Below are 57,671 nucleotides of genomic sequence, written 5' to 3'. Positions count from 1 at the left end.
CCAGTCACAGGAGCTGTGAGATTTATTCGTTTCGAAATAGCAGCCGCGCCTGCTAGATGAACCAGCGCCGAACCGAAGTCGCGAACGCAGCGACGAGACAGAGCGGGGCGCGAATATGACATCGGAAATCACCGTGAACGGAAGGCGCTATGCGGCGCCCTCCGAGCCGACCGTCGTCGTCTGCATCGACGGATGCGAGCAGGAATATATCAATCAAGCGATCCGCGCCGAAGTCGCGCCCTTCTTCGAGAGTCTCGCGACGCGTGGAACGGTGCTGACGGCCGATTGCGTGATGCCCTCCTTCACCAATCCCAATAATCTCTCCATCGTGACCGGCGCGCCGCCGAGCGTGCATGGCATAAGCGGAAATTATTTCTTCGACCCCGAACAAGGCGTCGAAGTGCTGATGAATGACGCGAAATATCTTCGCGCGCCGACGATCCTCGCCGAATTTTCCAAGGCCGGACGCAAGGTCGCCATGGTCACCGCGAAGGACAAGCTGAGCGCGCTGCTCGGCTGCGGCCTGGAAGGCGTTCGCTTCTCCGCCGAGAAGGCGAATGAGGCGACGCTCGCAGACAATGGCGTCGACGATGCGCTCGCCAAAATCGGCCTGCCGCCGCCCACCGTCTATAGCGCGCAATTGTCGGAATTCGTTCTCGCCGCCGGCGTCTGGCTGATGAAGACGATGCGGCCGGATATCGTCTATCTCTCGACGACGGATTATGTGCAGCACAAGCACGCGCCCGGAACGCCCGCGGCAAACAGCTTCTATGCGATGCTCGACAAATATCTCTCGAGCCTCGACAAGATGGGCGCGGTCATCGGCGTCACCGCCGATCACGGCATGAACGCCAAGACGGATTCCGTCGGGCGCCCCAATATTCTCTTCCTGCAAGACATATTGGATGCGCGCTTCGGCGCGGGCGCATGCCGCGTCATTCTGCCGATCACCGATCCTTATGTCGTGCATCACGGCGCGCTCGGCTCTTATGCGACCGTCTCCGCGCCGGCGCCGATGCTCGCCGAAGTGACGCAATGTCTCGGCGCGCTCGAAGGCGTCGATCATGTGCTCGACAATGCGACCGCCTGCGCGCGCTTCGAATTGCCCAATGACCGCGTCGGCGATCTCGTCGTGCTGGCGAAGCGCCTCTTCACGCTCGGAACCGCGGCGGAGAAGCATGATCTCGCGGGACTGACGGCGCCGCTACGCTCGCACGGCGGCCTCACCGAGCAGCAAGTCCCGCTGCTCCTCAATCGTCCCATCAGACGCGAGACCAACTCGCGTCTGCGCAATTTCGACGTCTTCGCCCTCGCCCTCAACCGCACGATCTGACGCAGACGAAGCTCAGAACATTTTCTCTCGCAATAGGACGCACGAACATGCGTAGCGCCGGCGCCGCTTTCATGATCTCGATCGCCGCCATCTCCAGTCTCGACGCCGCGCGCGCCGAGACCGCCCTTTTGGGAACCGGCTCGGCCTTCGCCGCGCCCATCTACACGCGCTGGGCGCAGGAGGCGAAGCCGAGCCTCGGATTCGAGGTCAATTATCAGGCGACCGGCTCCGGCGTCGGACAAAAACAGGCCGCTGTCGGCACCGTCGATTTCGGCGCCTCCGACGTTCCGATGGACGCCAAGCGGATCGAGGAAGCCAATCTCTTGCAGTTTCCTTCTGTGGTCGGCGGCCTCGATGTGATCGTCAACATACCCGGCGTCGGCGCCAATGCGCTGCGTCTCGACGGGCCGGTCATCGCCGATATCTATCTCGGCGCGATCACGCGGTGGAACGATCCGCGCATCGTCGCGCTCAATCACGGCCTCTCGCTTCCAGATCTTCTGATCGTCCCGATCCACCATTCCAACGCCTCGGGAACGACTTTCGCGTTGTCGCGCTATCTCTCCAAGGTGAGCGAAGCGTGGAAAACGCGCATGGGCGTCGGGATGACGCTGGAGTGGGCCGGCGGCGTCGGCGTCCATGGCAGCGCCGGCACGTCGGGCGAGGTTCCCAGAACCAAAGGGAGCATAGGCTACGCCGAAAACTCCTATGTCACGACCAATCATCTTTCTCCCGCCAAGCTCCTCAACCGCGCCGGAAAATTCGTCGCGCCGAGCGAAGAGACGTTCGCAGCGGCGGCGATGAATGCGGATTGGGCCGCGGCCGATAATTTCTCCGTCGATCTGACGAATATGCCGGGAGACAAGAGCTGGCCGCTGGTCACGGCGACCTTCGTTCTCGTGCCGAAATCGCAGGCCAAGGCGGAAAATGCGGCGGCCGTGCTGAAATTCTTCGACTGGGCTTTCGCGCATGGCGACAAGGCGGCGAAAACGCTGCAATATATTCCCTTGCCGCATGCGGTGAAGGATCAGATCCGGGCCGCCTGGGGCCAGAAAATGGCGTTCCGCGCCAAGGACTGACGCCTGATCGGCCTTTATGGCCGCCGCGCCGAAAGGACCAGCCGAAAGCCCCTGAGCCGCTGCCGCATCCAGCCGCGCACGGCGTCGGTGCGGCGCTCGAACAGGAACCAGACGGCGGTCGCATAGGCGAGCGCGACGGCCATGAGCAGGGCCATTCGCGCGAGCACGGCGAATCCCGGCTCGCTCTGCTCGGGCGCCAGCAGCCAGAACCACAGCATCAGCAGCAGCGGGAAATGCACGGCGTAGAGCGTGTAGGAAATATCCGAAAGCCCCTGCGCCGCGCCGGCGTAGAGCCCGCCGATAGGCCGGACGGCGGCGAGATCGCGCAGCCAGAAGGCGATGGCGCAGCCCAGAATAATGTCGCCGACGATCGTGCGCCACGCATGCGCGGCGCCGACGGCCGCCACCGTCGCGGCCGCGCCGAGAAGCGCGCGCGCCAGCGAGGGACGCGCCGGATGATCCGCGGCGAGCGCGCCGGCGATCCAGGGGAGGCCGAGAAGGGTCATTTCGACCGGCATCGATCCGAGCGCCAGCAGGCCGGCGGCGGCGCAGAGCGCCCGCACGAGCGGGGCGCGGTGAAAAAAGGCGAAGGCCAGCAGCGGGAAGGCCAAATAATACCAAGCCTCGTTGGCGAGACTCCACAGCGGCCGATTGGAACCGAAGACGGGCGTGTCGATCGTCTGCAGGAACATCAGATTGCCGAGGAAGGTCGCGAGCGAATGATTCGCCGGCTCGGTCGGCGTCGGCCCGCTCGGAATTGTCGCCGCCAGGGCTCCCTGATAGGCGCCTGCGGGCCCGAGTGCGGAACCGGCGAAGTCCAGCAGGGCGGTGAGCGCCAACGCCGGGAGGAGCACGGTCCACAGCCGCGACAGCCGCGCGACGCCATAATCCGCCCATGAGAAGCGTCCCGCCCGCATCGCCGCCAGCGTCGAGCCGCCGACGAGAAAGCCGCTGAGCGCGAAAAAGGCGATCACGCATTCATGGCCGAGGCCGCCGAGCGTGAAGAGAATCAGGTCGACGACGCTGTGCCTGTGGGCTTCCGCATAGGGGACGACCAGCAGCGACCGCAAATGGCTGACGACGACGCCCAGCGCACAGAGGCCGCGCAGCATGTCGAGATGCTGGAGACGATGCTTTCGCGACTGTTCCATGACTTTCGTGATCTTGAGGGGGGAAGCGGTCGCGCGCTTGAACATCAGAGAATTACGCCGTTATCGCGGCTCCCAGGCGCTCATCGCGGGGCGGCCGAAGCTCGGGCGTTTCTCGAGGAGAGCTTTGGTGGAGCCAGACGGAATCGAACCGACGACCTCTTCAATGCCATTGAAGCGCTCTCCCAACTGAGCTATGGCCCCACTTTTTTTGTCGCCCTCTCTGGGGTGAGGGCGGGGCGAAGCGCGGCGTCGCCGCTGCAGCGCGAGGGCTGTATAGTTCAGCCCGGCGCGCGCCGCAAGCCCGCTTTCGGCCTTTCCGATCAGAGAATGAAACGGCTCAAATCGCGGTTCTTGGCGAGATCGCCGATGTGCTCCTCCACATAATCGCCGTCGATCGTCACCGTCTCGCCGGCGCGGTCGGAGGCCGAAAAGCTCACCTCGTCCAGCACGCGCTCCATCACCGTCTGCAGGCGGCGCGCGCCTATGTTTTCGACCGAGGAGTTCACCTGAACCGCGACTTTAGCGATGGCGTCCACGGCCGATGGCGCGATCTCCAGCGCGACGCCCTCTGTCGCCAGCAGCGCCACATATTGCTTGGTGAGGCAGGCCTCGGTCTCGGTGAGGATGCGGCGGAAATCCTCCTCGTCCAGCGAGGCGAGCTCGACGCGGATCGGCAGACGCCCCTGCAGCTCCGGCAGCAGATCCGAGGGCTTGGCCACATGAAAGGCGCCGGAGGCGATGAACAGCACATGGTCGGTCTTCACCGGCCCGTGCTTGGTCGCGACCGTGGTGCCCTCGATCAGCGGCAGCAGATCGCGTTGCACGCCCTCGCGCGAGACATCCGCGCCGCCCCTGCCCTCGCGGGCGCAGATCTTGTCCATCTCGTCGATGAAGACGATGCCGTTATTCTCGACCTCGGAGATCGCCTCGCGAATGCTCTCCTCCTGGTCGATGAGCTTGTCGCTCTCCTCGGCGAGCAGCGGCCCATGCGCGTCCTTCACTTGCATTTTTCGGCGCTTGGGCCGGCCTTGGAAGGCCTTGCCGAATATGTCGCCGATCGAGAAGGCGGAGACGCTCGCGCCGGGCATGTTCGGCAGCTCGAACATCGGGACCGAGGGGCCCGATTGCGCCAGCTCGATCTCGATCTCCTTGTCGTCGACCTCCCCGGCGCGCAGCTTCTTGCGGAAGGAATCGCGCGTCGCCGGCGAGGCCGCCGGGCCGACCAGCGCGTCGAGCACGCGCTCCTCCGCCGCGAGCTGCGCCTTGGCCTCCACATCTTTGCGCCGGCGCTCCTTCACCAGCAGAATCGCCACCTCGACGAGGTCGCGCACGATCTGCTCGACATCGCGGCCGACATAGCCGACCTCGGTGAATTTCGTCGCCTCGACCTTGAGGAAAGGTGCATTGGCGAGCTTGGCGAGGCGACGCGCGATCTCGGTCTTGCCGCAGCCCGTCGGGCCGATCATCAAAATATTCTTGGGCAGCACTTCCTCGCGCATAAAACCTTCGAGGCGCAGCCTGCGCCAGCGGTTGCGCAAGGCGATGGCGACGGCGCGCTTGGCGTCGTTCTGCCCGACGATGAAACGGTCGAGCTCGGAGACGATCTCGCGCGGGGAAAAATCGGCCATATGCAGTTCCTCGGGATTCTCTCGGCGCTATCAGATCGACTCGATCACGATGTTGCGATTGGTGTAGACGCAGATTTCGGCGGCGATCTCCATGGCGCGCCGGGCGATGGCCTCCGCCTCCAGCGGCTGATCGATCAGCGCGCGCGCCGCCGCCAGCGCGAAATTGCCGCCGGAGCCGATCGCCGCCACGGAGCCATGCTCAAAGGCCTCCGGCTCCAGCACGTCGCCGGCGCCGGTGAGCGTCAGCCCCACCTCGCGATCGGCGACGAGCATCATCGCCTCGAGCCGGCGCAGATAGCGATCCATGCGCCAATCCTTGGCGAGCTCCACGCAGGCGCGCGTCAATTGCCCCGGATATTGCTCGAGCTTCCCCTCGAGCCGCTCGAACAAAGTGAAGGCGTCCGCCGTCGCGCCGGCGAAACCCGCGATGACGTCGCCCTTGCCGAGCCGGCGCACCTTCTTGGCGCTCGCCTTGACGATCGTCTGCCCGAGGCTCACCTGTCCGTCGCCGGCGATGACCGTCTTGCCGTTCTTCTTCACCAGGACGATGGTCGTCGCGTGCCAGCTCGCCGGTTTCGTATTTTGTTCTTGTGTCATCCGAGCCTCGGCTGGAAAAAGAGTCTTGCGGATGTAGGGGCTCGCGCGCGCCGCGGCAAGGGGCGCGCGCCGCTGGCAGGGGAACCCGGAATGACTGGCGCGAACACGCGTGAGGCGATCGTCGAAGCTGCGCGGAGCATGAACGCGCTTGGACTCAATCAAGGCACGGCGGGCAATATTTCCGTGCGCGACGGCGAAGCGATGCTGATCACGCCGAGCGGAATCTCCTACGCCTCGATGACCCCGCAGATGATCGCGCGCATGCCGCTCGAGGGCGACAGCGCGGCGGAAGGGCCGCTCGCGCCTTCCAGCGAATGGCGCATGCATCGCGACATTTTGCGCGCGCGAGCGGATGTGCAGGCTGTCGTCCACACGCATTCGACCTATGCGACGACGCTCGCCGCGCTGCGCCGCGAAATTCCCTCCGTGCATTACATGATCGGCATTTTCCGCACGTCGCGCATTCGTTGCACGGGCTATGCGCCTTTCGGCACGCAGGCGCTCTCCGATCTCGCGGTGGAGGGATTGGGCCACGCGCATGGCGTGCTGCTCGGCAATCACGGCATGATCGCGCTCGGCGAAAGCCTCGACCGCGCCATGTGGCGCGCTGTGGAGCTCGAGGCGCTGGCGCGGCTCTATTATCTCGCGAGCATAGCCGGCGAGCCCGTGCTGATCTCCGAGGCGGAGATAGAGAGCGAGATCGCGCGTTTCGAAACTTACGGATTGAAATCGCCGAAGTGAAATCGCGCGGCGCCGCTGCCCTACGCCGCCTCGGGCGCTGCGCCGACCAGCCTTCGCGCCTCGACCGGGCTGATCGGGCGGCCGAAGGCATAGCCCTGCGCATAGGCGCAGCCGAGCTGATAGAGCTCGATCGCATCCGATTCCGTCTCCGCGCCCTCCGCCACGACATCCATGCCGAGATCATGGGCGAGCGAGATCAGCGAGCGCAGAATCACCGCGCGCGAGCCCTTGCCTGTCTGTCGCACGAAGGAGCGGCCGATCTTGATCGTGTCGAAAGGAAAACTCTGCAGATAGGCGAGCGAGGAATAGCCGGAGCCGAAGTCGCTCATCGCGAGCCCGGCGCCGAGCTCCTTCACACGCGCCAGCATCTGCACGGCATATTCCGGATTCTCCATCACCAGCCCCTCGTTCAGCTCGAGCTTGAGGCTGCCTTTGACGATGTCGTTGCGCATCAGCACGCTTTTGACGTCGCGCAGGAGATCGTGACGCAGCAATTGCCGCGAACCGATATTGACGCAGGCGAAGATCGGCGGATCGACGGCGAGCGCGCGTTGCCAGGCGGCGAGCTCGCGCGCCGTGCGCTCCAACGCCAGCAGGCCGAAATCGACGACGAGGCCGGTCTGCTCGGCGACCTGGCCGAATTCGCTCGGATCGAGCTGGCCGAGGCGCGGATGCTCCCAGCGCAGCAGCGCCTCGAAGCCGGCGATGGTGCGATCCTCCAGCCGCACCACGGGCTGGAAGAACACTTTGATTTCCCCGCGCTCGAGCGCCCGGCGCAGATCGGCCTCCAGCGTCAGCCGGTCGGAGCGCTGCGCGCGCATCGCCGGACGGAACACCTCTATGCGATTGCCGCCGAGCTTTTTGGCGTGGCGCAACGCGATCTCGGCGTCCTCGAGCATGTCGTGGCGATCGGGATGCAGCTCCTTGTCGAACAGCGCCACGCCGATCGACACCGACAGGGAAATCTCGCGATCGGTGAAGCGCACCGGCGTCGCCAGCGTGCGGCGCACCGAATCGGCGAGCGCGATCACATGGTCGACGTCCGTCTCGGAGACGAGGATGATCGCGAAACGATCGCCGTCGAGCCGGGCCAGAGTGTCCTGCGGCTGCAACAGCCGCGTCAGCCGATGGGCGATGGTGAGCAGGATCGAATCGCCGGTGGCGACGCCGACCTGCTCGTTGATCTGGCGGAAACGGTCGATATCGACGGCGAGCACGGTCGGCCGCAGCCCGGCCTCGAGTCCGGCGAAGACCAGCGCCGCCTCCAGTCGATCGAAAAATAATTCGCGATTCGGAAGGCCGGTCAGATTGTCGTGGACGGCGTCATGGAGCAGCCGCTCGCGGGCGTTGCGCTCGTCGGTCACGTCGGTGAGCGTGCCGACGACGCGAATCACCTCGCCATCCTGCCCGATGACCGGCCGCGCCCTCAGCCGATAGCAGAAATAATGGCCGTCCGCGGCGCGCAGCCGGAACTCCTGATTGATGCGCCCGCGCCGCTGCTCGAGCAGAGCATCGAGGCAGGCGCGATAGCGATCGTGCTCGAATGGATGCAGAAGCGCGAGCCAGGAGGAGGCCGCGCCCTCTAGCCCGCCGCGATCGAGGCCCAATTGCTCCTCCACCTCCGGGCTCACATAGATGTAGTCGGCCGGGACGTCCCAATCGAAGACGATCTCATTGGCGCCGGTCAGCGCCAGCGCCTTGCGCTCTATGTCGGAGATCGCGCCATGAGCGAGGCCGCCGCTCGCGAAGGCATTCTGCATAACGGTGAAGCCGATCAGCATCACAATGAGCACCAGTCCGCCGACCAGCGCCGGAGAGACCAGATCATTGGTCAGCCAGCCAGCCACGGTGAAGCCCGCGGCGCAAACCCACAGCAGCAGCAAAAACCACGTCGGAATCAGCATGATGGCTCGATCGAAGCCATGCGTCGCCAAATAGAGCACCAGCACGAAGCCGACCGCCGAGACAGTGGCCAGCGAAATGCGGGCGACGCCCGCCGCCACCGGCGCGTCGAAAATGGCGAGGCCGACGAGATCGGCGAGAATCAGCAGCCACAGCGCCGCGACATGCCAGGCGCGCACATGCCAACGGTTGAGGTTGAGATAGGCGAAGAGAAAGACGACCAAGGTCGCCGACAGCACCGTTTCCGCGCCGGCGCGCCAAATGCGATCGGCGTTGGGATCGACGCCGAAAATCTTGGCCCAAAAGCCGAAATCTATGCAGACATAGGCCAGAACCGACCAGGCGAGCGCCGCCGCCGCCGGAAAGATCACCGCGCCTTTGACGACGAAGACGATGGTCAAAAACAGCGCCAGCAGGCCGGCGATGCCGATGACGATTCCCTTGTAGAGCGTGAGGCTGGTGACCTTGTCCTTGTAGGAGTCCGGCTCCCACAGATAGAGCTGCGGCAGATTGGGCGTGCGCAGCTCGGCCACATAAGTGATCGTCGTGCCGGGATCGAGGGTGAGGCGAAAAACGTCGGCGTCCCCGCTATCCTCATGTTCCGGCGGAAAACCCTGGCTCGCCGTGATCGCCGAAATGCGCGTCGCGCCGAGATCCGGCCAGATCACTCCCGACCCCTGGAGGCGGAAATGCGGGGCGACGATTAGCCGCTCCAATTGCTCATCCGTGTCGTTGGTGAGCGCGAAGACGATCCAGCTCGGGCGAGTCCCCGCCTCTTTCGCGCCCACTTCGATGCGTCGAATAATGCCGTCGGAGCCCGGAGCGGTCGACACCTGCAGGCGATCGCCCTCGGAGGAATATTTCTCGACTGCGTGCGTGAGGTCGATCGCCGCCGCGTCCTGCGGCACGCGCACGGAATCGATGGCGAGAGCCCGCGACCCGCAGAGGACGAGAAACAGGAGAGCGATCAGATATCTGGATAGCGGCACGAATCTCGTCTCTGGCGCGCAGGCCCGAAAAGTCCGATTGTCGCGGGGTGGACCGATCGGCTTTCGGATTTCTTCTTGTCGGAACTTTGACTGGTACCGGCTAAGTCGTCGGTCCGCAAGCCGGTATGGTCTTTGCGTATCGGCGCGCAACCGAGCGGCCGCGCTTGCGGAGGCTGGACGGCGCCAATATACGCTCAATGGGGGACAGGGCGGAATTTTAGAAGTTCTCTAGATTTGGGAGATGCGGTCACGCAGAGCCCTCGTCTGGCGGCTGCAGCCTGTCGAAACTAAGGAAACTGGATGCGTAGCGCTCTCGGCGGACCCCGCTTGCTGCTCCGCCGGCTTCGCGAGGTCATGGCGGAGCCGGTGAGCGCGCAGGCGCGGCTCGACAAGATCGTCGTGCTCATCGCGTCCAATATGGTGGCGGAAGTCTGTTCCGTCTATGTTCTGCGCGCCGACCAGAGGCTCGAGCTCTACGCCACCGAGGGCCTCAATCGCGAGGCCGTGCATCTCACCACCATGCACGCGGGCGAAGGCCTCGTCGGCCTCATCGCCAAAAGCGCCGAGCCTTTGAACCTCTCCGAGGCGCAGGAGCACCCGTCCTTCTCCTACAAGCCGGAGACGGGCGAGGAGATCTATCACTCCTTCCTCGGCGTGCCGATATTGCGCGGCGGCAACACGCTCGGCGTGCTCGTCGTGCAGAATCGCGTGCGGCGCATCTATTCCGAGGAGGAGATAGAGGCGCTGCAGACGACGGCGATGCTCGTCGCCGAAATGATCGCCTCGGGCGAATTGCGCTCCATCGCCAAGACTCCCGAGAGCCTCGCGCTCGACCGTCCGGTGGTGATCAAGGGCGCGCCCATGTGCGAGGGCGTCGGGCTCGGCTACGCCGTGCTGCACGAGCCGCGCGTCGTCGTGAAGCAGCTCATCGCCGAGGATATCGCCTCCGAGGTCCAGCGCCTCGACGCGGCGATAGAGGCGATGCGCCTCTCCATCGACGAATTGGTCGCCCATGGCGACCGCATGGGCGCCGGGGAGCATCGCGAGGTGCTCGAGGCCGTCCGCATCTTCGCCAATGATCGCGGCTGGGTGCGGCGGCTGCACGAGGCCGTGCTCAGCGGCCTCACCGCGGAAGCGGCGGTGGAGCGCGTGCAGAACGACGCTCGCGCCAAGCTGCAGCGCCAGACCGACCCCTATCTGCGCGACCGGCTGCACGATCTCGACGATCTCGCCAATCGCCTGCTGCATCAGCTCACCGGGCAGAGCTATGTTGCCGATCGCGAATCGATCCCCGAGAACGCGATTCTCATCGCCCGCAACATGGGCCCCGCGGCGCTGCTCGACTATGACCGCTCGCGCCTGCGCGGCCTGGTGCTGGAGGAAGGCGGGCCGGCGAGCCATGTCGGCATTGTCGCCCGCGCGCTCGGGATCGCCACCGTCGGCCTCGCCGCCAATGTGACCGATCTCGTCGAAGCCGGCGACGCCATCATCGTCGACGGCGTGACCGGCGACGTCCAGATCCGCCCGCCGCCGGATGTGCAGACCGCCTATGGCGAGAAGGCGCGACTGCGCGCCCGCCGCATGGAGCAATACGCCAAGCTGCGCGACGTGCCCGCCGTCACCAAGGACGGCGTCGACATCGCGCTGCATATGAACGCCGGCCTCATCGTCGACGTGCCGCATCTGCACGAGACCGGCGCGCGCTCGATCGGCCTGTTCCGCACCGAGCTGCAATTCATGCTGGCGCCACGCTTTCCGCGCATGAACGAGCAGTTCCTGCTCTACAAGGCGGTGTTCGACGCGGTGCAGGACCGCCCCGTCACCTTCCGCACGCTCGACATCGGCAGCGACAAGATCCTGCCCTATATGGCGACGATCGACGAGGAGAATCCGGCGCTCGGCTGGCGCGCGATCCGCATCGGCCTCGATCGGCCGGGCCTGTTGCGCATGCAGATCAGAGCCATGCTGAAAGCGGCCGGCGGACGCGACGTGCGCATCATGTTCCCGATGATCGCCAATGTCGCGGAATTCGAGGCGGCGAAGGCGATCGCGCATCGCGAGCTCGCCCATCTCCAGCGCCACGGCCATGCGCCGCCGACCGATGTGCGGCTCGGCGCCATGGTGGAGGTTCCCTCGCTCTTGTGGGAGCTCGACACCATCGCCGCGCGCGCCGATTTCCTCTCGGTCGGCTCCAACGATCTGATGCAGTACATGTATGCGGCGGATCGCGACAATACGCGCGTCGCCAAGCGTTACGACACACTCTCGCCGCCGATCTTGCGCGCGCTGGAGCGCATCGCCGCGGCAGGCAAGCGCGCCGGCAAAACGGTCACGCTCTGCGGCGAGATGGGCGGCCGCCCGCTGGAGGCCTTGGCTCTGCTGGCGCTCGGCTATCGTTCGCTGTCCATGTCTCCGTCCTCGATCGGCCCGGTGAAGGCGATGATTCTCGCCGTCAATCTCGAGGAGGTCGAGGTGTTCGTCGCCTCGCTGCTCGCCAGGGAAGACGGCGCGCCGAGCCTGCGCGAGAATTTGCGCGAATTCGCCGCCGCGCGCGATATTCCGGTTTGAGCATGCGCCGATTCGAGAAATCTCGCCGGGAAAGGCGTTTCCACCTCCCCCTCGAGGGGGGAGGTCGAGCGCCGAAGGCGATCGGGAGGGGGTGTTTCCACCGAGTCTTCCTCGTGGAACCCTACCCCAGACCGCTTCGCGGTCCGACCCTCCCCCTAAAGGGGAGGGTGAGCGCGTCGATTTCGGCAATCGCCACGAAAGACGGGGGCCGCTAGCGACGCTCGCGCCTCGCTCCACGCCGTCCCCTCATCTCTCGCTCGGCAAGCCCCATGTTCGCCCAAGACAAGCTCGAACTCATTTTGCGCCGTCACGAGGAGATCGCCGACAGGCTCAGCTCCGGGCCGGACGCGGCGAGCTTCGTCGCGCTTTCTCGTGAGCTCGCCTCGCTCGATGATGTCGTCGCCAAGATCAAAATCTATCGCGCGACTCTCGCCGAGATCGCCGGCGCCGGCGAGATGCTCGCCGATCCGGCGATCGACCCGGCCATGCGCGAATTCGTCGAAGGCGAGCTCGATGTCGCGCAGGAAGCGCTGACCAGCGCCGAGCATGAATTGAAGCTCGCGCTGCTGCCGAAAGACTCGGCCGATGAGAAAGGCGTCATTCTCGAGGTGCGCGCCGGAACCGGCGGCGACGAGGCCGCCCTCTTCGCCGGCGATCTCTTCCGCGCCTATCAACGTTACGCCGGCTCCAAAGGCTGGAGCGTCGAGATTCTCTCGGCGAGCGAAGGCGCGCTCGGCGGCTATAAGGAGATCGTCGCCGAGATCGCCGGCCGCGGCGTCTATGCGAAATTGAAATTCGAATCGGGCGTGCATCGCGTGCAGCGCGTGCCGGCGACGGAGACGCAGGGGCGCATCCACACATCCGCGGCGACCGTCGCCATGCTGCCGCAGGCCGAGGAAGTCGACGTCGCCATAGACGACAAAGATTTGAACATAGAGACGATGCGCTCCGGCGGCGCCGGCGGCCAGCATGTCAACAAGACCGAATCGGCGATCCGCATCACGCATATTCCATCCGGCATCGTCGTGATGATGCAGGAGGAGCGCTCGCAGCATCGCAACAAGGCCAAGGCGATGGAGGTGCTGCGCTCACGCCTCTATGACGCCGAGCGCCAGCGCCTCGACAATGCGCGCGCCGCCGATCGCAAGGCGCAGGTCGGCTCCGGCGATCGTTCGGAACGCATCCGCACCTATAATTTTCCGCAAGGCCGCGTCACCGACCATCGCATCAATCTGACGCTCTACAAGCTCGATCGCGTGATGGAAGGCGAGATGGACGAGATTTTCGACGCGCTGACGACGGATCATCAGGCGAAATTGCTGGCGCAGAGCGAGAGCTGACGCTTCGATGTGATCGAGCCCGATTTAGTTCCGAGTTGAATGCGACAGCGGATGCGCCTAGGGTGCGCCCGCACTGAAATTTAGTCATTCGCTTTTTCGACAGTCGACTCGAAATATATATTCGAGGAGTGCGCATCGTGCGTAAGATATTCGCTTCCGCGCTCCTGGCTTTTACATTCTCGCCACCGGCCTATGCGGTCGAGGCGACCACCCTTCGCGGTCTGCCGCTGTTCGCTGCGCCTCAACAGCCATTCGACTGGACAGGGGTCCATTTCGGGACGACTGGCGGATATGGCGGCGGATACGGCCCGGCCAATCGCGCGCGGCTCCAATATTCGAACGGCCACGCCGTCGCGAGCGCGAGCGCGTCGACCGAGAATGTGACCGTCGGATTCGGCTATTTGTTCGCCGGCGCCGCGCTCGGATATGACTTTCGACTGCCCGGCGAGTTGATCGTCGGGCTCGAAGCCGACTGGTCGCGGATCGTCGCGGATGTCACGCCGGGGGTCGCCGTCGCGGCGACGCGCGGGCTATTCGCGGGCGATCCAGGATGGTTCGCGACATTGCGGGCGCGCGTGGGCTATGGGCTGTTCGACCGTTTCCTGCCCTATCTCACCGGCGGCGCCGCCTATTCGAGAATCGGCGCCGATGTGGTCGCGAGATTTCCCGAGATGAGCCTCGCCGCCTCGACGACGATCGGGACGGGGTCGGGCGCGAGGCTCGGCTGGACCATGGGCGCGGGCGCCGAATATGCGATCACGGACCAGATCAGCGTCAAGACCGAGTATCTCTATTCGGAATTCAGCGGCTCCGCGCTTCCCATCATCACGGCTTTCGCGTCCACTAAGCCGGCCATAGGCGTCCTTTCGACACGGAAAGTCGGCGTCCATACGGTGCGCGGCGGCGTGAACTGGAGGCCGCGTCGGCAGGACGCCGATCCGGCGCTCCCGCCTCCCGGTCTCGGCGCCGGAGCGTCGCGCCCCGCCTTCCCGAGGAGCGGCCTCTATTTCGGCCTGGGCGGAGGCTTCGCCGGCGGCGGCGGCGTCGCCGATCTGAACAGATCGCAGCCGCAGGGCGCGGGATTTTCGGGCGCCTCCGTCAAAACGAGGGTCGGATACGGCGATCGTCTCATCGGCGCCTTCGCGGGATACGATCATATCGTCGGCGACCGGATCATCGTCGGCCTCGCGGCCGATTTTTACGGCGGCGTCCTCGGGACGCATGTCATCGACGACGGCGCCCAATCGGGAACGACGAGCGCAGACGGCCTCTATCTGCTTCAGACGGGCAACCTGTCCCAGAGCAATGCGCGCATCGAGCGTCGCTGGTCCGCGACGGCGAGGGCGCGCCTCGGCTATGCTCTGCTCGAACGGCTCGCGCCCTATGTCACGGCGGGCGTCGCCTATTCGAAGATCGAGGCGAAATTCGCCTCGTCCACTCTGTCGAGCCTTTTCGCGAAATCGCTCGATCCCGTCGCCGTCTACGCCACCGACGGATGGAGCGCCTCGCGCGGCGGCTCGAGCGAGGTCGAGGTCGGCTGGACGGCGGGCGCGGGCGCGGAATATGCGCTCACGGAGCGGATCGCGCTATGGACTGAATATCTCTATTCGAAATTCGGCGGCTCGACCATTCCGATCGCCACGCTCTCGTCGAATGGCGCGCTGTCCGTCAGCTCGCTGTCGACAGCGCCGGTCGGCGTCCACTTCGTCCGCGGCGGCGTCAGCTGGAAATTCTTCGAGCCCGATCTGAGCGCGCTCTTCGGCGGCGGCCGGAGCCTTTTCGCGTTTCGTTGAAGCTAACGCGCCTCCGACGCCGGATCGGCGCCTCTTCCCGCGAAGAGACCGCGCTGTGCGCCGCCGCACGAACATTCGGCATGGCGCTTCGTAGCATGCGAAGGCTCGCCGATGAGAGCGAGCGCAACGCAAACGGAGTTGGTCATGAGCAAAAATGCCCTCGCCGCCGGGCTTCTGGCCCTGACATTGACCGGTTCGACCATTCTCGCCTCCACCGCCGAGGCGAACCCCTATCGGCGCCATCACCACGGCCATTATTGGGGCGGCGTCGCCGCAGCGGGGGCGCTGACCGCTCTGACGCTCGGCGCCATCGCCGCATCGCAAGCGCCGAGCGATTGCTATATGACCCGCCAGCCCGTGACCGACGATTGGGGCAATGTCCTCTATTTCCGCCGCGTGCGCGTCTGCGAGTGAGCCAGCGCGGATGAATGAGCCCAAAAAGGCGGGGCCCTTCGATCTCGAAGCGGCCGCGCCTACCGCGCCCTCTCGCTCGCCCGCTCGTTCAGACGCCGATAGAGCGTGCTGCGATGCACGCCGAGCACGCGAGCGGCCTTGCTGAAATTGCCGTCGCAGGCGTCGAGCGCCGCGCGCATCGCCGAAAGCTCGGCGTCGCGCAGCCTGTGCTCGGCGAGCCGCGCCGAAGGCGGCTCGAAGCAAATGTCATGCAGCTCCAAAGGACAATCCGTCGGCCGCGCGCGGCAGGAGGACGGCGTGTTGGCGAGGCCATAATAGCGCCGGCCGTCGCTGCCGATGATCTCCGCCATTTGCGGCGCCGTTCTCAGCGGCTCGAACAATTCGTCGAAACTCACACTGTCGAGAGCGCTCCAATCGCGCTGCACGAAGGAGAGGCCGCGGCGATTGGCGGCGATGAGCCGCTTGTCGTCGTCGAAGGCGAGGAGCCCCTCGCGCGGCGCGCCGACGACGGCGGGATCGGTGTGGAAGCGCAAGACAGTCGCCGCTGAAAAAGCATTGCCGCCGAAGAAACGATGCTCGATCTGCTCGACCGCGAAGCGAACGAGCCCCAGAGCATGGACGCGATGCACGCCGGCGTTGGCCGAGAGGGCGAGCGCGCCGACGACGACGCCGCGCGGATCGACGATGGGCGCCGCCGCGCCGCTCAAAATCGCGTGGCTCTCGAAGAAATGCTCGCCGCCATGCACGGCCACCGCCCGCCGCTCGGCCAGCGCCGCGCCGATCGCATTGGTGCCGGCGGCCGCCTCGCTCCAATGCGCGCCGGGCTTGAGCGAGATTTCCGCCGCCTGCGCGACAAAGCCCATGTCGCCTATGGCGTCGACGATCACTCCCTGCGCATCGGCGAGGATGACGACCGCGCCGGTCTCATGCGCTTCGGCGTTCAGCGCGTCGAGCTCCGGCCGGCAGAGCCGCCGCAGCCGCTCGTGGCGCGCAAGAAAAGTCTGCAGCTCGGTCCGCTCGAGCGCGGCGGCGCGCGGCGGTTTGGCGACATCGAAGCCGAGTTCCGCGCAGCGCAGCCAGGACCGCAGAATCGGCTGTTTGAGCTCGACGGTCGGCAGCTCTCCGCGGCCGAAGAATTTTTCACGCGCCGCCTCCGTCAGGCTGGCGGAATAGAGGGGCATTTGAGACGCCTTTTCACGGCCGTCCGATACGCGACGGCGGGCGGGCGGCCCGTCGCCGAGCCGACCGCTGCTCGTCAATATGAGAATATGCGCGGTTTGTGCATCGCACCAATTGTCGCAGCCTTTCCCCTTATCCCATGGGATCAAAAGGAGAAAATCGTTCCTGCGACGAGCGCGTTGGTCCGCACGCCCTGCCCCAGCAGATTATGCGAGACCGAGCGCACGAATTCGCTCTGGAACGTGACCCAATCGGTGAAGCGATATTTCACGAAGCCGATCGTCGAGGCGTTGGCGGCGACGAGCGCGCCATCGCCGAGACGGCCGGGATAATCGGCGAGATTGGCGTCGAGATAGCTGACGCCATAGCTGCCGCCGAAGGTCAGGCGCTCGAAGATCGTATAGCCGGCCTGGGCGTAATAGCCAGAGGATTTGCGCCGCTCGCCGTCATAGCCGACGCCGTCGAAATAAAGCCCCGTCGTGCCGAGGCCGACGCCCTTATAGCCGTAGCCGACCAAAGTCACCGGACCGACGTCGAAACGGCCGCCGGCGTCGATCGCCATGGAGCGCACGCCCGCCCCGCGCGCGAGCAGCACGGCGTCGCCGGATTCGACGCGATGGCGCTGGGTGAGGCCGGATGTCCACAGGGTCAGCTTCATCCCCGGCGCGAGCTCGCCCACATATTTGAGACGCGCCTGAAAGCCCGGCTGATCATGCCCTGTGATCACGCCCGAATAGGGAAGGACGCCGGCGGCAGACACATAGGAGCCGGCGTTGTCGAATTGCTGATAGGGTGAGAAGGCGCCGACCGAGACGGTGACGCCATGGAAATCCGGCGTCGTATAGGTGAGCTGCGGAATCCAATCCGCATAGACATAGCCGAAGCCGATGCGGCCGAGGCTCGTATTGGAGGGGCTGGCGTTAGCGGCAATGGTGCCGGCGCCGAACAAAGTGAAATCATTGAGAATGGCGTCGGCGGCGAAGAGGCCGAGATCGCGGCCGACCTTCAGCGAGCCGTAATCGGCCGAGCTGATCTCGCCGAACACCTGTCGCAGATCGACGCCCGGCGTGCCGAGCGCCACCGAGGCGCCGGAGCTGTTGCCATTGAGCAGGCCGACGCGAATATTATTGCCGCCCGCGTAGAGGCCGAGCGAGAAGGAGACCTTATAGCCCTCCTGCTCGGTCGAGAGATTGAGCGCCAGAGCGCTCGGCAGCAGGCCGGAGCGAATGGCTGAGGAGTTGTTATAAAGGCTGCCGCCGCCGAGCCCGCCGGCGACGGTCGCCGTTCCGGCCTGCTTGAATTGCTCGGTCGCGAAAAAGGCGAGCTGGCCGGAAAGGCGCACGTCGACCGCGCCGACGCGCGCGCCGATCCCTTTGTCGAGGCGCGTGATGAAGCGATCCGAAGGCGTCGCGAGCGGCTGCGCGGCGGCATGGCTCGCCACAACGGCGCGGGCCGGCGCGGCGGTCTCGGCCGCATGGCGCGCCTTCAGCTTGCGATATTCGCCCTTGGTCAGAATTCCCTTGGCTTTCAGCTGATCGAGCAGTTGATCCGTCGTATCCGCGCGCGCCGCTCCGGTGAAAAGCGAAACAAAGGCCAGCCCTGCCGCCATCACATTCGTCGCCTCGTGCCGCATTGGACGCGGAACGGCCACATCGCCGGTTCTTGTCATTGGCGTTTCCGTCGTTTCTTCTCAGGAAAAGTCCCGGCCGCCCTTCGAAGAGACGGCCGGGAAAGTTAGGGAGGATTGAGTGACCGCTCGTCATCGACCCAGCGGCGCGGGCCTCTTTCCCTGGGAAGGAAAGTCTCGTAACGGCGCGACCCGGCGCCGCCGCTCTAAAGAGCAGCGTGACGAAATCGGACCGAATCTGCTTGGAGAGGCGCGGCGTCAGCGTCGTTCGCGAAGAACAGGCCGTCAAAACCGCAGAATAACGATCGAGTCTTCGTCGATCAGCTTCGATATCGTCTCTGGTACAATTACAGCCCCTGGATCTTCGCTCGCCTTCGGCAGGAAAGCGCGTGGTCTTTCGGGGGGTCATTAGGCGACGTGCGCCGCACAATGGCAATTAGAACGTCTCAAAATCGCGACAGATTTCGCTTATTCGACAAACTGTCGCGACAAAAACTGCCGCAGACTGCGACAGTCGCGGCCGCAGCGCCGCAAAATGCGACAGCGCGACAATACGCCTCGCCGGGAAGACGCGGCACGATGTCGCGCATCCCTTTCGAAATCAACAGACTACATGCGTATATTGCAGCGCAGCGCGCGCCGGCTCAGTGCCGGAAGTGCCGCACGCCGGTCAGCACCATGGCGAGGCCGGCCTCGTCGGCGGCCGCTATGACATCCTTGTCGTTGACCGAGCCGCCCGGCTGGATGACCGCCGTCGCGCCCGCCGAGGCCGCCGCCAGCAGCCCATCCGGGAAGGGGAAAAACGCGTCCGAGGCGACCACCGAGCCGACCGCGAAGCTCTCCCGCACGCCGGCCTCGCGCGCCGCCTCCTCCGCCTTGAAGGCCGCCGTGCGCGACGAGTCGACGCGCGACATCTGCCCGGCGCCGACGCCCACCGTCGCCAGATCGCGTGCGTAGACGATGGCGTTGGACTTCACATGCTTGGCGACGCGAAAGGCGAATTTCAAATCCGCCAGCTCCCGTTCCGTCGGCGCGCGCTTCGTCACCACGGTGAGGGTCAGATCGTCGACGACGCTATTGTCGCGCGACTGCGCCAGAAAGCCCCCCGAGACGCTGCGGAAGGTGAGCCCGCCCGCGCGCGGATCGGGCAGTCCGCCGGCGAGCAGCAGACGCAAATTCTTCTTCGCGGCTATGATGCCGATCGCCTCCTCATCCGCCTCCGGCGCGATGATGACCTCGGTGAAAATCTTCACGATCTCGCGCGCGGCGTCCGCATCGAGCTTGCGGTTCAGCGCGACGATGCCGCCGAAGGCCGAGACGGAATCGCAGCGCAGCGCCTTGCGATAAGCCTCGGCGAGGCTCGCGCCCTCGGCGACGCCGCAAGGATTGGAATGTTTGATGATGGCGACGGCCGCCGTGCGCGCGGGGTCGAATTCCGCGACCAGCTCATAGGCCGCGTCGGTGTCGTTGACGTTATTGTAGGAGAGCTGCTTGCCCTGCGCCTGCTTCGCCGTGGCGACGCCGAAGCGCTTCTCTCCCGTCAGATAGAAGCCCGCGCTCTGATGCGGATTCTCGCCATAGCGCATGGGCTCGGAAAGACGCCCGCCCATCGCGCGCCAGGGCGGCGTCATCTCATCGAGCGCGCCCGCCAGCCAATTGGAGATCGCCGCGTCATAAGCCGCCGTGCGCGCATAGGCCTTTTGCGCGAGGCGCCGACGCGTCGCCAGCGTCGCCGCGCCGCCATTGGCGGCAAGCTCGGCCAAAAACCCCTCATAATCGGCCGGCTCGACCAGCACGGCGACATCATCGTGATTTTTGGCGGCGGCGCGGATCATCGCCGGCCCGCCGATATCGATATTCTCGACGCAGGTCTCGAAAGGCGCGCCCTTGGCCAGCGTCGCCTCGAAGGGATAGAGATTGACGACGAGCAGATCGATCTGCGGAATGTCATGGGCGAGCATGGCCGCCTCATGCTCGGGATTCTCGCGGATCGCCAGCAGGCCGCCATGCACCTTGGGATGCAGCGTCTTGAGGCGCCCGTCCATCATCTCCGGAAAGCCGGTGACATCGGCGATGTCGCGCACCGAAAGGCCCGCCTCGGCGAGCGCCCTGCGCGTGCCGCCGGTGGAGACCAGCTCGACGCCATGCGCGGCGAGAGCCTTCGCCAATTCGACGAGTCCGGTCTTGTCGGAGACGGACAGCAGAGCTCTCGTGATACGGCGCAGATCGACCGGCATTCAGATCCCTCGTTCTGGAGCGAAGACGTCGCGGGAAACGATATCGACCCGGCGCTTAGCATAGATCGCCGGAGGGAGAAACCAACTGCGTCCGTGCGCGGGGCGATCGGAGGAACGTCGGAAGCGCCGCCTTCACCTTCCCCAAAGGCCGCCATCGCGAGGCTTGCCGGCGACGAGGTTGTGCCGCGGCCTCGCGCACAACAATTGTCATCTTCAATTGGTCGCCATGGCGAAGCGGGCGCGGGCTCTCGAAGCCGCGGCGGGACGCCGCCGCGAACGGAGAACTGTGTCTCTAAGCGGAAAAGGTGGCGCCAGACGGCGCGCGGGCGCATGAAAGCCCGCCGACCGCGGCCAAAAAACCGCGAACGACGACACCTCAACTATTTCGAAAAGCGCACCAACCTATGTTACGCCGCCGTCAATGAAGTCGATAGAGGCAGCTCACGTAGGTGTGCATTACGCTTCCTTCAGCCAACTGCGTTGCTTAGGGGTTAGACCATGATCGCCGCCTCCAAGAAGAAAGCTTATCTTTCTTTTGAGTTCGGGAATTCGCCTTTTTAGGCGATGCTCATGCGTCTGCAATAGGGCAATTGCATCCGTCAGTTCATCGTTTTCGATAAGATATGTTGCCTTTAAAAATAGATAATCTGGCAAGCGGGCTCTTCCCTCTCCAGATTGCCTGTCGTCTATCATCCGTCCAATTTGTTCTATTTTTTTGTGGGCGGCGGGGAGCTGCTTCAGCCTAATGAGGATTTCCGCCTGGATAATATGTGCTGGCACAAGTCTTGGGGTTTGACCTGTCGCCTTCTCCGCAAAGTCCAAAGCCTCCTTAAGTTCATTCGCACGACGATATATATCGGCCATTCGGATAGCGTAAAATGACTTCCCTTCTTCATCTCCGTAACGCTCAAGGCTGGTCAGCAACTCTTCTATTTCCGGATCATAAATGATATCTTTAGTAACTCTGCTATGTTTTGCCACCCGAAGAGCGAGAACCTGATCAATCACATAAGGGTTTGTTTGAGCAATCTTCAACGCTTCTTCGGAAAAGCGTCTGGCCTCCTCCATCTCGCCGACTTGCATTAACGCATGAGAAAGCTCACGCATCGTTGCAAACGATCGCGAATTTAGCGCGTGCGATTTCTTGAACGCAGCAATTGCGTCCGCGGGCTCCCCCTTGATTCGGAGGCGGAAGCCTTCAAGAAAGAGTTTCAACGCCTTCTCGTAAGAACTGCCCTCTCCGAGCAAAGAGAATGTTTTTTTGAAATCCTCGTCCTCCCCTAGTCTCGCCAACGACAAGCATCGCAATCTCAGTGTCTCTAGCTTCGCTCTATCACTGATCAAACGATATGAATTGAGCGCAGTCTCACAAATACGCGCGCAGTCATTATAGCGGCTCTGATCATAGAATTGCCTTGCAACATACACAGAATTAGCAGGAGAAAGAAAAGCGGCTAGTTCTCCACCATCCTTGTTTAGATATACCGCCGCACGAGCAGCAGCTGAAATAATTTCAATGTCTACCTCATCGTCATTTTTATATGAATCATAAATTGATATTACTTCTGACTGAAGCTTTGTAACCTGCTCAGCAGATAATTTTAAAAATGACGAACGATCAAATGCAGATCTCAACGGACGATTTATAGAGCAGATATTTCCTGCCCGTTCAACGCAATGGAACTCCTCCAGCTCTCGCAATGCCGCACCAATTTCTTCTGGAGTTAGCGATACAGCCACCGATAAAAGTTCAATAGAGCTAGGACCTAACGTACGTAACACGCTCAACACCTGTATATGGGGCTGCTTGAGCTCGATTCGCGCAACAAACTCGTCACCTCGTCTCCGCTTGAACGCAACCAAGTCGGATGGATCTTCTATTAGCGATTGAATTGAATGGCTATCTAAAAGCCGTAACACGAACTGGATATTATACGGATGCCCATCTGTTAAATCCACCAAGCGAGAAATCTCATTACTGCTAGAAACCTGCCCCTTCTTTTTAATATGCAAAGAAATTAGGCGCTTCACATCCTCGGAGTCGATCGGATCGACCCGGAAGTAATAGACATCACTTTTCTCCCTAGCAGATGCAGGTGGCGTCCGAAACAAAATAAGCACAAGGTAAGGCAAAGACGGGCGTAGCCGCCTAAGTTGATCAAATACCCCCCTTAAATCTACCGAAAACCTGCCGTCATCTTCAAGCGCGCCACCGTTATCAATAATAAAAATAACCTCATTGTTTCGGTTGAATATTTCAATGAGGTCAACTATTTTTAGATATCTCGCTTCTAAATTGCTTTTTTCAAACAGATCGTTGTTATCAAATATTTCTGATTTACTGAACCCGCCAAGGGCCTCAAGTAGACTGCGATACAAATCGCGAGCGTCAAAATTTGGTTCTATTACGATTGTTGGATGAACTTTTGGTGCCCCTGGGTAAACATCGGGAATAATATGGGCTAGCGAGCGTTCGGCGGCCGATACCATCCATTCCGCTGAAAGCAATGGCGATTGGCGTATGTTCGTCCGGAGCTGCTAATCGCCTCTTGATATCGGCTGTAATTGCTTCCCGACCTAAATAGGGAGTTGGAATTTGGGAGATAGAGATTTGCAACTCTATCAGAAGTGATCTGATTAGTCGCGCGGCAGTTCCAGAGCTTACCGCTCGTCTAACAGCCGAAACAAGCTGCACAGATTCAGGCAGATCATTTGGCTTCACCCCATCGAGACAGAACGTTAGAATTTGTCGGATACGCCGAGATGCGAGATATTCATTTGCAATATTGATTTCATAATTAACAAAACCGGAATCGATACTTTGCCTAGTTGCAAATATAACGAACAAGTTGCTGCGCCCAATTGCTTCACGTATTACCTCAGTGTTAAACCCTCCTACCGAGAACGTCCTTTCATCATACTCGGCGATAGCAGCGCCAAGCAAGGAAAAGACTTCCCCCACGAAATTTTTATTTGCACTGCTGTGTGAAAGAAATGCGCGCATTGCAATCTACCCGTTTTAGGTGTCCTCACCAGCCTCATTGCTGCCACCAAAGAAAGCGCAGCTATATAGTAACTTTTGGGCTCAGCTGCCAATGCCGGAAACTCACCATTATCGTCCACCGCCCCCTCACCCCTCCTCCACCCGCGAAAACGACCACCGCAGATGCGCGTCCTTCACGCCGCGCCCATACACCACGATCTGCGCGCTTTTCCGCGCCGCGGCCGCGCCGGCGAAGAAGACGCTCTCCTCCACCGCCACAGCGGCGTTGGCCTCGAAGACGAGATCGACGCCGCCGCTCGAAAGCAGCACCTTGCGATCATTCGCCCCCATCACCCGCACATTGGGATGCAGATGGAATCGCAGCACGAAATTCTCGGCGCGCGCGCCGTGGCGCAGCGCGACGAGCCTGTCGTCGCCGAGGAGCTGCGAGCCGTCATGCGCCAGCGCCAGAGTGCGCTCGTGGACGAGGCCGAATTCGCGAACATAGCCGTCATGGGCGAGCTCGAGATCATGGCTCGAGGCGGTGGAGCGCCGCGCCGCCTTCACCAGCGCGGGGCCGGCGACGATGCGCTCCCCCGGCCGGCTGCGACCCGGCCGCGCCTCTATGCGGCAGGTGGAGCGATCCTCGACGACGAGCGTGGAATGCGCCGCCGTCGAGCGCGCGACGCGGCGTAGAGCCTCGGCGCCGGCGGGCGGCGCGCCGCAATTGACGACGATGCGCTCGACGCCGATCGAAAACTCGAAGGACAGGCATCCGGCATGGGCCGCGAAGGAGAAGAGCGGCGGCGGCGGCGCGCCGGCGTCGACGATGACGATCGCCTCGCCCGCCTGCAGTCGCCGATAGCCGGAATGCGGCGCGTCTAGCATTGGCGCGCCGGAGGCGTCGGCATGAGCGAGGATCGTCGCCAGCCGGTCCGGCGGCGCGTAGCCCATGCCGTTGAACAGCGCCAGCGCGCCGTCGCCATGCTTCAGCACGCGCAAAAAGGAGATCATCGCGCCGATCGAGGCGAGCAGCCGCTCCGGCGGCCGGCGCCCACGCGCGGCATAGGCCTGGCGCAGCGGCAGGAGATCGAGCAGCAATTCGACCGGCGTCTCCGGATTGCGGCCGATATGGCCGCCGTCCGGCAGAATCTGCCGCGATAGCTCGGCGTCGAGAAGGCCGGTCGCGCGCATCTCGTATTTGCGGCCGGCGTCGGCGCAGACCCCATAGGCGGCGAGCGCGACGGCGCAGAGCAGCCGATCGGAGGCGCGTCGCTCCGAGGCCATGGCGCGCAGCAGGAAGCGGATGTTGCGGGCCAGCGCCCGCATGAAACGCTCATAGAACTCCTGATCGGCGCCCTCGAGCAGGATCGGCGATTGCGCGAGCCAGGACAGAGTGCGGCGCGCGACGACGCGCGGCTCGAGCGCGGGATCGTCGATGAAATCGGCGCGCGTGCGCAAATATTCGTCGACGAGCGCGCGCGCATTGGCGCGCGCCAGGGCGCGGTCGGCGGCGCGCAAATGGCGCAGCCAGGAAAATCCCGCGAGCGAGCGCCGCCACCCCGGAGACGGCGGCGTTATGGCGAAAGGCGAACGCCCATTGGTCTCGACGACCTTGCCGTCGAAGGAGAAATAGCCGGCGTAGATTTCATCGGCGACGGTCGGATCGGCGGTGCGAATGTCCTGCGGCGCGATATAGAGCCGCTCCGGCGCGCGCACCCCCATCGCCTGCACGACATAATAAGGCCCCTGCACCGCGCGCGCGAAAGAGACGACGCTGCGCGCTGCGGCGCGCGCGAATCTCATTCCCGAGCTTTGGGCCGTTTCGCTCAGAGCGTCCTCCTCGCGCTCCGCAAATCGGAAGGAGCAAAGCGAGTCTCGATTGGGATGGCACAAATCGCATGACGAGAAAAGCGGCGGTTCCGCGTTCAGTCTCGCCGCACGAGTCGCGCGGCGAAGAAACCATCGAGCCCGGCGAGGCGCGGATCCTCATTGGGCCAATAGGGCGGCAGCGTGCGCAGATCGCCTTCCGCCGTGACGAATTCGGCCGGAACGGCGTCCGTCTCCGCGTCGATCGGCGCGCGTCGCATCTCCGGATGGCGGCGCAGAAAGCCCGCGATCTGCGCTTCGCCCTCCTCCGGCTCCAGCGAGCAGGTGCAATAGACGAGACGCCCGCCCGGCCGCAGCAGGACGGCGGCGCGCTCGAGCATGCGGGACTGCAGCGCGACGAGGGAGTCGAGATCGCCCGGCTTCTTGATCCAGGGCACGTCGGGATGACGGCGGATGGTCCCCGTCGCCGAGCAGGGCGCGTCGAGCAGAATGGCGTCGAAGGGGCGCGCGGCCACATAGGCGGCGGCGTCGCCCACCGCCACATCGGCGTGCAGGCGGAGCCTCTGGAGATTGGCGGCGAGCAGCTTCAGCCGCTCGGCCGAGCGGTCGAGCGCCGTCACCTCCGCGCGCGCGAGGGCGAGTTGCGCGGTCTTGCCGCCGGGGGCGGCGCACATGTCGAGGACGCGCTCCTCCGGCTCGACGGCGAGGAGGCGCGCCGGCAGAGCGGCGGCGGCGTCCTGCACCCACCATTCGCCGTCCGCATAGCCCTCGAGCTCGACGATCGGCGTGCGCGCGCGCAACCGCACCGAGCCCGTCGGCAGCACGATTCCGTCGAGGCGCCGCGCCCAACCTTCGGCGTCCGATTTCACCGTGAGGTCGATCGGCGGCTCCTGCATATGGATCGCCGCAATGGCGCGCGCCTGCGCCTCGCCATAGGCCTTGATCCAGCGCTGCGCGAGCCAAGCGGGCGTGTCGAGCTCCAGCGCATCCCCGCCCAGAAACTCCTCGCGGCGGCGGATCAGATTGCGCAGCACGCCATTGACGACGCCGGCGAAGGGCGCCGTCTTCGGCTCCAGCCTGACCGCGCGAACGGCGAGGTCGACGGCCGCGTGGTCGGGCGTGTCCAGAAAGAGAATTTGCGCGGCCGCGGCGACGAGCGGCCATTCGAGCCGCGCCGCCTGCTTGGGCAGCCCCTTCTCGAGGAGAACCGCCAGCACATGACGGATCAAGCCGAGACGGCGCACGCCGACGCAGGCGATCGAGCGGGCGAGCGCGGCGTCGCGCGCCTCCATGCCCGCGAGCCGGGACGGAACCGCTTGCGGCGAAAAGCGTTCGTCAAGCCGATGGCCGCCTTGCGCGACGTCCGCGATCACATTGGCCGCGGCGATGCGCGCCTGGAGGCCGGGGATCTGCGCCGCCTCCAGCTCCCTGACGGAGTCGGCGGGAACGAAGCCGGCCCGCGCCTTGGCCTTGGCCGGGAATGGTTTATGGTCGGTCATTCATACCTTCGACGGGGATCGAATCGTCGTTTATATCACACACGGAGCTGGCCCCAGGCGAGTGTGATGGAGGCGAGTGTGACGGAGCGATGGAGGGAGGACGGATGAAGGAAGCGGAAAAACGCCCGGACGACGCCGCGCCAGAGCGCGCCCCGCCGCCGCCAGAAGCCCTGCGCGCGCTCGCGGAGGCCGAGGCGCGCCGCGACGCCCGCGAGATGGTCTCGCCGGCGCGCGAGCTCGGCGGCCGCGGCGGACTCGATCCCGCTCGCTACGGCGACTGGGAAAGCAAAGGAATAGCCAGCGATTTTTGACGCCGCGCCAGAGCCTGAGCTCGATGCGGGCCGGCGCCGCCGGCGCGGCCCGCAGCGCGTCGAACCATTCGAGGATCCTTGATGTTGGAAAAGCTCGTGGCCTGGTGTCTCCGCCGGCCCTGGACGGTCGTCATTGTCACGCTCGCGCTCACCGTCGCCGGCGCCTATCTCACCGCCACGCGTTTCGCCATCGATACGGATACGGCCCATCTCTTCTCGCCCGAGGTGCCCTGGCGCGCCAATGAGACGCGCCTCTATAAAGCCTTCCCGCAGATCGACGACATCATCGTGGCGGTCATCGACGCCAAGACCGGCGAGCAGGCGGAAAAAAGCGCGAATGCGCTGCGCGACGCGCTCACCGGAAAGCCGCTCATCTCCAGGGTCTGGCGCCCCGACGACAATCAATTTTTCCGCGACAACGGCATTTTGTTCCTCGGCAGCGAGGAAATCCGCCGCGACATGAGCTCGCTCGTCGCCCAGCGCGAATTCCTGCAGCCGCTCGCCGAGGATCCGAGCCTGCGCGGCCTGTCGGAGGCGCTGCTGTTCGGGATGAAGCAGGTGGGCTCGAGCGAGCGCGGCCTCGCCGCCTTCGCCAAAGGCCTCGACAGTTTCACCGACGCCTTCGACGCCGTGCTGGCCGGCAAGCCGGCCAAAGTCTCCTGGGAGAAGCTGCTCGCCGGCGGCCGCGAGCCGGAGGCGCCCTCGATCGGCCCCAGCGCCGAGCCGCGCCGCATGGTGCTCATCAAGCCGATCATCGACTATTCCGCGCTCGAGCCCGGCCATGAGGCCGTGCAGGTCATCCGCGACACGGCCAAGTCGCTCGGCCTCGTTCCGGCCGAGGGCGTGACCGTGCGGCTCACGGGACAGGTGCCGCTCGCCGACGAGGAATTCGCCACCGTCGCCGAGAACACCGGCTTGAACGTGTCGGCGACGCTCGCCGTCGTCACGCTCATCCTGTGGGCGGCGCTGCGCTCCAAGCGGCTCATCTTCGCCGTGCTCGTCACCATCATCGCCGGCCTCGCGATGACGTCGGGCCTCGGCATATTGCTCATCGGCCGCTTCAACCTCATCTCCGTCGCCTTCGCCGTGCTGTTCATCGGGCTCGGCGTGGATTTCGGCATTCAATTCGCCACCCGTTACCGCGAGGAGCGCCACAATATCGACGATCTGCCCAAGGCTCTGTTGGCGGCGACGCGCGGCATCGGCTGGTCGTTGACGCTCGCCGCGGTTTCTCTGCTCGCCGGCTTCTTCTGCTTTCTGCCGACGGAATTCCGCGGCGTGGCCGAGCTCGGCCTCATCGCCGGCTTCGGCATGATCATCGCCTATCTCGCGACGCTCACCTTCCTGCCTGCGCTGATTCGCATTCTCGGGCCCAAGGCCGAGGCGACGCCGGTGCAGACGGCCTCGCTCGCCAGCGTCGACCATTGGATCGCCGGACATCGCAAGCTCGTGCTCCTGGCGACGGCCGCCGTCGTGCTCGCCGGCGCGCCCTTCCTGCTGCATCTGAAATTCGACTCCAATCCGATGAATCTGCGCGATCAGACCGTCGAATCGGTCGCGACCTTCCTCGATCTGTCGAAAAATCCGCAGACGGCCCCCAATAAGATCGAAGTCCTCGCCGCCTCGGTTCCGGCGGCGCGCGAGCTCGCCAAAAAAATCGCGGCGCTGCCCGAGGTCGATCACGTCACCACCATCGACGAGCTCATCCCCGCCGCTCAGGCCCAGAAGCTGCCGCTCCTCGAGAACGCCGCCAATCAGCTGCGCAAAGTGCTCGACCCGACGCTCAAGCCCGCGCCCACCGACGAAGACACGAAAAAAGCACTGACGCGGGCGGCGAAGACGATCCGCAAAGCCGGCGTCGCCCCCAAGGCGCCGCCCGGCCTCGTCCGCTTCGCCGATTCGCTGGATGCGCTGGTCAAAGCGAGCCCCGAGATTCGCAAAGAGGCGCAGACCGCCGCGCTCTCCGACCTCGACCGCCTGCTCGGCGAGCTGCGCAAGGCGCTCGCCGTCCACGAGATCACGCCGGAGACGCTTCCCGCCGATCTCCGCGACGAATGGATTTCGGCCGATGGCCAGGTCCGCGTCGAGGTGACGCCCAAGGGCGACAGCAACGACCGCGAAGTGATGACGCGCTTCGCCGAGGCGGTGCAGACGCTCGCCCCCGACGCCGGCGGCCCGCCGGTGATCGTCGCCGAGGCCGGCAAAACCGTCGTCGACGCCTTTCTTCAGGCGGGCGTGCTCGCCTTCGTCGCCATTTTCCTGATTCTCGTCGTCGCGCTGCGCCGGGCGAGCGATGTCGCGCTCACGCTCGGGCCGCTGGTGCTCGCCGGAATCATGAGCCTAGAGGCCGCCGATCTCCTCGGCATATCGCTCAATTTCGCCAATATCATCGCCTTGCCGCTGATGTTCGGCGTCGGCGTCGCCTTCCACATCTATTATGTGATCGCCTGGCGCAAAGGCGTCTCCGACATGCTCGCCTCTAGCCTGACGCGGGCGATCTTCTTCAGCGCGCTGACCACTGGCACCGCCTTCGGCAGCCTGTTCCTGTCGAGCCATCCGGGAACCGCCAGCATGGGCGCGCTGCTGGCCATCTCCTTGTTTTTCACGCTGCTCGCGGCCTTCATCATCGTGCCGGCCTTCCTCGGCCCGCCGCGGCGCGAGCAAGAGGAGGAGACGCAGACGGAAGGCGTGGGCGCCTCCGCGCAGCCGGCTTCGCCTGTGCAGCCGTCCCGCGGCGTGATAGGATCCTGATCCATGATCAAGGCGGCCCTCATCCTGCTTCTCGGTCTGTCGGTCGCCTCTCTCGCGGCGGCCGCCCCGGTTACGCCCGAGCCCGCCGCGGCGACCGTGGCGGCGGAGCCGATCTATGGCGTCTGGATTCGCGGCGGGCATCAGCAGAAGCTCGAATTCTTCGACTGCGACGGCAAGCTCTGCGCGCGCGGCGTGTTTCCGCCGCCGCCGCCCGGTCAGCAGCCGATGCTGATCCTGCGCCATGCGGCGAGGACGGAGCCCAATCGCTGGAAGGGCGATCTCTACAATCCCGAGAACGGCAAGCTCTATATCGGCATCATCACATTGGACAGCCCGACTCAGCTCACGCTCACCGGTTGCCTGATCGCCTTCTTGTGTCAGAGCGAAAGCTGGAGCAAAATGCCGACCGAGCCGGCGCCTTCGCAAAAGACGCCGACGTCGCGGCGGCGAATTAACAATCCGTAACTTGACCATAAAGACCCGGCCTCGCAGGGTCGACCAGAGCCGCCGCGGCGGGTCGGAGGTTTTCGACGGCTCTCCGATGCGCTCTCGCGACGCCGGGAGACGCATCGGAAGTGGAAAATTCGTGCGCCCACTTTGACGCCGGAGCTCATTGGTCTAGGCCCTGTCCCCAGGGCCGCGCGCCCGCCCCGGGCGCGAGGATGCGGATGGAACGGAATTGTCCTTGTCTCTGAGACGACGACCACGGCCGCCCCGGCCCCTCGGTCGCGCCGCGGCGCTCGCCGCCGCGACGGCGCTTTCCGGATGCGTGCTGGATTGGGAGAAGCCGGAGGCCACGGTCGAAACCCCGCCGGCCTTCAAAGCGGCCAAGACGGCGCGCTCCGCGCCGCCGATTCGCGCCGCCAGGGAATGGTCGCAGGCCTTCGGCTCGCCCGAGCTGACCCGCCTCGTCGAAAAGGCGCTCGAGCAAAATCTCGACATCGCCGCCGCCGTGGCGCGCATTCAGCAGGCCGACGCGACCGCGCGAATCAACAGCTCCCCGCTGTGGCCCTCGCTGACGATGAACGACATAGCGAGGCGCACCCAGACGCCTGCGACCATCACCAGCGCGACGAGCACCAGCGCCTCGACCAGCGCCACCACCACGACCGGGGCGGCGGGCTCGAGCTTGCTGCGCACCCGCCGCGCCAATTTCCTCCAGCTGCAGCTCGACGCGAGCTATGAGATCGACTTCTGGGGCAAGAATCAGGACGCCTCCAACGCCGCGCGGCTGCTCGCCCATGCGAGCCGCTTCGATCGCGACGTCGTCGAAATTTCCACCATCGCCTCGGTCGTGAACGCCTATTTCCAGGTGCTGACGGCGGAAGACCGGCTGCGCATCGCCCGCAACAACATCAAGATCGCCGAAACCGTGCTGAGGGCCATAAAGGCCCGGCTCGATGTCGGCACCGCCACCGCGCTCGACTTTTCGCAGCAGGATTCGGTCGTCGCGCAGCAGCGCGCCTCGGTGCCGCCGCTGGAGCAATCGCTGCGCCAGACGAAGAACACGCTGGCCGTACTGCTCGGCGCGCCGCCGGAGAGCTCCGTCATCAAGGGCGGCTCGCTGACGAGGCTGCGTTTCCCGAAAGTGTCGCCGGGTCTGCCCTCCGAGCTTCTGCTGCGCCGTCCCGACATAGCGGAGGCCGAAGCCAGGCTCGAATCGGCCGAATTCTCGGTTCTGCAGGCGCGCGCCTCCTTCTTCCCGTCGATCAAGATCACCGGCTATTACGGCGTGCAGAGCGTCGCGCTGCGCTCGCTGTTCCGCCCGGAGGCGATCGCCTGGCAGATCGCCGGCAATCTGACGCAGCCGCTTTTCGACGGCTATAATCTCCAAGGCCAATATCTGCTGCAGCAGGGCAAATACGCCGAGCTGGCGCAGACCTATCAGAAACAGATTTTGACGGCCTTTGCGGACGTCGAAAATGCGCTGATCGCCATACAAGAGACGTCTCGGCAGTTGAAGCTCCAGGGCGAAGCGGCGGCGGCGGCGCGGCGGGCCTATGAGGTCGCCGAGGCGCGGCTCCGCGAGGGCACGATCGACATCATCACGCTGTCGACGACGGAGACGACCTTGTTCCAGACCGAAGACGCGTTGGCGCAGGTGCGCTTCGCCTATTTCCAGGCGGCGACGAGCCTTTATTCGGCGCTCGGCGGCGGCTGGTCCGGAACGACCCGCGCGCTCGAGCTCGCGACCGAGGACGCCGCCTACGAATCGGACAAGGGCCCCTGGCCGTGAAACCGCCCCTCTCTCTGCCGGCCGGATGGCGGGCGAAGCGGCCCTCGCCGCTCGTCGCTCTGGCGACGCTCGCGGCGCTGGCCGCCGGCTATTACGTCGCCCGCCCCTGGTTCGTCGGCGAGAATGGGGCGAAAGAATCCGCCGCTTCCGCGACGGCCGGGAAGCGCGAGGGGCGCCGCCGCGGCTTCGATGGGCCGATCTCCATCACGGCGACGCCGGTGCGCGTCGCCGACGTGCCGGTGACGATCGACGCGGTCGGCACGGCGCAGGCGCTCAATACGGTCACCGTCCGCACGCAGGTCGACGGACGGCTGATCAAGCTCGCCTTCGACGAAGGGCAGAATGTCAAAAAGGGCGACATTGTCGCGCTCATCGATCCGACGCTCTATCAGGCCGCCTATGACCAGGCCGTCGCCAAAAAAGCGCAGGACGAAGCCAACCTCGCCAACGCCCGCGTCGATGTGACGCGCTATAAGAAGCTCGCGGCGAGCAATTTCGGCTCGCAGCAGCAATTTGCGACGCAGGAGTCTCTCGTCACCCAGCTCGAGGCGCAGATCCGCGCCGATCAGGGCGCGATCGACAACGCCAAGGCGACGCTGGACTACGCCACCATCCGCTCGCCGATCGACGGCCGCACCGGCATAAGGCTCGTCGACGTCGGCAATATTCTGCACAGCTCGGACGCCACCGGCATCGTCGTCATCACCCAGCTCCAGCCGATCTATGTCGTCTTCACCGTGCCGCAGCAGTTTCTGCCGGCCGTGCAAAAGGCGCAGACGCGCGCCCCCGCGCCGGCGGCGGCGCTCGGCTCGGACAATTCCAGCGTGCTCGACAGCGGCGTCGTGTCGGTGATCGACAATCAGATCGATCAGACGACCGGCACGGTGAAGATCAAGGCGACCTTCGAAAATAAAGCGCTGGCGCTGTGGCCCGGTCAATTCGTCAACGTCCGGTTGACGGTCGATGTGCTACATGAGGCGCGGGTCGTGCCGAGCTCGGCCATTCAACGAGGCCCCAACGGCGCCTTCGTCTATGTTCTGAACGAGGACGAGACCGTCTCCATGAAGCCGGTCACGATCGGACGTCAGGACGAGGTTCAGGCCGTCGTCGTCTCCGGCCTCGATGTGGGAGAGAAGGTCGCTACGACCGGCTTCTCGCGGCTCGTCGACGGCTCGCAGACGCGGGTGATGGAGCCGGCGGACGCCGCGGCGCGTCCGCGCAAGGAGCGCAAACGCGAGGCAGACGGCGACAAACGCGGCGAAGGCAGCGGCCCGCCGCAACAGAGGTGACGCGCGAAGATGAGCGTGTCGACGCCCTTCATCGAACGGCCGGTGGCGACCTCGCTGCTGAGCTTCGCCGTGCTTTTGTTCGGCATATTGGGCTATGCCCGTCTGTCGGTCTCGCCGCTGCCGCAGGTCGATTTCCCAACCATCCAGGTCACGACGCAATTGCCGGGCGCCAATCCCGACACGATGGCGGCGCTGGTGACGGCCTCGCTCGAACGCCAATTCGGACAGATCCCGTCGCTGCAGACGATGTCGTCGCAGAGCGCCTTCGGCCTGTCGCAGATCACTCTGCAATTCGAGCTCGACCGTGACATAGACGCCGCCGCGCAGGACGTGCAGTCGGCGATCAACGCCGCCGCATCGACGCTGCCGCGCACCCTGCCCTATCCGCCCGTCTATTCGAAGGTCAATCCGGCCGACACGCCCGTCGTCACGCTGACCCTGCGCTCCAAGACCGCCACCATGCGGCAATTGAGCGACGTCGCCGACACGCTGATCGCGCCGCGCCTCTCGGAAGTCCCGGGCGTCGGCCATGTGGCGGTGGAGGGCGGCGTGCGCCCGGCGGTGCGCATACAGGCCGATCTCGCCCGGCTCGCCGCCAATCGCATGAGCATGGAGGATTTGCGCGGCGCCATCGCCGCCGCCAATGTCGCCGGCGCCAAGGGCTCGCTCGACGGCCTCCACCAATCCTACACGCTCGACGCCAATGACCAGCTGAAGGCGGCGCGGCAGTTCGAGACGGTCGTCGTCGCCTATCGCAATGGCGCGCCGATCATGCTGCGCGATGTGGCCACAGTCCTCGACGGGCTGGAGAATGCGCGGGTCGGCGGCTGGTATCGCGGCGAGCCGGCGATCATCCTCGACGTGCAGCGCCAGCCCGGCGCCAATATCATCAGCACGGTGGATCAGCTCCACAAGGAGCTGCCCAACATCAAGCGCGGTCTGCCCAAGGGCATGTCGCTCGACGTCGTCAACGACCGCACCCAGACGATCCGCGCCTCGATCGAGGATGTGGAGTTCACCCTCGTTCTGGCGACGGCGCTGGTGATTTTGGTGGTGCTCGTGTTCCTGCGCAGCTGGCGCGCGACCGTCATCGCCGGCGTCAGCCTGCCGCTGTCGATTATCGCCACTTTCGCGATCATGTCGCTCGCAGGCTTCTCGCTCGACAATCTGTCGCTGATGGCGCTGACCATCGGCGCCGGCTTCGTCGTCGACGACGCCATCGTGATGATCGAGAACATCGTCCGCAACATAGAGCTCGGCAAGACGCCGCATCGCGCCGCGCTCGACGGCGCGCGGGAGATCGCCTTCACGGTGATCTCGCTCACCGTCTCGCTCGTGGCGGTGTTCATCCCGCTTCTGTTCATGACCGGCCTCGTCGGCCGCATGTTCCGCGAATTCGCGCTGACGCTCACAGCGCAGGTCGTCGTCTCGGCGATCATCTCGCTCACTCTGACGCCGATGCTCTGCGCCAAGCTGCTGAAGCCGGGCGCGGGACACGGCGCTCACGAGCCGGCGGCCGGCGGCTTTTCCGCCTGGCTCGACGAATTCTACGCCAAGACGCTCGCCATGGCGCTCGGCCGGCAGAAGCTGATGCTGGCTTTGACCTTCGGCACTCTGGCGCTCACCATCGCGCTCTACGCGCTCATCCCCAAGGGCTTCCTGCCGCGCCAGGACACGAGCCTGCTCAATGTCGTGCTGGAGGGCTCGCCCGACGCCTCCTTCGAGACGATGACCAAGCTGCAGGCCGAGGTCTCGAAAATCTTCGAGGCCGAGCCGGAGGCGACAGGAACCGTCTCGGTGCTCGGCGTCGGCCCGCTCAACGCCACCACCAATGTCGGCCATATGTCGGTCACGCTGCGCGGGCGCGACGTGCGCAGCGTCGGCGCCGACGAGATCGCCGAGCGGCTGAAGAAGGCCGCCGAGCGCATCCCCGGCGCGTCCGTCTTTATCGAGCCCGTGCAGGACATACAGATCACGACGCGCGCCAGCCGCTCGCAATATCAATATACGCTGACGGCGCCGGACGCGGCCGAGCTGCAACTTTGGTCCCAGAAGCTCATCGACGAGATCCGCCGCGACGGCGTGTTCCGCAATGTCGCCGCCGAGACGCAGAATGGCGGGCTGCGCACCTTCCTGCGCATCGACCGCGAGCGGATGGGGCGGCTCGGCATCACCGCGCAGAATGTCGACGACACGCTGAACGACGCTTTCGGCCAGCGGCAAATCTCCACCATCTACGCCCAATCCAACCAATATCGCGTGATATTGGAGGCGGCGCCGCAATATCAGCGCGACCCCACCGCGCTCGACAAGCTCTATGTCGCGCCCGCCGGCGGCGGCGCGCAGACGCCGATCTCGACCTTTGTCTCCGTGGAGCAGACGACTGCGCCGCTCGCCGTCGCGCATCAGGAGCAATTTCCCGCGGCGACGATCAGCTTCGACCTCGCGCCCAGCGCCGCGCTCGGCGACGCCGTGGAGGCGATCACGCGCGCCGAGCGCGAGATCGGCCTGCCCTCCTCCATCATCGGCCTGTTCAGCGCCGATGCGGCGGAGTTTCGTAAATCGCTCGCCAGCGAGCCCTGGCTCATCCTCGCCGCCGCCATCGCCATCTATGTGGTGCTGGGCGTGCTCTATGAGAGCTACGCCCACCCCTTCACCGTGCTGACGACGCTGCCCTCGGCCGGCGTCGGCGCGCTGCTCGCTCTGATGGCGACCGGGCTCGACATGTCGCTGGTGGCGCTGATCGGCGTCGTGCTGCTGATGGGCATCGTCAAGAAGAACGCCATCATGATGATCGACTTCGCGCTGGAGGCGGAGAAGAACGACGGGCTCGCGCCTCTCGATTCGATCGTGCGCGCCTGCCGGCTGCGCTTCCGGCCGATCATGATGACGACGCTCGCGGCGCTGCTCGGCGCGCTGCCGCTGGCGCTGGCGAGCGGCCCCGGCAGCGAGCTGCGCATTCCGCTCGGCGTGTCGATCATCGGCGGCCTCGTTCTGTCGCAGCTGCTGACGCTCTATACGACGCCGGTCATCTATCTCGCCGTCGACCGGCTGCGCACGCGCCTGCGCGAATTGCTGCACGGGTCGTCGACGCAGCAGCCGCGGCCCGCTGCGCCCGCCGCGCCGCCCTCCGAGCGCAAGGAGGCGGCGGAGTGAACATCTCCGCGCCCTTCATCCAGAGGCCGATCGGCACGAGCCTGCTCGCGATCGCGCTGTTTCTGGTGGGGGCCGTCGCTTATTTCTTCCTGCCTGTCGCGAGCCTGCCGGCCATCGATTTTCCGGCGATCGGCGTCGTGGCGGCGCGGCCCGGCGCCGCTCCCGCCACAATGGCCGCCTCGGTCGCCGCGCCGCTGGAGCGCCGTCTTTCCGGAATCTCGGGCGTCACCGAGCTCACCTCGGTAAGCTCGCTCGGCCAGACGCAGATCATCGCGCAATTCGACATCAATCGAAACATCGATTCCGCCGCGCGCGACGTGCAGGCGGCGATCAACGCCGCGGCGACCGACCTGCCCTCCGACCTGCCGATCCTGCCGACATTCCGCAAGGCGAGCCAGGCGACGGTGCCGTCCATCGTTCTCGCGCTGACCTCGGAGACGCTGCCGACGAGCGCCATATTCGACGCCGCCGATACGGTCATCGCCCAGCGCATCTCGCAAGTGCCCGGCGTCGCCGAAGTGCGGATCGCCGGCGCCGAGCAGCCGGCCATCCGCGTGCAGGTCGATCCGGCGCGCCTCGCCGTCATGGGCGTCGGCGTCGACACTGTGGCGAATGCGATCGCCTCCGCCAATGTTCTCTCCCCGCTCGGCGCGCTGAATGGCGAGCAGCTCGGCCGGACGCTCGGAGCCAGCGATCAGCTGTCGACCCCGCGCGAATTTCGCGACATCGTCGTCGCGGCGGCCAATGGCGCCGTGGTCAAGCTCGGCGACATCGCCACTGTGGAGCGCGGCGTGCGCAATCGGCTGGCGGCCGGCTGGTTCAACGGCAAGCCGGCGGTCCTCATCATCGTGACGCGGCAGCCCAACGCCAATGTGATCGCCATGGTCGATCAGGTGAAGGCGCTGCTGCCCGAGCTGCAGAAATGGATTCCGAGCGGCGTCGATATTTCGATCCTCTCCGACCGGACGCAGACGATCCGCGCCAGCGTCTCCGAGATTCAGAACACGATGTTCGTCTCGATCTGTCTGGTGATGGCGGTCGTGTTCGTTTTCCTGCGCCGCGCGACGCCCGTCTTCGCCGCGGCGGTGACCGTGCCTCTGTCGCTGGTCGGCTCCTGCGCCGCCATGTGGGTCGCGGGATATTCGATCGACAATCTGTCGCTGATGGCGCTCACCATCGCCGTCGGCTTCGTCATCGACGACGCCATCGTCATGATCGAGAACATCGAGACCAATGTCGAGCGCGGCATGGGGCGCATGGAGGCGGCCCTCGCCGGCGCGCAGCAGATCGGCTTCACCGTGGTGTCGATCAGCCTGTCGCTGATCGCCGTGTTCATTCCGCTGCTGCTGATGGACGGCGTCTTCGGACGGCTGCTGCGCGAATTCGCCTTCACCCTCACCTTCGCCATCGTCATCTCGACGATCGTCTCGCTGACGGTGACGCCGATGATCTGCGCGCATCTGCCCTCGCCGAAGCGCGAGACGCCGTCGCGTTTCGACCGTCTGGTCGAGGGCGCGCTAGCGCGGCTCATCGGACTCTATGCGCGCAGCCTGCGCCCCGTCGTCGACCATCCCTGGGTGACGCTCGTCGTCATCGTGCTGACGGTCGCTTCGACCGTCTACCTCTACAGCACGATCGCGAAAGGCAATCTGCCGCAGGACGACATCGGCCTGCTCAATGGCACGACGGAAGCCTCGGCGGATATCTCCTTCACCGACATGGTCGCGTTGCAGAAGAAGGCCGCGGCCATCGCCGCCGCCGATCCGGACGTCGTCAATGTCGGCTCCTTCGTCGGCGCGACCAATCTGACGATGTCGGGCAATCAGGGGCGGCTGTTCCTGGCGCTGAAGCCGGCCAATGAGCGCAAGTCCTCGAGCTTCGAGGTGCTCGCGCGGTTGCGTCAGGAGTTCGGCAAGATCGCCGGCCTCGGCGTTTATATGGCGCCGTCGCAGGATCTGCGGTCGGGCGGACGCCAGAGCAAGGCGCAATATCAATATACCGTCACAGCCTCCTCGGTCGACGAGCTAGAGGAATGGACGCCCAAGCTACTCGCCCGCCTCAAGCGCCTGCCGGAGCTCGCCGACGTCACCACCGATCGGCAACAGGGCGCGCTGAAAGCCGATGTCGTCATCGACCGCACCGCGGCCTCCCGCATGGGCGTGCCGATTCAGGCGATCGACGCGGCGCTCAACAGCTCCTTCGGCCAGCGCCAGGACTCGATCATCTACACCCAGCGCAACCAATATCGCGTCGTCGTCGAGGCGCCGCTGTCGCGCCAGCGCGATCCGCGCGACCTCTCCGGCCTCTATGTCTCGGCCAGCGACGGAACCCAGGTTCCGCTCACCGCCGTCGCCCACATAGAGCGCGGAACCATGCCGCTGGTCGTCAATCATCAGGGCGTGCTGCCGGCGGCGACGATCACCTTCAACATCGCGCCCGGCCAAACGCTGGACGCCGCCGCCAAGGCCGTTCTCGCGGCGACCGACGAAATGCAGCTCCCCAATGGCGTGCAGGCGGATTTCGCCGGCGACGCCAAGGATTTCCGCAAGCTCTCCTCGGGCATGGCCTGGCTGATACTGGCGGCGCTGCTCGCGGTCTACATCATCCTCGGCGTGCTCTACGAGAGCTTCGCCCATCCGGTGACGATCATCTCCACCCTGCCCTCGGCCGGCCTCGGCGCGCTGCTGGCGCTGGAGGCCTTCGGCACGGAATTCACGCTGATCGCCTTCATCGGCATTCTGCTTCTCATCGGCATCGTCAAGAAGAACGGCATCATGCTCGTCGACTTCGCCTTGCACGCCGAGCGCGAAAAGGGCTTTTCGGTGCGGGACGCGGCGATGGAAGCGGCGGTGGAGCGCTTCCGGCCGATCCTGATGACGACGCTCGCCGCCATGCTGGGCGCTCTGCCGCTCGCCTTCGCGAGTGGGATCGGCGCGGAAATGCGGCGTCCGCTCGGCGTCACCATCGTCGGCGGGCTGCTGCTCAGCCAGCTGCTGACGCTCTATACGACGCCGGTCATCTATTTGCTGATGAGCAAGCTGGAGAGCCGCCGCCCACGGCCCGCGCCGGAAGCGCCAAGCATCCAGCCGCCCGGCATGGAGCCACGGACAGCGCAAGGGTAATAGGATTTCCCGCCCGTCGCTCGCGATGCGAGCCTTGCTCGCTCTCCTCCACCGGACGGCCGCCGATCTTCAGTGCGAGAAATCGCTCTGCGCCTCGAAAAACAGTCGAAGCACCGGATGCGCGCCGCAATCCTCGACCGGAATATGCCAGAATTTGGAGTCCATTTGTGGAAAACGCGCCATAGGCAAATGGATTTCCGTCAGCCGCGCATGATTGCCGAAGCCGCCGATCATCGCTTCGCCGAGCAAATGAAGAAGATCTTCGAGCCGATCGGGAACTTCCGCGACAGTGAGAGTCGTCGTGTTCGAGAGCGGCAGGGTCTTGTCGTAAACGAGCTCATAATCCGCTGGTTTCATAAATCCGACCCCACGATTGCCGGCCAAAAGGCAAGCAAGACGCATACCGCGGGCAAAATATGGCCCCCGTCGCGGCGCGTCCGCCTTCTGCGCCGTGCGCTCACTATAGAGACCTTCATCGGAAGGTCAAAAGGCGAGCGTCGCCCAGGAGGGAGAAAAAATCACAAAACCTTGTCGTTTTTGTAACCTAGTCAAACCATGGAATTCTTTACGCGTTTTCCCCACTGATCGGAGAAGATCAATTCCTCGAGCGGCAGCCGCTTCGCCCATTGCCGGACCTCGAGCTCCGGCCGCGCATAGGCCTGGGCGACGCGGCCGACGCAGAGATAGGCGACAATGGCGATCTCCGGCGGTATGCCGAGGATATCGCGCAGATCCTGCTCGCGCAAAATGCTGACCCAGCCGACGCCGATCCCCTCGGCCCGCGCCGCCAGCCAGAAATTCTGCACCGCGCAGGCCGTGGACAAGAGGTCGGCCTCCGGCTGCTGAGTGCGGCCGAGCCCGGTCGGTCCCTGCCGCGCGCGGTCGCAGGTGATGCAGACATTCAGCGGCGCCTTCAGAATTCCCTGTAGTTTCAGACTTCGATATTGCGCGCGCCGCTCCGGCGGCAGCAGCGCCTCCTCGGCCGCGGCGGCGCGCTCGAAAGCGGCGTGGACCGCCCCACGCAGCGCAGTGTCGCGTATGAGGAGGAAGTTCCACGGCTGCATGAAGCCCACCGAAGGGGCGTGATGCGCCGCGTCGAGCAGACGCATCACCGCCGCCTCCGACAATTCGTCGGGCAGGAATTCGTCGCGCACGTCGCGTCGCGTGTGAATGGCGCGATAGACCGCGGCGCGTTCGTCTTCGGAGAAGGGCTCGTTGCTGACGAGCGCCGCCTCGGGATGATCATTCGCCGGCTGGAAGGCCATCTCGTCCGCTCTCCAATGCTCTTTCGAGCCGCTCCTGCGCGGCGGGCGTCGCCGGCAGGCCGAAACGAAGCCAATCCGGCCGTTCGCCGAACCTGCGCGTCAATATGCCGCGCCGGGCGAGATGCGCAAACCATCGATCCGCAGCCGCATGGCGCGCGAGGCGAAAAAGCGCCACGCCGCCGACGATTTCGAAGCCGGCCGCGACCAGATGCGCGTCGAGCCGGGCGGCGTCCGCCGCGAGCTCGGCGCCGCGAGCCGCGAGCCAGGCCGGATCAGCGAGCGCCGCAGCCCCGATCGCCAGCGCCGGGCCGGCGACGCTCCAGGGGCCGAGCGTCGCCCGCAGCCGCGCCGCCAGCTCCGCGCCGCAAAGGGCGAAGCCGAGCCGCACGCCCGGCAGTCCATAGGCTTTGCCGAAGGAACGCAACAGAATGAGGCCCGGCTCGCCGGCGAGCGGCGCGAGGCTGGCCTCGGGGGGAAGAAAATCGGCGAAGGCCTCGTCGACGATGAGCAAGCCGCCTTTCGCCGCCATGCGCCGCGCGGTCTCGGCGAGGCGCGCAGCCGGCTCGAGACGACCATCCGGATTATTGGGATTGACGACGACGCCGACCTCGGCGGCGAGGATGTCGTCGAGCGTCGTGACGCGCGCGACGCTCGCGCCGGCGGCGCGCCAGGCGGCGGCGTGCTCCTCATAAGTGAGGCCGAGGACCGCGACCCGAGCCGCCGGCCGGATGCGCGGCAGCCATTGAATGAAGGCCTGCGTCCCCGCTCCCGCGACGAGATGCGCCTTCGGCCCGGCGCGATAGGCGCGGGCGGCGATCCGCTCCAGCGCGGCGAGCGCGGCGACATCCGGCAGGCGGGTGAAGACTTCCGGCGCCAGGGGCGGAAAAGGATAGGGATAGGGGCTGACGCCGGTCGAGAGATCGACCCAGGGCTCGGGCGCCTCGGGAAATCGCGCCCGCGCCAGATCGAGCCGGCCGCCATGGACGATCGGCGGCGACCCGCTCATCGCGCCAGCTCCAAAAGCGCGTCCACGTCCAAATGTCGCTCGAAATGTTCCGCGAGGCCGTCCAGCGTCGCCTCGATCGACTGCTCATAGGAAAGGTCCGAGGCGGTGGCGCCATTGGCGCGCAGAAAGGCGGCGCGCAACGAATCGTCGGCGAAAAACCCATGCACATAGACGCCCGCGCAACGCCCGTCCGCGGAAGCTGCGCCATCGAAACGCCCATCCTCGAAACGCAGCAGCGGCCGCGCGCAATCGGCCCCTTCGGTGCGGCCGGCGTGCATCTCATAGCCGTAGAAGGGTATGTCGTCGGCGATGGTCGCGCCTCTCACCTGCTTCAGCACTTTCTCGGTCTCGAAGACCGTTTCCATTTCGAGCAGGCCGAGCCCCTCGACCGCGCCGGGCGGACCCTCGAGCCCCTGCGGATCGGCGATGCGCCAGCCCATCATCTGATAGCCGCCGCATATGCCGAAGACGCGCCCGCCGCGACGAATATGGGCGGCGAGGTCGATGTGCCAGCCCGTCTCGCGGAAAGCGGCGAGATCGGCGATCGTCGCCTTCGAGCCCGGCAGAATGACGAGCCGCGCCTCGGCCGGCAGCGGCTCGCCCGGCCGAACCAGCATGAGCCGCACGCCGGGCTCGGCGCGCAAAGGATCGAGATCGTCGAAATTGGCGATATTGGGCAGCAGCGGCGTCGCGATCGTCAATTCGCCCTCCCCGGTCGTGGAGGCGCCGCCGCGCAGGCCGAAGGCGTCCTCGGCGGGCAGGCGCGCCGCATCGGGAAAATAGGGCGCGAGGCCGAGCGGTCGCCAGCCGGTGCGCTCGGCGATGAAACGCATCCCGTCGTCGAAGAGAGAGGGATCGCCGCGGAATTTATTCACGATGAAGCCGCGGACCAGCGCCGCGTCATCCGGATCGAGCACAGCCTTGCAGCCGACGAGCTGGGCGATGACGCCGCCGCGATCGATATCGCCGACGATGACGACCGGCGCGTCGACGCGGCGCGCGAAGCCCATATTGGCGATGTCATTGGCGCGCAGATTGATCTCCGCCGCGCTGCCCGCGCCTTCGACGAGCACGATATCGGCTGTTGCGCGCAGCCGCTCGTAGCTCTCCAGCACGGCGGACATGAGGCCCGCCTTCCATTGCTGATATTCGCGCGCGCGAGCGGCGCCGATGATTTTTCCGCGCACCACGACCTGCGCGCCGGCCGCGCCCTGCGGTTTCAGCAGCACGGGATTCATATCGGCCGTCGGCTCGAGACGCGCGGCGCGCGCCTGCAACGCCTGGGCGCGGCCGATCTCGGCGCCGTCCGCCGTCACCGCGGCGTTGTTCGACATGTTCTGCGGCTTGAAGGGCGCGACGCGATGACCCCGCCGCACCAGCGCGCGCGCGAGACCGGCGACGACGAGCGACTTGCCGACGTCGGAGCCCGTGCCCTGGAACATCAATGTGACGCTCATCTATCGCCCCTCGCCAAAGAGAAAGGCCACGGCCGCCTCGACGTCATGCACGACGCGCGCATCGCCGCCGCGCGGCGGCGTGACCATCACGACATCCAGTCCGAGCGCGCGCGCGGCTTCGATCTTGGCGTAGGTCTCGCGGCCGCCGCTGTTCTTGGAGACGACCCTATCGATCTTCGTCTCGCGCATCAGGGACAATTCGCTCTCGACAGCGAAAGGACCACGCTCCAGGATCAAATCGTAGCGTGGCGGTAGATCGTTTTCGGGCGGCTGATCGATCGTTCGGATCAGATAATAATGCTGCGGCGCACAAAGAAAATCCGCGAGCCCCAGGCGACCGATGGTGAGAAACACCCGCCGCGGCGCCTCGCCCAGCGCGGCGACTGCTCCGGCGTTATCCTCCACCTCGATCCAGCGATCCCCCTCCACAGGACTCCAGGGCGCGCGCGTGTAGACGAGCAGCGGCAGCCCGAGCGCGGCGCAGGCCGCTCGCGCATTGGCCGACATTCGCGCGGCGAAAGGATGGGTGGCGTCGATCACGCGGTCGACACGCTCCTCCGTGAGATAGCGCTTCAACCCCTCGACGCCGCCGAAGCCGCCGATGCGCGTCGGCAAGGGAGAAGCGAGCGGCGCACTGGTGCGGCCGGCGAGCGAGACCACCGCATAAAGGCGCGCGTCGCCGGCGACACGGGCGGCGAGCGCACGCGCCTCGCTCGTTCCCCCCAATATGAGCGCCCGGATCGGATCGGCCTTTTGCCGCGGCGCAGCGAGAGGCCCCGCGGCCGGCGTCTTGGTCTGAGGCATGGCTTAGCCCTATACTCCCGCCCGTGATTATTCAAACGGAGGCTCGAGATGAAGCGGTCCTGGATTTGCGCGTCGATCTTTACCGTCGCCGCGACCGCGGCGCTCGCCGATCCGATCGGCGAGTGGCGAGTCGCCGACGGCACCGCGCATATTCAGATCGCCCGCTGCGGCCAGGCGATCTGCGGCAAGATCGCCTGGACCTCCGACAAAGGGACGGATGAGAACAACCCCGATCCGCGCCAGCGTCAACGCTCGCTGCTCGGCCTGCCGATCCTCACTCTGCGGCCCAATGGCGCCAATAGCTGGGCCGGCACCATCTACAATGCGAGAGACGGCCAGAACTACGCCGCGAGCCTCGCCATGCGCAGCGAGAAGGTGATGCGGCTGGAAGGCTGCGTGAATGGCACGAATATTTGTGGCGGGGAAGATTGGACGCGGGTGCGGTGAGGGAGGAGCGAGTGGATTCTACTCGCTATCGGCTTTCCCCCGCTCCGAGACACGCAAATCTCGAGGCGCGCTTCCTTCTCCCGCAAGCGGGAGAAGGAAGCGCGCCTTTCTGACAAAGACTCTCGTGCGCTCTCACTCCGCCGCCATCTTCACATCCGCTCGTATCGCATAATACTCGCCATAGAGACGGGCGATCTCGGCGCGCGCCTCCAGCACGCTGCGCGCGCGAATATTGCCGAAACCGCGGATTTTCTCCGGTATGCGCGCCAGCGCCACCGCCGTCGCATGATTGGCGGGCGAGAGATGCGGCAGAATATCGTCCAGCAGCGTTTGATAATCGGCGAGCATTTTGCGCTCGGCGATGCGGTCGCTGTCCGGGCGGAAGGGATCGAGGAGCGTCCCGCGCAGGCCCTTGAAGCGCGCGAGCCATTTCAGCACGAGGAACATCCACGGGCCGAAAGTGATCTTGCGTGAACCGCCAATGTCGTTCTTGCGCTGGAACGCGACCAGATTGGGCGCGAGATGCAGCTCCATGCGCAGATCGCCTTCGAAGATTTCGGCGAGCTGGCGCTGGAAAGAGCCGTCGGTATAGAGGCGCGCCACCTCGAATTCATCCTTGGCCGACATCAGCTTGAAGAGGCCGCGCGCCACCGCCTCGGTGAGCTCTTTCGTCCCCGGAGCGCGCTCTTTCTCGAGACGCGCGACGGCGTCCACTCTCGAGCGATAGCGCGCAGCGTAAGAGGCGTTCTGATAATCGGTGAGGAAGGCGACGCGGCGCTCGATCGCTTCTTCCAATGTGCGCGAGGCGTCACGCGCGGGATTGCGCTCGCGCAATGACGAGACGACGGAGGTCACGCTCGAAAGATCATGCGCGGCGCGGCGGCCCCAGGCGAAGGCGGAATGATTCATCGCCACCGCCTCGCCATTCAGCTCGATCGCGCGCAGCAGAGCGGCTTCCGACAGCGGCAGCAGGCCCTTCTGCCACGCATAGCCGAGCATGAACATATTGGTGGCGATGGAATCGCCGAGCAGCGCCAGCGCCAGCTCCGTCACATTCAGGAAATCGACCCGCTCGCCGGCGGCCTCGCGTATGGCGCGCTCGATACGCGCCGCCGGCAGCACGAAATCGGGATCGCGCTCGATATCGCCCGGAAACACCTCGGCGCTATTGACGACGACATGGCTGCGCGCGGGATCGATCGCCGCGAGAATCTGCTTGCCGCCGGCGACGACGAGATCGCAGCCGAGCACGAGATCGGCCTCGCCCGCGGCAATGCGGATCGCGTGAACATCGCCGCGCGTGCGGCCGATCTTCACATGGCAATAGACGGCGCCGCCCTTTTGCGCGAGGCCGGCCATGTCGATGACGCCGACACCCTTGCCCTCGAGATGCGCCGCCATGCCGAGAATGGCGCTGACCGTCACGACGCCCGTCCCGCCAATGCCGGCGACGAGCACGCCGTAAGGCGTCGCGCCGAGCTGCGGAACGGCGGGCTCTGGCGGCGGCGGACATTGCGTCTCGCTGGTCGGCGCGGCCTTTTTCATGCGCGCGCCATGCACGGTGACGAAGCTCGGGCAGAAGCCCTCGAGACAGGAGAGGTCCTTGTTGCAGCTCGACTGATCGATGCGGCGCTTGCGGCCGAACTCCGTCTCCAGCGGCTGCACCGACACGCAATTGGAGGCGCGGCCGCAATCGCCGCAGCCTTCGCAGACCAGCTCGTTGATGACGACGCGCACATCCGGGTCGGGATATTCGCCGCGCTTGCGGCCGCGGCGCTTCTCCGTCGCGCAGGTCTGATCATAGATCAGAATGGTGACGCCATCTGTCGCGGCCAGCTCGCTCTGCACGCTGTTGATGACGTTGCGATGATAGATGGTGAGGCCCGGCGGCCATTGGATGACCGATGAATATTTATGCGGCTCGTCGGACACCAGCGCGATTTTGGCGACGCCCTCCGCCGCCATTTGATGCGCGATCGACTCGACTGTCAGCTCGCCCTCATGCGCCTGTCCGCCGGTCATGGCGACGACGCCGTTGAAGAGAATTTTGAAAGTTATGTTCGTCTTCGTCGCGACAGCGAAGCGAATGGCCAGCGAGCCGGAATGATTATAGGTGCCGTCGCCGAGATTCTGGAACACATGCTTGCGCGTCGAGAAGGGCGCCTCGCCGATCCAATTGGCGCCCTCGCCGCCCATATGTGTGTAGCCCTCGGTCGAGCGGTCCATCCATTGCGCCATGTAATGACAGCCTATGCCCGTATAGGCGCGCATGCCCTCCGGCACATGGGTGGATGTCGAATGCGGGCAGCCGGAGCAAAAATGCGGCACGCGCACGCCCGCGTCGGTCAGCGCCTTGCGCCGCTCCTGCATCTGCTCGAGCCGGAGCACGCGCCCCTCGAGATCATCGGAGCGAACGTAATTCAACAGGCGCCGGCCAATGGCGATGGCGACGTCATTGGCGTCGAGCGAGCCCTTCACCGGGAAGAGCCATTCGCCCACCTCGTCCTTCTTGCCGATGCAGATGGGCTGATGCGACGAGCCATAGAGCTGCTCGCGCAGCTGCACCTCGATCAGCGAGCGCTTCTCCTCGACGACGATGACGAGATCGAGCCCGCGCACGAACTCGCGCAGGCCTTGCGGCTCCAGCGGCCAGGGACAGGCGATCTTATAGAGGCGCAGGCCGTAATCATTGGCCTTCACCTCGTCTATGCCGAGATCGTCCATCGCCTGACGCACGTCGAGATAGGACTTGCCGACGGTGATGACGCCGATCTTGGCGCTGGGCCCGCCGGAGGTGATGATGCGATTGAGGCGATTGGCGCGGATGAAGGCGAGCATGGCGTCGCGCTTGCTCTCCTGCATGCGCTCTTCCTGCGTCAGCACAGGATCGCGCGGACGTATGTTGAGGCCGCCCGGCGGCATCAGAAAATCGAGCGGCGCGACAGGACGCACGCGATCGAACGAGCCGTCGATGGAGGCGGTCGATTCGACCGTATCCTTGATGAGCTTCAAGCCCACCCAGACGCCGGCATAGCGCGACAGCGCGAAGCCGAGGAGGCCGTAATCGAGAATCTCCTGCACGCCGGCGGGCGAGAGGATCGGCATCATCATGTCGACGAAAACAAATTCGGACTGATGCGCCGTGGTGGAGGATTCGGCCGTATGGTCGTCGCCCATCAGCGCCAGCACGCCGCCATTGCGCGAGGAGCCGGCGAGATTGACATGGCGCAGCGCGTCGCCGGAGCGATCGACGCCCGGCCCCTTGCCGTACCAGACGGAGAAGACGCCGTCATATTTGCCCTCGCCGCGCATCTCGGCCTGCTGCGCGCCCCAAATGGCGGTGGCGGCAAGATCCTCGTTGAGGCCCGGCATGAACAAAATATCGCTCTTGTCGAAGAGCTGCTTGGCGCGATGCAGCTGCGCGTCTATGCCGCCGAGCGGCGAGCCGCGATAGCCGGAGACGAAGCCCGCCGTGCGCAGGCCGGCGCGACGATCCATCTCCTTCTGCATCAGCAGAAGACGCACGATCGCCTGCGTGCCGTTGAGCAGCACATGAGTCTTGGAGAGATCGAAACGGTCGGCGAGGGAGACGTCACCGAAGGCGGAGCCGGTTTTTAGGGCGCCGGCGACTTTTTCCGCCATTCGAATTCTCTCCTCGCTCGGCGCGAAGCCCTCGCGGAGAGGGAGCCCCGCTCGCGCAGGGCCGCGCGACGTCATCGTCTCGGAGAGGGGCGCGGGCCGGCTCTCCATTTGAAGCGTTCCCGCTCGAAAGCTCTCGCGCGGGGCGCTTCCGAAGGTCATATTGCGGATTTGCGCGTCGGCGGAAAGACTCCCGTCCTCCTCATACGTGAAAATCCGTATTCCGTCCGCGTTTCGAGGCGGCGGCCGCCGCCCCGGAGCCGCCCGCCCGGCTTGTCATTGCGGCGTCGGGCGTGACATTATACGTCACGACGCACGAGGCCAGCAAGCCAGCCTTCGCAGGCGCAAAAAAGCTGTCGAAACAGGCCGGCCAGCCCTGTTTCCGCCGTCTTCGGCGCCTAGAGGACAGCGCGCGGAACGGGAGCGATTCGCGAGATGGAGACCCGCGCCACGGCACGACCACACGCCGCGGCAGACCGAGGCGAGAGCCGCCCGAGAGCCTGCCCCGAGAGCCCAAAATGTCGATGAGACACGGATTTGTTTCGCTGATCGTCGCCACGCTCGCCGCCGCTCCCGCCGTCGCGCATCCCCATGTGTGGGTCGCGGTGCGCAGCGAGGTGCTGTTCACCGACGACGGCAAGATCAAAGGCGTGCGCCACGCCTGGACCTTCGACGACATGTATTCGGCCTTCGCGCTTCAGGGCCTCGGCAAGGACGGCAAGCCGCCGAGCCGCGAGGAGCTCGCCCCCCTCGCCAAGACCAACGCCGAATCGCTCGCCGAATTCGACTATTTCACTTTCGCCAAATATCAGAACGCCAAGACCGCCTTCGGCCCGCCCGAGGACGTCTGGCTCGAGGCCGACGACAAGAAGATCGTCACCATGCATTTCACTTTGCCGCTGGAAAAGCCCCTGCCGGCGCAAAAGCCCTTCTCCTTCCAGATTTACGATCCCACCTATTTCGTCGCCTTCGATCTCGAGAAGCAGAATGCGGTGACGCTGACAAAGGCGCCGGCGGGCTGCTCGACGAGCGTCGTGGAGCCGAAGCCGCTGCTCGCGATCGACACGCAAAAGCTCAGCGAGGCCTTTTTCGCCAATATGTCGCCCGGGGCCGATTTCGGCATGAAGCTCGCGGCGCGCATCGTCGTGGCCTGCCCGTGAAGGTTTCGCCGCGGGATTGCGCGCTCGCAGCCGCGGCGCTGGGGGCGATCTTCCTTCTGCAGGACGCCGCATTCGCCCAGGCGGCGCGTCATCCTTTCGCCGTCGGCCCCTCGGAGGGCCCGATCGGCGCGGCGAACGGCCTCGCCGGCCTCCTGCTCGCATGGCAGAGCAAATTCCACATGGAGCTGCAGAGCGCCGCAAAAGCGCTGAAGACCGACCGCTACGCCTTCGTGACTCTGGCGGCTGCGAGTTTCGCCTATGGCGTGTTCCACGCCGCCGGGCCGGGGCATGGCAAAGCGGTGCTCGCCTCCTATATGATCGCCAATGAAACGGCGCTGAAGCGCGGGCTGACGCTCGCCGCGCTCGCCGCGCTGCTGCAGGGCGGCGTGGCTATCGCGCTCGTCGGCGTGGCGGCGATCCTCTTCGGCGCCACCGCGCAACGGATGACCGAGGCGGCGACATGGATCGAAACGGCGAGCTACGCCGCGATAGCCGCTGTCGGGGCGCGCCTCGCCTATGTCAAAGGGCGCGCGCTGCTCGCGGCGTTGCGGGAGCCGGCGCCGGCCCTCGCCATGACGCGACGCGGCGCCTTCGCCTGCGAGGCCGTCGACGATCCGACGCATCTCCACGGCCCGGATTGCGGTCATATGCATGCGATCGACGCCGCTCGCCTCGGCGCCGGCTTTCGCTGGGGCGATGCGCTGACGACTGTCGTCGCGGCGGGGCTTCGCCCCTGCTCCGGCGCCATTCTCGTGCTCGTCTTCACCCTGTCACAAGGCGTGTTTATCGCCGGAGCCGGCGCGACGCTGCTGATGTCGGCCGGCACGGCGATCACCACCGGCGCCTTGGCGGCGACGTCCGTCTTCGCGAAGGATTTCGCCGCGCGTCTCGCCGCGCGAAAATCGCGGCGCGCCGAAACGCTGCTGCGCTCAGCCGAGCTTCTCGCCGCGCTTCTCGTGCTCGCCTTCGGCCTCACGCTGCTGCTCGGCGCGCGCATCGGGCCGTCCCTGAACTAGAACGCGCGCACCGCGCGAATTGCTGCGCTGCGACGACGATCGCCCGCGGCGCGGGGCTGCGCTCGCGCCCGCGGCGCGCTATATTTTCGTCAGCAAATTGTCGCTATTCCAAATCGTCGCTATCCATAGAGCGGACAGCAGGGCCGCGGTCGATCGCGCCCACGCCCGGAGGCCCCTAATGACTGCCGCCACCCTCACCGATCCCTATGCCGCCCGGCCCTGGGTCGCGTCCTATCCGCTTTCCGTGCCCGCCGAGATCGACCCGGCGAGCTATTCGACGCTCGTCGACATGTTCCGCCAGAGCGTCGTCGAATTTTCGGACCGCCCTGCTCTCGAGAGCTTCGGCGCCAAGCTCACTTACGCAGAATTCGGACACGCCGCGCGCGCCATCGCGGCCTGGCTGCAGTCTCAGGGCGTCGCCAAGGGCGATCGCATCGCGATCATGGCGCCCAATGTGATGGCCTATCCGCCCTTGATCTTCGGCGTGCTGCTCGCCGGCGCGACCGTCGTCAACGTCAATCCGCTCTATACGCCCAAGGAGCTCGCGTTCCAGATCGACGACGCCGGCGCGCGCATGATCTTCGTGCTCGAAAATTTCGCGCATACGGTCGAAGCGGCTTGGCCGTCGATGCGGGTCGAAAAGGCCGTCGTGATCGCCCCCGGCGACCTGCTCGGCCCGTGCGGTCCTATCGTGAATTTCGTCTCACGCTATGTGAAATGCGCCGTGCGACGCTATCGCCTGCCGCAGAGCCTGCGCTTTTCGCAGGTGCTGCGCGCCGGCGCCGACGCGCCGCTGCGGAACGTCGACATCGCCCCGGACGACATCGCCTTTCTGCAATATACGGGCGGGACAACGGGGGTCGCCAAAGGCGCGATGCTGCGGCATCGCAATGTCGCGGCCAATGTGACGCAGTCGGCGGCCTGGCTCTGTCCCTATCTGCCGACGGCCCGCGATCAAGTGATGGTGACGGCGCTGCCGCTCTATCACATCTTCGGCCTCACCGCCTGTTGCCTGCTGATCGTGAAGATCGGCGGCTCCTGCCTGCTCATCGCCAATCCGCGCGACATAGCCGGCTTCGTGAAGACACTGCGCAAATCGCGCTTCACCATGATCTCCGGCGTCAATACGCTCTATGCGGCGCTCGCCAATCATCCAAAATTCCCACTCGTCGATTTCTCCGATCTCGTCTTCTGCATCTCGGGGGGCATGGCGACACAGGATGTCGTCGCGCGCAAATGGAAAGAGGTCACCGGCCATCCGATCATCGAAGGCTATGGCCTCTCGGAGACCTCGCCCGTCATCAGCTGCAACCGGCCCGATCTCGTCGAATTCTCAGGCTCGATCGGCTATCCCTATCCTTCGACGCAAGTGTCGATCCGCCTGCCCACGGGCGCGCCCGCGCCCTTCGGCGAGCGCGGCGAATTATGCGTGAAGGGCCCGCAGATCATGGCCGGCTATTGGAACAAGCCGGAGGAGACCGCCGCGGCGACGACGCAGGACGGCTTCTTCCGCACCGGCGACGTCGCCGTGATGCTGCCAGACGGACAATTGAAGATCGTCGACCGCCTCAAAGAGATGATCCTCGTCTCGGGCTTCAACGTCTATCCGAACGAAGTGGAGAATGTGCTGACGCGCCATCCGAAGGTGAAGGAGGCCGCGGTGATCGGCATTCCAGACCCGCATTCGGGCGAGGCGCCGCTCGCCTTCATCGTGCCGCGCGACGCGAGCGTCACCGGGAAGGAGCTGCATGACTTCTGCCGCGAGACGTTGACGCATTACAAAGCGCCGCGCAATTTCGAATTCCGCGACAGCCTGCCGAAGAGCACTGTCGGCAAAGTGCTGCGGCGTGTGTTGAAGGAAGAATATCTCGCGAGAGGCGCGGAGAGCTCGTGACGAAGCGCGCGGACACGCACTCTCTATCGCTCGTGCTGATCGGCGGGAGTCTTCGCGCCGCCTCGGTCAATAGCGCTGCGCTCGCCGCCGCCGCCGAGACCTGCCCTGCCGGAGCACGCGCATTCATCTATGCGCGCATGGCCGAACTTCCGCATTTCAATCCCGATGACGATCGCGATCCGCTTCCCGAAACGGTCGCCGAAATGCGGGCGCTGCTCGCGGCGGCCGACGCCGTGCTGCTCTCGACGCCGGAATATGCCGGCTCTCTGCCCGGCAGTTTCAAGAATCTGCTGGACTGGACCATCGGCGCGGGAAGCCTCTACCAATTGCCCGTCGGATGGATAAATCCTTCGACACATGGCGGCGCTCGGGACACCTATGCGGCCCTGCGCATCGTTCTCGACCGAGCCGGCGCGGATGTCGTCGCGGGGGCTTGCGTCGACGTTCCCATTCGCCGCGACGAGATCAGACCCGACGGCGGCGTCGATGCCCCAAATATACGAGCGACGATCGCAACGGCGATGGGCGAACTCTCGAACGCCGCCCGACTCCGCCGCGAGTCGATGGCGACGACATCTTGACGCTTCTTCGCTATCGGCCGCCGAATTTCGTCCCGGCCTCGTCGATCGCCGCATAGAGAAGATCGAGCTCGCTCGCCTCTACGCAATACGGCGGCAGAATATAGACCGTATTGCCGAGCGGCCGCAGCAGCAGCCCCCGCGAGACGAAGAATTCATAGAGCGCTGGGCCGATGGTCGCCAGATAGCCCGCGTCGCCGGCGCGCAGATCGAGCGCCGCGATCGTGCCGACGCATCGCGCATCCGAGAAGCGCGCATCACCCGCGAAGCGTCGCAGCCGCTCCTCCTGCATAGCGGCGAGACGCGCAATGCGGCCACGCACATCCTCGCTCTCCCAAATGTCGAGATTCGCCAGCGCGGCGGCGCAGGCAATGGGATTTGCGGTGAAGGAGCTCGAGTGAAAGAATGTGCGCGAGCGATCCGTCGAATAATGCGCCTGAAAAATCTCCGCCGAGCACATTGTGACGGCGAGCGGCAGCGAACCGCCGGTGATGCCCTTCGCGTAGCAGGCGATGTCGGGAACGATTCCAGCCTGCTCGCAGGCGAAGAGTGCTCCCGTGCGGCCGAAGCCGGTCATCACCTCATCGGCGACGAAGAGCACGCCATGCGTCGCACAGATGCGCCGCATCTCGCGCAGCACGTCGGCGCCATAGACGAGCATGCCGCCGGCGCCGAGCACGAGCGGCTCGACGACGAAAGCCGCAGCGTCGGCGGCGCGACAGGCCGCCTCCAGCGCGTCGAGCGTTTCCTGCTCGCCTCCGGCGCGTGGGAAGGGAATGCGCGTCACATCGAACAGCAGCGGCTCATAGGCGGCGTTGAAAATAGAGCGCGCGCCTGTCGACATGGCGCCGATCGTGTCGCCATGATAGCCGTGCTCGAGCGCGATCACGCGATTGCGCGCGACACCGCGATTGCGGAAATAGCCGAGCGCCATTTTGATCGCGACCTCGACCGAAGTGGAGCCACTGTCGGAATAAAACACATGATCGAGCCCCGGCGGCGTCAGCGCGACGAGCCGGCGCGCGAGAGTCTCGGCGGGCTCATGGGTGAAGCCGGCGAAAATCACCTGATCGAGCCGATCCGCCTGATCCTTGATCGCCTGCACGATTCTCGGATGGCGATGGCCATGGGTGATGACCCACCATGACGAGATCGCATCGAGAATGCGGCTGCCGTCCGCCGTCTCGAGCCAGGCGCCCTCGCCGCGCGCGACGAGGATCGCGTGCTTTTGCAGCGCATGCTGGGTGAAAGGCCGCCAGACCGGAGAGTCTGTCATTTCATCCTCCTCGAGCGGGCGTCATTGCGACGACGCCTCGTCGAAATCGGCGCGGCGAAAATGCGCCGCGAAAGTCGCCGCCAAATTCTCGGCCGTGAGCGGTGAGACGAAGGGCAGACGGCCGAGAGCGCGCGCGCCGGACATTTTGACGATTACTCGCTGCGTATCCTCATTCTCCTCGCCGATGAAGACGAGGCCGTAAATCGGAATCCCGTGACGACGCAACGCCTCCAGCGACAACAGACTGTGATTGATCGTCCCGAGCGTGGTGCGCGCGCAGAGAATGACGGGAAGCCGCCAGCGCGCGAGAACATCGATCGTCGAAACCTCTTCCGTCAGCGGCGTCATCACACCGCCGGCCGTCTCGACGACGAGCGGCGCGAGATCTGGCGGAGCGAGGCGATCCACATCGATCGTGACGCCGTCGAGACGCGCGGCGAGATGGGGAGACGCCGGCGTCGTCAGACGATAGGCCTCGGGCAAAAGCCTCTCGGCGGCGAGGCCCGAGAGCCGCGCGAGCGTCATCGTGTCCGCCTCGCCCTCGAGGCCCGATTGCACGGGCTTCCAATAATAGGCGCCGAGCGCGCCGGCGAGCGCGGCGGAAAACACCGTCTTGCCGACATTGGTGTCGGTTCCGACGATGACAAAACGCGTCATGTCGGCAGTCTCGAGAGCTCATGCGCGAGATCGTCGATCATCGCGGAAATTTGCGTCTCGCTCACATGAAGAGTGAGCGAGATGCGCAGCCGCGCCGTGCCCTCCGCCACAGTGGGCGGGCGGATCGCGCGAATGTCGTAGCCGAGCGCCTGCATCGCCGCGGCCAACGCCAGCGCGCGGGCGTTGGAGCCGACGACGATTGGCGCGATCTGCGATTTCGGCGGCGCGAGTCCGACAGCCTGCAGCTCGCGCGCGGCGACGGCGAGGCGTGAGCGCAGCGCGGCGCGGCGTCCTTCCGCCTGCTCCACGATCGGCAGCGCGGCGCGCACGCAAGCGGCGACGAGCGGCGACGGCGCCGTCGCGAAGATGAACTGGCGGCAGCGGTTGATCAGAAATTCGCGCAACACCGCGGGCAGCAGCACGAGGCCCCCGAACACGCCGAGCGCCTTGCCGCATGTGTGCAGGGTGACGACATTGTCCCGACCCTCGAGAGCGGCGGCGAGCCCGCGCCCGGCGGGGCCATAGACGCCCGTCGCATGCGCCTCGTCGATGAGCAGAAATGCGTCGTGGCGCGCGGCGATCTCGGCGAGAGACTCGAGCGGCGCGAAATCCCCATCCATGCTGTAGAGACTCTCGACGACGATCCAGGGCCGGCCCGTCCCGCCGCTGCGGCGCCATGCGGCGATCTCGTCCTCGAAGGCGTCGGCGTCATTGTGCAGAGCGGCGACGGTCTCCGCGCGCGAGAGGCGCATGCCCTCATGCGCGCTGGCATGCACGAGCGAATCATGGACGATGAGGTCGCCGCGCTGCGGCAGCGTGGCGAGCAACGCCTCATTGGCGGAAAAGCCCGCGCCGAAATAGAGCGCGCTCTCGGCATGGAAGAAGGCCGCCGCCTCGCGCTCCAACGCCGCATGCTCCTCATGGTCGCCCCGCAGCAGGCGCGAGCCGCCGGCGCCGATGGGAACGCCGCGCGCGAGCGCCGCCGCGGCGGCTTCGCGATATTCCGGCGACTCGGCGAGAGCGAGAAAATCATTGGAGGTGAAGTCGAGGCCACGGCGCGGCGTGAGCGCGCGCAGCCGATCCTGCGCGGCAAGGCGCGCGAGGTCCGCCGCATAGACGTCGAGGATGCCGCCCCCGCGGTGATCTGTCGTCACGAAACCCTTTCCGAACGGCGTCCCCCGATGCGCCGAAGCGGCGGTTACATAGCCGGCCGGCGGCGGGACGGCAAGAAAAGCCGCCGCGCCCGCTTTTCTTCGACGCGCGGCTTGAAATTCCACGCGGCCAACGCGATCTGAGCAGAAACGAGAGGACGCGCCCATGCCCGTGAACGCCAGCGAAGCCGAGGCCGATCCGCCGTCCCGGATCGCATGGCCGCCGCGGCTCGTCGTCGTGGTGGTCGCCCTCGGCGCGCTGCTCGACGCGGTTCTCCCGCTCTATGACGGCCACTGGCCGACGAGCGCACGCGTCGCGGGTGGCCTCATCGTCGCGCTGGCGCTCGCAAACGACATCTGGTGCGCGCTGCTGATGCGGCGCCAGGGCACGACGATGCGGCCCGATCGCGCCGTGTCGAGCCTCGTCATCGCGGGCCCGTTCCGCTGGTCGCGCAACCCCATTTATGTGTCGCATGTGGCTCTGGTCGCGGGCCTCGGCCTCGCTTTCGGATCGGTTTGGATGATCCTGCTGACGCCCGCGCTGGCCTTCGGTCTGCAGCGACTCGCCATAGAGCGGGAAGAGCGCCATTTGTCGCAAAAGTTCGGCGCGCAATTCGACGCCTATGTCGCGAGAACCCGCCGTTGGTTGTAGACTGACGCGCGAGAGGAACGAACCGAAATGCCCGACGCCTCGACTCGCGCCGACTTGCCCGCCGCGGGCGATGGAACGCGGCTTTCCTTCGGCGTGCGCGGGATGACTTGCGCCTCCTGCGTGTCGCATGTCGAAAAAGCGCTTCGTGGCGCGCCCGGCGTCCTCTCGGCCTCCATCAATCTCGCGACCGAGCGCGCCGATGTCGCTCTCGCGCCCGGCGCCGATCTCGCGACGCTGGCGAAAGCCGTGAGCGAAGCCGGCTATGAGCCGGCCATGGAGACGATCGAATTCGGCGTCGGCGGCATGACCTGCGCCTCCTGCGTCGCCCATGTCGAAAAGGCGCTGCGCGCCGTGCCCGGCGTGATCGGCGCCGAGGTCAATCTCGCGACCGAACGGGCGCGTGTGCGCGCGCTCGGCGGCGGCGAGATCGGCGGAGCTCTGCGCCGCGCGGTCGTGGAGGCCGGCTACGAAGCGCGCGAAATCGAGAGCGGGAGCAAAGCCGCCGATCGCGAGAAGGACGCGCGCGAGCGAGAGGCCGCGTCGCTGCGCGAGCGCTTGCTCGTCGCCGCGGCGCTGAGCGCGCCGGTCGTCTTCCTCGAGATGGGCGCCCATATGATTCCGGGCCTCGGCGATTGGCTCATGGCCAATATCGGCCATGAGACGGCGCGCTATCTCTCCTTCGCGCTGGCGACGCTGGTTCTCGCTTGGCCGGGCCGCCCCTTCTACGAGAAGGGTTTTCCTTCGCTCTGGCGCGGCCATCCGGATATGAATTCGCTCGTCGCCATCGGCACGATGAGCGCCTATCTCTACTCGGTCGTCGCAACTTTCGCGCCCGGCCTGCTGCCGCATGGCGCAGCCAATGTCTACTACGAATCCGCTGTCGTCATCGTGACGCTGATCCTCTTCGGCCGCAC

The 57,671-nt window shown here is 65.5% G+C and carries 41 protein-coding genes and 1 tRNA gene (1 of these 42 cut by a window edge); 21 read left to right on the top strand and 21 right to left on the bottom strand.

All coding sequences use genetic code 11. The features are described 5' to 3' along the window. Nucleotides 1-115 precede the first annotated feature (115 nt). Complete coding sequence (gene phnA, locus IY145_RS17240) at nucleotides 116-1,333, top strand: phosphonoacetate hydrolase (protein WP_196409341.1); 1,218 nt, start codon at nucleotides 116-118, stop codon at nucleotides 1,331-1,333. Nucleotides 1,334-1,380: 47 nt separating this feature from the next. Beyond that, nucleotides 1,381-2,412, top strand: a complete 1,032-nt coding sequence (pstS, locus tag IY145_RS17235; protein WP_196409340.1) for a phosphate ABC transporter substrate-binding protein PstS — start codon at nucleotides 1,381-1,383, stop codon at nucleotides 2,410-2,412. Nucleotides 2,413-2,426: 14 nt separating this feature from the next. Here pstS and IY145_RS17230 read toward each other — a convergent pair whose 3' ends face one another. From IY145_RS17230 to hslV, 4 genes are all read right to left on the bottom strand, one after another. Further along, on the bottom strand, nucleotides 2,427-3,563 hold the full coding sequence (locus IY145_RS17230) for an acyltransferase (RefSeq protein ID WP_196409339.1): 1,137 nt from the start codon (nucleotides 3,561-3,563) through the stop codon (nucleotides 2,427-2,429). A gap of 125 nt (nucleotides 3,564-3,688) precedes the next feature. Next, nucleotides 3,689-3,764, bottom strand: a tRNA-Ala gene (locus tag IY145_RS17225). 119 nt (nucleotides 3,765-3,883) lie between these two features. Continuing rightward, nucleotides 3,884-5,191, bottom strand: coding sequence for an ATP-dependent protease ATPase subunit HslU (gene hslU / locus IY145_RS17220; RefSeq protein WP_196409338.1), 1,308 nt, complete (start codon nucleotides 5,189-5,191; stop codon nucleotides 3,884-3,886). A gap of 30 nt (nucleotides 5,192-5,221) precedes the next feature. Beyond that, a complete protein-coding gene (hslV, locus tag IY145_RS17215) occupies nucleotides 5,222-5,788 on the bottom strand; it encodes an ATP-dependent protease subunit HslV (RefSeq protein WP_196409337.1) in 567 nt (188 codons plus the stop codon). A 90-nt stretch (nucleotides 5,789-5,878) separates the two neighbouring features. On the opposite strand from hslV, the gene IY145_RS17210 reads away from it, so the two are divergent. Then, complete coding sequence (locus IY145_RS17210; protein ID WP_196409336.1) at nucleotides 5,879-6,529, top strand: class II aldolase/adducin family protein; 651 nt, start codon at nucleotides 5,879-5,881, stop codon at nucleotides 6,527-6,529. Nucleotides 6,530-6,549: 20 nt separating this feature from the next. Here IY145_RS17210 and IY145_RS17205 read toward each other — a convergent pair whose 3' ends face one another. Next, nucleotides 6,550-9,420 carry a sensor domain-containing phosphodiesterase gene (locus IY145_RS17205; protein WP_196409335.1) on the bottom strand — a complete coding sequence of 957 codons (2,871 nt, stop codon included), beginning with the start codon at nucleotides 9,418-9,420 and terminating at the stop codon, nucleotides 6,550-6,552. Between the two features lie 300 nt (nucleotides 9,421-9,720). Between IY145_RS17205 and ptsP the strand changes: the two genes are divergently transcribed. The 4 genes from ptsP (at nucleotide 9,721) to IY145_RS17185 (ending at nucleotide 15,535) form a co-directional block, all read left to right on the top strand. Next, nucleotides 9,721-11,988, top strand: coding sequence for a phosphoenolpyruvate--protein phosphotransferase (gene ptsP, locus IY145_RS17200; protein WP_196409334.1), 2,268 nt, complete (start codon nucleotides 9,721-9,723; stop codon nucleotides 11,986-11,988). 269 nt (nucleotides 11,989-12,257) lie between these two features. Then, nucleotides 12,258-13,328, top strand: coding sequence for a peptide chain release factor 1 (prfA, locus tag IY145_RS17195; protein WP_196409333.1), 1,071 nt, complete (start codon nucleotides 12,258-12,260; stop codon nucleotides 13,326-13,328). A 137-nt stretch (nucleotides 13,329-13,465) separates the two neighbouring features. Continuing rightward, entirely contained in the window at nucleotides 13,466-15,121 is a 1,656-nt protein-coding gene (locus IY145_RS17190) for an outer membrane protein (protein ID WP_196409332.1), read from the top strand. A 144-nt stretch (nucleotides 15,122-15,265) separates the two neighbouring features. Beyond that, nucleotides 15,266-15,535, top strand: coding sequence for a hypothetical protein (locus IY145_RS17185; protein ID WP_196409331.1), 270 nt, complete (start codon nucleotides 15,266-15,268; stop codon nucleotides 15,533-15,535). 59 nt (nucleotides 15,536-15,594) lie between these two features. Here IY145_RS17185 and IY145_RS17180 read toward each other — a convergent pair whose 3' ends face one another. The 7 genes from IY145_RS17180 to IY145_RS17150 form a co-directional block, all read right to left on the bottom strand. Beyond that, nucleotides 15,595-16,716, bottom strand: a complete 1,122-nt coding sequence (locus tag IY145_RS17180; protein ID WP_196409330.1) for a sigma-54-dependent Fis family transcriptional regulator — start codon at nucleotides 16,714-16,716, stop codon at nucleotides 15,595-15,597. 143 nt (nucleotides 16,717-16,859) lie between these two features. Continuing rightward, on the bottom strand, nucleotides 16,860-18,383 hold the full coding sequence (locus IY145_RS17175) for a porin (RefSeq protein WP_246722078.1): 1,524 nt from the start codon (nucleotides 18,381-18,383) through the stop codon (nucleotides 16,860-16,862). A 602-nt stretch (nucleotides 18,384-18,985) separates the two neighbouring features. Beyond that, nucleotides 18,986-20,578, bottom strand: a complete 1,593-nt coding sequence (purH, locus tag IY145_RS17170; RefSeq protein ID WP_196409329.1) for a bifunctional phosphoribosylaminoimidazolecarboxamide formyltransferase/IMP cyclohydrolase — start codon at nucleotides 20,576-20,578, stop codon at nucleotides 18,986-18,988. Nucleotides 20,579-21,034: 456 nt separating this feature from the next. After that, entirely contained in the window at nucleotides 21,035-23,068 is a 2,034-nt protein-coding gene (locus IY145_RS17165) for a hypothetical protein (protein WP_196409328.1), read from the bottom strand. Beyond that, nucleotides 22,968-23,582 carry a toll/interleukin-1 receptor domain-containing protein gene (locus tag IY145_RS26600; protein ID WP_196409327.1) on the bottom strand — a complete coding sequence of 205 codons (615 nt, stop codon included), beginning with the start codon at nucleotides 23,580-23,582 and terminating at the stop codon, nucleotides 22,968-22,970. Before IY145_RS26600 ends, IY145_RS17165 begins: the two co-directional genes overlap by 101 nt. Before the next feature lie 126 nt (nucleotides 23,583-23,708). Then, nucleotides 23,709-25,367: a heparinase II/III family protein gene (locus IY145_RS17155; RefSeq protein ID WP_196409326.1), complete on the bottom strand. Its 1,659-nt coding sequence runs from the start codon at nucleotides 25,365-25,367 to the stop codon at nucleotides 23,709-23,711. A 122-nt stretch (nucleotides 25,368-25,489) separates the two neighbouring features. After that, nucleotides 25,490-26,890, bottom strand: coding sequence for an RsmB/NOP family class I SAM-dependent RNA methyltransferase (locus tag IY145_RS17150; RefSeq protein ID WP_196409325.1), 1,401 nt, complete (start codon nucleotides 26,888-26,890; stop codon nucleotides 25,490-25,492). A 104-nt stretch (nucleotides 26,891-26,994) separates the two neighbouring features. On the opposite strand from IY145_RS17150, the gene IY145_RS17145 reads away from it, so the two are divergent. From IY145_RS17145 to IY145_RS17115, 7 genes are all read left to right on the top strand, one after another. Then, nucleotides 26,995-27,201, top strand: coding sequence for a DUF1674 domain-containing protein (locus IY145_RS17145; protein ID WP_196409324.1), 207 nt, complete (start codon nucleotides 26,995-26,997; stop codon nucleotides 27,199-27,201). A gap of 81 nt (nucleotides 27,202-27,282) precedes the next feature. Then, the gene (locus IY145_RS17140) at nucleotides 27,283-29,952 is read left to right on the top strand and encodes an MMPL family transporter (protein ID WP_196409323.1); all 2,670 of its coding nucleotides are present in this window, start codon (nucleotides 27,283-27,285) and stop codon (nucleotides 29,950-29,952) included. Between the two features lie 3 nt (nucleotides 29,953-29,955). After that, nucleotides 29,956-30,417, top strand: coding sequence for a DUF2147 domain-containing protein (locus IY145_RS17135; RefSeq protein ID WP_196409322.1), 462 nt, complete (start codon nucleotides 29,956-29,958; stop codon nucleotides 30,415-30,417). A gap of 214 nt (nucleotides 30,418-30,631) precedes the next feature. Then, entirely contained in the window at nucleotides 30,632-32,188 is a 1,557-nt protein-coding gene (locus IY145_RS17130) for an efflux transporter outer membrane subunit (protein WP_196409321.1), read from the top strand. Then, the gene (locus IY145_RS17125; protein WP_312030605.1) at nucleotides 32,185-33,477 is read left to right on the top strand and encodes an efflux RND transporter periplasmic adaptor subunit; all 1,293 of its coding nucleotides are present in this window, start codon (nucleotides 32,185-32,187) and stop codon (nucleotides 33,475-33,477) included. The genes IY145_RS17130 and IY145_RS17125 overlap by 4 nt, the downstream gene beginning before the upstream one ends. A gap of 9 nt (nucleotides 33,478-33,486) precedes the next feature. Further along, a complete protein-coding gene (locus tag IY145_RS17120) occupies nucleotides 33,487-36,633 on the top strand; it encodes an efflux RND transporter permease subunit (RefSeq protein ID WP_196409320.1) in 3,147 nt (1,048 codons plus the stop codon). Continuing rightward, on the top strand, nucleotides 36,630-39,755 hold the full coding sequence (locus IY145_RS17115; protein WP_196409319.1) for an efflux RND transporter permease subunit: 3,126 nt from the start codon (nucleotides 36,630-36,632) through the stop codon (nucleotides 39,753-39,755). Before IY145_RS17120 ends, IY145_RS17115 begins: the two co-directional genes overlap by 4 nt. 69 nt (nucleotides 39,756-39,824) lie before the next feature. On the opposite strand, the gene IY145_RS17110 is transcribed toward IY145_RS17115, so the two are convergent. From IY145_RS17110 to IY145_RS17090, 5 genes are all read right to left on the bottom strand, one after another. Continuing rightward, on the bottom strand, nucleotides 39,825-40,112 hold the full coding sequence (locus IY145_RS17110; RefSeq protein ID WP_196409318.1) for a hypothetical protein: 288 nt from the start codon (nucleotides 40,110-40,112) through the stop codon (nucleotides 39,825-39,827). Between the two features lie 191 nt (nucleotides 40,113-40,303). Then, the gene (bluB, locus tag IY145_RS17105; protein ID WP_196409317.1) at nucleotides 40,304-41,020 is read right to left on the bottom strand and encodes a 5,6-dimethylbenzimidazole synthase; all 717 of its coding nucleotides are present in this window, start codon (nucleotides 41,018-41,020) and stop codon (nucleotides 40,304-40,306) included. Beyond that, nucleotides 40,998-42,026 (bottom strand): threonine-phosphate decarboxylase CobD, encoded by a 1,029-nt coding sequence (gene cobD, locus IY145_RS17100; protein WP_196409316.1) that lies wholly within the window; start codon nucleotides 42,024-42,026, stop codon nucleotides 40,998-41,000. Before cobD ends, bluB begins: the two co-directional genes overlap by 23 nt. Continuing rightward, nucleotides 42,023-43,483 (bottom strand): cobyric acid synthase, encoded by a 1,461-nt coding sequence (locus IY145_RS17095; protein WP_196409315.1) that lies wholly within the window; start codon nucleotides 43,481-43,483, stop codon nucleotides 42,023-42,025. Before IY145_RS17095 ends, cobD begins: the two co-directional genes overlap by 4 nt. Next, entirely contained in the window at nucleotides 43,484-44,287 is an 804-nt protein-coding gene (locus IY145_RS17090) for a cobalt-precorrin-6A reductase (protein ID WP_196409314.1), read from the bottom strand. Nucleotides 44,288-44,335: 48 nt separating this feature from the next. On the opposite strand from IY145_RS17090, the gene IY145_RS17085 reads away from it, so the two are divergent. Further along, nucleotides 44,336-44,734 (top strand): DUF2147 domain-containing protein, encoded by a 399-nt coding sequence (locus tag IY145_RS17085; RefSeq protein WP_196409313.1) that lies wholly within the window; start codon nucleotides 44,336-44,338, stop codon nucleotides 44,732-44,734. A 132-nt stretch (nucleotides 44,735-44,866) separates the two neighbouring features. On the opposite strand, the gene IY145_RS17080 is transcribed toward IY145_RS17085, so the two are convergent. Continuing rightward, nucleotides 44,867-48,376 (bottom strand): indolepyruvate ferredoxin oxidoreductase family protein, encoded by a 3,510-nt coding sequence (locus tag IY145_RS17080; protein ID WP_196409312.1) that lies wholly within the window; start codon nucleotides 48,374-48,376, stop codon nucleotides 44,867-44,869. A gap of 515 nt (nucleotides 48,377-48,891) precedes the next feature. On the opposite strand from IY145_RS17080, the gene IY145_RS17075 reads away from it, so the two are divergent. From IY145_RS17075 to IY145_RS17060, 4 genes are all read left to right on the top strand, one after another. Then, complete coding sequence (locus tag IY145_RS17075) at nucleotides 48,892-49,533, top strand: DUF1007 family protein (protein ID WP_409455311.1); 642 nt, start codon at nucleotides 48,892-48,894, stop codon at nucleotides 49,531-49,533. Beyond that, nucleotides 49,530-50,549 (top strand): nickel/cobalt transporter, encoded by a 1,020-nt coding sequence (locus tag IY145_RS17070; RefSeq protein WP_312030604.1) that lies wholly within the window; start codon nucleotides 49,530-49,532, stop codon nucleotides 50,547-50,549. The genes IY145_RS17075 and IY145_RS17070 overlap by 4 nt, the downstream gene beginning before the upstream one ends. A 178-nt stretch (nucleotides 50,550-50,727) precedes the next feature. After that, nucleotides 50,728-52,443, top strand: a complete 1,716-nt coding sequence (locus IY145_RS17065; protein WP_196409311.1) for an AMP-binding protein — start codon at nucleotides 50,728-50,730, stop codon at nucleotides 52,441-52,443. After that, a complete protein-coding gene (locus tag IY145_RS17060; RefSeq protein WP_196409310.1) occupies nucleotides 52,440-53,024 on the top strand; it encodes an NAD(P)H-dependent oxidoreductase in 585 nt (194 codons plus the stop codon). The genes IY145_RS17065 and IY145_RS17060 overlap by 4 nt, the downstream gene beginning before the upstream one ends. A gap of 10 nt (nucleotides 53,025-53,034) precedes the next feature. Here the strand turns inward: IY145_RS17060 and IY145_RS17055 are convergent, their stop codons facing one another. From IY145_RS17055 to IY145_RS17045, 3 genes are read right to left on the bottom strand one after another with little or no spacing between them, the layout of a single operon-like run. Then, nucleotides 53,035-54,297 (bottom strand): adenosylmethionine--8-amino-7-oxononanoate transaminase, encoded by a 1,263-nt coding sequence (locus tag IY145_RS17055; RefSeq protein ID WP_196409309.1) that lies wholly within the window; start codon nucleotides 54,295-54,297, stop codon nucleotides 53,035-53,037. Nucleotides 54,298-54,318: 21 nt separating this feature from the next. Continuing rightward, nucleotides 54,319-54,954 (bottom strand): dethiobiotin synthase, encoded by a 636-nt coding sequence (gene bioD / locus IY145_RS17050; protein ID WP_196409308.1) that lies wholly within the window; start codon nucleotides 54,952-54,954, stop codon nucleotides 54,319-54,321. Further along, nucleotides 54,951-56,081, bottom strand: coding sequence for an 8-amino-7-oxononanoate synthase (locus tag IY145_RS17045; protein ID WP_196410590.1), 1,131 nt, complete (start codon nucleotides 56,079-56,081; stop codon nucleotides 54,951-54,953). The genes bioD and IY145_RS17045 overlap by 4 nt, the downstream gene beginning before the upstream one ends. A gap of 190 nt (nucleotides 56,082-56,271) precedes the next feature. Between IY145_RS17045 and IY145_RS17040 the strand changes: the two genes are divergently transcribed. After that, nucleotides 56,272-56,757, top strand: a complete 486-nt coding sequence (locus IY145_RS17040) for an isoprenylcysteine carboxylmethyltransferase family protein (protein ID WP_196409307.1) — start codon at nucleotides 56,272-56,274, stop codon at nucleotides 56,755-56,757. A 27-nt stretch (nucleotides 56,758-56,784) separates the two neighbouring features. Next, nucleotides 56,785-57,671, top strand: the beginning of a protein-coding gene (locus IY145_RS17035) for a heavy metal translocating P-type ATPase (protein WP_246722077.1). It continues 1,933 nt past the right edge of the window; only the first 887 of its 2,820 coding nucleotides appear in the window; the start codon lies at nucleotides 56,785-56,787; its stop codon lies beyond the right edge, outside the window.

It is taken from the genome of Methylosinus sp. H3A (assembly GCF_015709455.1).
Taxonomy (GTDB): Bacteria; Pseudomonadota; Alphaproteobacteria; order Rhizobiales; family Beijerinckiaceae; genus Methylosinus.
The sequence above is the reverse complement of the archived record's forward strand: the minus strand, read 5'-3'. Positions and strand labels throughout refer to the sequence as shown.

Excerpts from the sequence above, each read along its gene's own strand:
- phnA (WP_196409341.1), top strand. The coding sequence starts at position 116 with ATGACATCGGAAATCACCGTGAACGGAAGGCGCTATGCGGCGCCCTCC.
- pstS (WP_196409340.1), top strand. The coding sequence starts at position 1,381 with ATGCGTAGCGCCGGCGCCGCTTTCATGATCTCGATCGCCGCCATCTCC.
- IY145_RS17230 (WP_196409339.1), bottom strand. The coding sequence starts at position 3,563 with ATGGAACAGTCGCGAAAGCATCGTCTCCAGCATCTCGACATGCTGCGC.
- hslU (WP_196409338.1), bottom strand. The coding sequence starts at position 5,191 with ATGGCCGATTTTTCCCCGCGCGAGATCGTCTCCGAGCTCGACCGTTTC.
- hslV (WP_196409337.1), bottom strand. The coding sequence starts at position 5,788 with ATGACACAAGAACAAAATACGAAACCGGCGAGCTGGCACGCGACGACC.
- IY145_RS17210 (WP_196409336.1), top strand. The coding sequence starts at position 5,879 with ATGACTGGCGCGAACACGCGTGAGGCGATCGTCGAAGCTGCGCGGAGC.
- ptsP (WP_196409334.1), top strand. The coding sequence starts at position 9,721 with ATGCGTAGCGCTCTCGGCGGACCCCGCTTGCTGCTCCGCCGGCTTCGC.
- prfA (WP_196409333.1), top strand. The coding sequence starts at position 12,258 with ATGTTCGCCCAAGACAAGCTCGAACTCATTTTGCGCCGTCACGAGGAG.
- IY145_RS17185 (WP_196409331.1), top strand. The coding sequence starts at position 15,266 with ATGAGCAAAAATGCCCTCGCCGCCGGGCTTCTGGCCCTGACATTGACC.
- IY145_RS17180 (WP_196409330.1), bottom strand. The coding sequence starts at position 16,716 with ATGCCCCTCTATTCCGCCAGCCTGACGGAGGCGGCGCGTGAAAAATTC.
- IY145_RS17175 (WP_246722078.1), bottom strand. The coding sequence starts at position 18,383 with ATGACAAGAACCGGCGATGTGGCCGTTCCGCGTCCAATGCGGCACGAG.
- purH (WP_196409329.1), bottom strand. The coding sequence starts at position 20,578 with ATGCCGGTCGATCTGCGCCGTATCACGAGAGCTCTGCTGTCCGTCTCC.
- IY145_RS17165 (WP_196409328.1), bottom strand. The coding sequence starts at position 23,068 with ATGGTATCGGCCGCCGAACGCTCGCTAGCCCATATTATTCCCGATGTT.
- IY145_RS26600 (WP_196409327.1), bottom strand. The coding sequence starts at position 23,582 with ATGCGCGCATTTCTTTCACACAGCAGTGCAAATAAAAATTTCGTGGGG.
- IY145_RS17155 (WP_196409326.1), bottom strand. The coding sequence starts at position 25,367 with ATGAGATTCGCGCGCGCCGCAGCGCGCAGCGTCGTCTCTTTCGCGCGC.
- IY145_RS17150 (WP_196409325.1), bottom strand. The coding sequence starts at position 26,890 with ATGACCGACCATAAACCATTCCCGGCCAAGGCCAAGGCGCGGGCCGGC.
- IY145_RS17145 (WP_196409324.1), top strand. The coding sequence starts at position 26,995 with ATGAAGGAAGCGGAAAAACGCCCGGACGACGCCGCGCCAGAGCGCGCC.
- IY145_RS17140 (WP_196409323.1), top strand. The coding sequence starts at position 27,283 with ATGTTGGAAAAGCTCGTGGCCTGGTGTCTCCGCCGGCCCTGGACGGTC.
- IY145_RS17135 (WP_196409322.1), top strand. The coding sequence starts at position 29,956 with ATGATCAAGGCGGCCCTCATCCTGCTTCTCGGTCTGTCGGTCGCCTCT.
- IY145_RS17120 (WP_196409320.1), top strand. The coding sequence starts at position 33,487 with ATGAGCGTGTCGACGCCCTTCATCGAACGGCCGGTGGCGACCTCGCTG.
- IY145_RS17110 (WP_196409318.1), bottom strand. The coding sequence starts at position 40,112 with ATGAAACCAGCGGATTATGAGCTCGTTTACGACAAGACCCTGCCGCTC.
- bluB (WP_196409317.1), bottom strand. The coding sequence starts at position 41,020 with ATGGCCTTCCAGCCGGCGAATGATCATCCCGAGGCGGCGCTCGTCAGC.
- cobD (WP_196409316.1), bottom strand. The coding sequence starts at position 42,026 with ATGAGCGGGTCGCCGCCGATCGTCCATGGCGGCCGGCTCGATCTGGCG.
- IY145_RS17095 (WP_196409315.1), bottom strand. The coding sequence starts at position 43,483 with ATGAGCGTCACATTGATGTTCCAGGGCACGGGCTCCGACGTCGGCAAG.
- IY145_RS17090 (WP_196409314.1), bottom strand. The coding sequence starts at position 44,287 with ATGCCTCAGACCAAGACGCCGGCCGCGGGGCCTCTCGCTGCGCCGCGG.
- IY145_RS17085 (WP_196409313.1), top strand. The coding sequence starts at position 44,336 with ATGAAGCGGTCCTGGATTTGCGCGTCGATCTTTACCGTCGCCGCGACC.
- IY145_RS17080 (WP_196409312.1), bottom strand. The coding sequence starts at position 48,376 with ATGGCGGAAAAAGTCGCCGGCGCCCTAAAAACCGGCTCCGCCTTCGGT.
- IY145_RS17075 (WP_409455311.1), top strand. The coding sequence starts at position 48,892 with ATGTCGATGAGACACGGATTTGTTTCGCTGATCGTCGCCACGCTCGCC.
- IY145_RS17065 (WP_196409311.1), top strand. The coding sequence starts at position 50,728 with ATGACTGCCGCCACCCTCACCGATCCCTATGCCGCCCGGCCCTGGGTC.
- IY145_RS17055 (WP_196409309.1), bottom strand. The coding sequence starts at position 54,297 with ATGACAGACTCTCCGGTCTGGCGGCCTTTCACCCAGCATGCGCTGCAA.
- bioD (WP_196409308.1), bottom strand. The coding sequence starts at position 54,954 with ATGACGCGTTTTGTCATCGTCGGAACCGACACCAATGTCGGCAAGACG.
- IY145_RS17040 (WP_196409307.1), top strand. The coding sequence starts at position 56,272 with ATGCCCGTGAACGCCAGCGAAGCCGAGGCCGATCCGCCGTCCCGGATC.